Source organism: Vibrio sp. HENC-03 (assembly GCF_000305755.2).
GTDB classification, from domain to species: Bacteria; Pseudomonadota; Gammaproteobacteria; order Enterobacterales; family Vibrionaceae; genus Vibrio; species Vibrio owensii.
On the sequence record NZ_JH976108.1, the window covers coordinates 1 to 51908 of the forward strand.

Annotated in this window: 40 protein-coding genes and 5 tRNA genes; 25 read left to right on the forward strand and 20 right to left on the reverse strand. The window is 47.0% G+C overall.

Features of this window, described 5'->3' with window-relative positions; genetic code table 11:
* Nucleotides 1-416: 416 nt before the first annotated feature.
* Nucleotides 417-1307 carry an HTH-type transcriptional activator IlvY gene (gene ilvY / locus VCHENC03_RS17155; RefSeq protein ID WP_009705427.1) on the reverse strand — a complete coding sequence of 297 codons (891 nt, stop codon included), beginning with the start codon at nt 1305-1307 and terminating at the stop codon, nt 417-419.
* Nucleotides 1308-1449: 142 nt separating this feature from the next.
* Between ilvY and ilvC the strand changes: the two genes are divergently transcribed.
* A complete protein-coding gene (gene ilvC / locus VCHENC03_RS17150; protein ID WP_005434660.1) occupies nt 1450-2934 on the forward strand; it encodes a ketol-acid reductoisomerase in 1485 nt (494 codons plus the stop codon).
* Nucleotides 2935-3308: 374 nt separating this feature from the next.
* Here the strand turns inward: ilvC and ubiK are convergent, their stop codons facing one another.
* The 4 genes from ubiK to VCHENC03_RS17130 all read right to left on the reverse strand — a co-directional run bounded on the left by ubiK (nt 3309) and on the right by VCHENC03_RS17130 (nt 8532).
* Nucleotides 3309-3560, reverse strand: coding sequence for a ubiquinone biosynthesis accessory factor UbiK (gene ubiK / locus VCHENC03_RS17145; RefSeq protein WP_005427244.1), 252 nt, complete (start codon nt 3558-3560; stop codon nt 3309-3311).
* A gap of 131 nt (nt 3561-3691) precedes the next feature.
* Entirely contained in the window at nt 3692-6814 is a 3123-nt protein-coding gene (gene vmeD, locus VCHENC03_RS17140; protein ID WP_005434659.1) for a multidrug efflux RND transporter permease subunit VmeD, read from the reverse strand.
* Nucleotides 6815-6825: 11 nt separating this feature from the next.
* Nucleotides 6826-7932, reverse strand: a complete 1107-nt coding sequence (gene vmeC / locus VCHENC03_RS17135) for a multidrug efflux RND transporter periplasmic adaptor subunit VmeC (protein ID WP_009705428.1) — start codon at nt 7930-7932, stop codon at nt 6826-6828.
* Between the two features lie 18 nt (nt 7933-7950).
* Complete coding sequence (locus VCHENC03_RS17130) at nt 7951-8532, reverse strand: TetR/AcrR family transcriptional regulator (protein WP_009705429.1); 582 nt, start codon at nt 8530-8532, stop codon at nt 7951-7953.
* A gap of 170 nt (nt 8533-8702) precedes the next feature.
* Between VCHENC03_RS17130 and rep the strand changes: the two genes are divergently transcribed.
* Nucleotides 8703-10718: a DNA helicase Rep gene (gene rep / locus VCHENC03_RS17125; RefSeq protein ID WP_009705430.1), complete on the forward strand. Its 2016-nt coding sequence runs from the start codon at nt 8703-8705 to the stop codon at nt 10716-10718.
* 72 nt (nt 10719-10790) lie between these two features.
* Here rep and VCHENC03_RS17120 read toward each other — a convergent pair whose 3' ends face one another.
* On the reverse strand, nt 10791-11204 hold the full coding sequence (locus VCHENC03_RS17120; protein WP_005434644.1) for a c-type cytochrome: 414 nt from the start codon (nt 11202-11204) through the stop codon (nt 10791-10793).
* Between the two features lie 361 nt (nt 11205-11565).
* Here VCHENC03_RS17120 and VCHENC03_RS17115 point away from each other — a divergent pair.
* From VCHENC03_RS17115 to VCHENC03_RS17095, 5 genes are all read left to right on the forward strand, one after another.
* Nucleotides 11566-11642: transfer RNA gene (locus VCHENC03_RS17115), tRNA-Arg, on the forward strand.
* 34 nt (nt 11643-11676) lie between these two features.
* Nucleotides 11677-11752, forward strand: a tRNA-His gene (locus VCHENC03_RS17110).
* 76 nt (nt 11753-11828) lie between these two features.
* Nucleotides 11829-11905: transfer RNA gene (locus VCHENC03_RS17105), tRNA-Pro, on the forward strand.
* 48 nt (nt 11906-11953) lie between these two features.
* Nucleotides 11954-12029 (forward strand) — tRNA-His (locus VCHENC03_RS17100).
* A gap of 64 nt (nt 12030-12093) precedes the next feature.
* Nucleotides 12094-12170: transfer RNA gene (locus tag VCHENC03_RS17095), tRNA-Pro, on the forward strand.
* Nucleotides 12171-12785: 615 nt separating this feature from the next.
* On the opposite strand, the gene VCHENC03_RS17090 is transcribed toward VCHENC03_RS17095, so the two are convergent.
* Nucleotides 12786-13511 carry an HAD family hydrolase gene (locus VCHENC03_RS17090; protein WP_009705432.1) on the reverse strand — a complete coding sequence of 242 codons (726 nt, stop codon included), beginning with the start codon at nt 13509-13511 and terminating at the stop codon, nt 12786-12788.
* A 686-nt stretch (nt 13512-14197) separates the two neighbouring features.
* Between VCHENC03_RS17090 and VCHENC03_RS17085 the strand changes: the two genes are divergently transcribed.
* The 5 genes from VCHENC03_RS17085 to VCHENC03_RS17065 all read left to right on the forward strand — a co-directional run bounded on the left by VCHENC03_RS17085 (nt 14198) and on the right by VCHENC03_RS17065 (nt 20805).
* Nucleotides 14198-15913, forward strand: a complete 1716-nt coding sequence (locus VCHENC03_RS17085; protein WP_005434636.1) for an ABC transporter ATP-binding protein — start codon at nt 14198-14200, stop codon at nt 15911-15913.
* 105 nt (nt 15914-16018) lie between these two features.
* Nucleotides 16019-17572 (forward strand): ABC transporter substrate-binding protein, encoded by a 1554-nt coding sequence (locus VCHENC03_RS17080; RefSeq protein ID WP_009705433.1) that lies wholly within the window; start codon nt 16019-16021, stop codon nt 17570-17572.
* A 146-nt stretch (nt 17573-17718) separates the two neighbouring features.
* On the forward strand, nt 17719-18696 hold the full coding sequence (locus VCHENC03_RS17075; RefSeq protein ID WP_020196664.1) for an ABC transporter permease: 978 nt from the start codon (nt 17719-17721) through the stop codon (nt 18694-18696).
* A 2-nt stretch (nt 18697-18698) separates the two neighbouring features.
* A complete protein-coding gene (locus tag VCHENC03_RS17070) occupies nt 18699-19655 on the forward strand; it encodes an ABC transporter permease (RefSeq protein ID WP_009705435.1) in 957 nt (318 codons plus the stop codon).
* 160 nt (nt 19656-19815) lie between these two features.
* Nucleotides 19816-20805: an SPOR domain-containing protein gene (locus VCHENC03_RS17065; protein ID WP_009705436.1), complete on the forward strand. Its 990-nt coding sequence runs from the start codon at nt 19816-19818 to the stop codon at nt 20803-20805.
* A gap of 207 nt (nt 20806-21012) precedes the next feature.
* Here the strand turns inward: VCHENC03_RS17065 and VCHENC03_RS17060 are convergent, their stop codons facing one another.
* The 5 genes from VCHENC03_RS17060 to VCHENC03_RS17040 all read right to left on the reverse strand — a co-directional run bounded on the left by VCHENC03_RS17060 (nt 21013) and on the right by VCHENC03_RS17040 (nt 28555).
* Entirely contained in the window at nt 21013-23325 is a 2313-nt protein-coding gene (locus VCHENC03_RS17060; RefSeq protein WP_009705438.1) for a hypothetical protein, read from the reverse strand.
* Between the two features lie 228 nt (nt 23326-23553).
* The gene (locus VCHENC03_RS17055) at nt 23554-25116 is read right to left on the reverse strand and encodes a hypothetical protein (protein WP_009705440.1); all 1563 of its coding nucleotides are present in this window, start codon (nt 25114-25116) and stop codon (nt 23554-23556) included.
* Between the two features lie 4 nt (nt 25117-25120).
* Nucleotides 25121-25693, reverse strand: coding sequence for a sigma-70 family RNA polymerase sigma factor (locus VCHENC03_RS17050; RefSeq protein WP_005434622.1), 573 nt, complete (start codon nt 25691-25693; stop codon nt 25121-25123).
* 2 nt (nt 25694-25695) lie between these two features.
* Nucleotides 25696-27171, reverse strand: a complete 1476-nt coding sequence (locus VCHENC03_RS17045; protein ID WP_009705441.1) for a hypothetical protein — start codon at nt 27169-27171, stop codon at nt 25696-25698.
* Nucleotides 27172-27202: 31 nt separating this feature from the next.
* Nucleotides 27203-28555 (reverse strand): serine/threonine-protein kinase, encoded by a 1353-nt coding sequence (locus tag VCHENC03_RS17040; RefSeq protein WP_009705442.1) that lies wholly within the window; start codon nt 28553-28555, stop codon nt 27203-27205.
* Between the two features lie 231 nt (nt 28556-28786).
* On the opposite strand from VCHENC03_RS17040, the gene VCHENC03_RS17035 reads away from it, so the two are divergent.
* The 4 genes from VCHENC03_RS17035 to VCHENC03_RS17020 all read left to right on the forward strand — a co-directional run bounded on the left by VCHENC03_RS17035 (nt 28787) and on the right by VCHENC03_RS17020 (nt 31675).
* The gene (locus tag VCHENC03_RS17035; protein WP_009705443.1) at nt 28787-29794 is read left to right on the forward strand and encodes a LacI family DNA-binding transcriptional regulator; all 1008 of its coding nucleotides are present in this window, start codon (nt 28787-28789) and stop codon (nt 29792-29794) included.
* A gap of 41 nt (nt 29795-29835) precedes the next feature.
* Nucleotides 29836-30762, forward strand: a complete 927-nt coding sequence (locus VCHENC03_RS17030) for a LysR family transcriptional regulator (protein ID WP_009699062.1) — start codon at nt 29836-29838, stop codon at nt 30760-30762.
* 203 nt (nt 30763-30965) lie between these two features.
* Nucleotides 30966-31343: an SMR family transporter gene (locus VCHENC03_RS17025; protein ID WP_009705444.1), complete on the forward strand. Its 378-nt coding sequence runs from the start codon at nt 30966-30968 to the stop codon at nt 31341-31343.
* Nucleotides 31344-31345: 2 nt separating this feature from the next.
* Nucleotides 31346-31675, forward strand: a complete 330-nt coding sequence (locus VCHENC03_RS17020) for an SMR family transporter (protein WP_005429986.1) — start codon at nt 31346-31348, stop codon at nt 31673-31675.
* Between the two features lie 177 nt (nt 31676-31852).
* On the opposite strand, the gene edd is transcribed toward VCHENC03_RS17020, so the two are convergent.
* Nucleotides 31853-33649, reverse strand: a complete 1797-nt coding sequence (gene edd, locus VCHENC03_RS17015; RefSeq protein WP_009705445.1) for a phosphogluconate dehydratase — start codon at nt 33647-33649, stop codon at nt 31853-31855.
* Nucleotides 33646-34167 carry a gluconokinase gene (locus tag VCHENC03_RS17010; RefSeq protein ID WP_005434599.1) on the reverse strand — a complete coding sequence of 174 codons (522 nt, stop codon included), beginning with the start codon at nt 34165-34167 and terminating at the stop codon, nt 33646-33648. The genes edd and VCHENC03_RS17010 overlap by 4 nt, the downstream gene beginning before the upstream one ends.
* A gap of 152 nt (nt 34168-34319) precedes the next feature.
* On the opposite strand from VCHENC03_RS17010, the gene VCHENC03_RS17005 reads away from it, so the two are divergent.
* Nucleotides 34320-35696, forward strand: coding sequence for a GntP family permease (locus tag VCHENC03_RS17005; protein WP_005429968.1), 1377 nt, complete (start codon nt 34320-34322; stop codon nt 35694-35696).
* Between the two features lie 9 nt (nt 35697-35705).
* A complete protein-coding gene (locus VCHENC03_RS17000) occupies nt 35706-36317 on the forward strand; it encodes a bifunctional 4-hydroxy-2-oxoglutarate aldolase/2-dehydro-3-deoxy-phosphogluconate aldolase (protein ID WP_005430025.1) in 612 nt (203 codons plus the stop codon).
* A gap of 121 nt (nt 36318-36438) precedes the next feature.
* Here VCHENC03_RS17000 and gorA read toward each other — a convergent pair whose 3' ends face one another.
* The 3 genes from gorA to VCHENC03_RS16985 form a co-directional block, all read right to left on the reverse strand.
* Nucleotides 36439-37794, reverse strand: coding sequence for a glutathione-disulfide reductase (gene gorA, locus VCHENC03_RS16995; protein WP_005429991.1), 1356 nt, complete (start codon nt 37792-37794; stop codon nt 36439-36441).
* A 241-nt stretch (nt 37795-38035) separates the two neighbouring features.
* A complete protein-coding gene (locus VCHENC03_RS16990; RefSeq protein WP_172580298.1) occupies nt 38036-38740 on the reverse strand; it encodes a glutathione S-transferase family protein in 705 nt (234 codons plus the stop codon).
* Nucleotides 38741-38886: 146 nt separating this feature from the next.
* Nucleotides 38887-39726 carry a 23S rRNA (adenine(2030)-N(6))-methyltransferase RlmJ gene (locus VCHENC03_RS16985; protein ID WP_009705447.1) on the reverse strand — a complete coding sequence of 280 codons (840 nt, stop codon included), beginning with the start codon at nt 39724-39726 and terminating at the stop codon, nt 38887-38889.
* A 424-nt stretch (nt 39727-40150) separates the two neighbouring features.
* Between VCHENC03_RS16985 and prlC the strand changes: the two genes are divergently transcribed.
* Nucleotides 40151-42193, forward strand: a complete 2043-nt coding sequence (gene prlC, locus VCHENC03_RS16980) for an oligopeptidase A (protein WP_009705448.1) — start codon at nt 40151-40153, stop codon at nt 42191-42193.
* A gap of 85 nt (nt 42194-42278) precedes the next feature.
* On the opposite strand, the gene asnC is transcribed toward prlC, so the two are convergent.
* The gene (gene asnC, locus VCHENC03_RS16975; protein WP_005430014.1) at nt 42279-42743 is read right to left on the reverse strand and encodes a transcriptional regulator AsnC; all 465 of its coding nucleotides are present in this window, start codon (nt 42741-42743) and stop codon (nt 42279-42281) included.
* Nucleotides 42744-42858: 115 nt separating this feature from the next.
* On the opposite strand from asnC, the gene VCHENC03_RS0125635 reads away from it, so the two are divergent.
* From VCHENC03_RS0125635 to VCHENC03_RS16965, 3 genes are all read left to right on the forward strand, one after another.
* Entirely contained in the window at nt 42859-45984 is a 3126-nt protein-coding gene (locus VCHENC03_RS0125635) for an EAL domain-containing protein (protein ID WP_032802493.1), read from the forward strand.
* Nucleotides 45985-46087: 103 nt separating this feature from the next.
* Nucleotides 46088-46867 carry a class I SAM-dependent methyltransferase gene (locus VCHENC03_RS16970; RefSeq protein WP_009705451.1) on the forward strand — a complete coding sequence of 260 codons (780 nt, stop codon included), beginning with the start codon at nt 46088-46090 and terminating at the stop codon, nt 46865-46867.
* A 473-nt stretch (nt 46868-47340) separates the two neighbouring features.
* Nucleotides 47341-47940, forward strand: a complete 600-nt coding sequence (locus tag VCHENC03_RS16965; RefSeq protein WP_009705452.1) for a hypothetical protein — start codon at nt 47341-47343, stop codon at nt 47938-47940.
* A 70-nt stretch (nt 47941-48010) separates the two neighbouring features.
* Here the strand turns inward: VCHENC03_RS16965 and VCHENC03_RS16960 are convergent, their stop codons facing one another.
* Together VCHENC03_RS16960 and uspA are read right to left on the reverse strand one after the other, a co-directional pair.
* Complete coding sequence (locus VCHENC03_RS16960) at nt 48011-48889, reverse strand: carboxylate/amino acid/amine transporter (protein ID WP_009705453.1); 879 nt, start codon at nt 48887-48889, stop codon at nt 48011-48013.
* Nucleotides 48890-48959: 70 nt separating this feature from the next.
* Entirely contained in the window at nt 48960-49385 is a 426-nt protein-coding gene (gene uspA, locus VCHENC03_RS16955) for a universal stress protein UspA (RefSeq protein WP_005434578.1), read from the reverse strand.
* A 156-nt stretch (nt 49386-49541) separates the two neighbouring features.
* Here uspA and ftnA point away from each other — a divergent pair, with 156 nt between their 5' ends.
* The 3 genes from ftnA to VCHENC03_RS16945 all read left to right on the forward strand — a co-directional run bounded on the left by ftnA (nt 49542) and on the right by VCHENC03_RS16945 (nt 51831).
* On the forward strand, nt 49542-50069 hold the full coding sequence (ftnA, locus tag VCHENC03_RS16950; RefSeq protein WP_005434576.1) for a non-heme ferritin: 528 nt from the start codon (nt 49542-49544) through the stop codon (nt 50067-50069).
* A 90-nt stretch (nt 50070-50159) separates the two neighbouring features.
* Nucleotides 50160-50483 (forward strand): universal stress protein UspB, encoded by a 324-nt coding sequence (uspB, locus tag VCHENC03_RS0125640; protein WP_005448571.1) that lies wholly within the window; start codon nt 50160-50162, stop codon nt 50481-50483.
* Between the two features lie 154 nt (nt 50484-50637).
* A complete protein-coding gene (locus tag VCHENC03_RS16945) occupies nt 50638-51831 on the forward strand; it encodes an NAD(P)/FAD-dependent oxidoreductase (RefSeq protein ID WP_009705455.1) in 1194 nt (397 codons plus the stop codon).
* Nucleotides 51832-51908 lie beyond the last annotated feature (77 nt).

Genomic DNA, 51908 nt, shown 5'->3' on the forward strand with positions numbered 1-51908 from the left:
GTTAGAATACCGGCCTGTCACGCCGGGGGTCGCGGGTTCGAGTCCCGTCCGCTCCGCCACTTATTCAGACAAAGCCCTAGCAGAAATGCTAGGGCTTTTTCGTTTGCGCTATTATTTGGTCTACGACCAACGAGTTCCGCTCGTGTGCAAGCCCAGTCGCTCTACTATTTATTTAGAAACCCAGTCCTCTGACTGGGTTTTGTCGTTTAAAAGCAAAGAGATTTTTCCTTTTCAGGGTATGAGAGCCAGTTGTCTGCAAGCCCGGACGAGTAGGCATCCTCACCATTCTGCTATTTATATAGAACCCCAGCCTTTCGTACTAGACTTTGTCGTTTCTAATATCGTCAGATCTCTGTGTCTGTTGCGGAGTTTGCTCTGTCAGATAAAGACCTTATTTCTATTTGAATGAGGCATGTCTACAGGGAGATATACTTACTTTCTGCGACTTCCCATAGGGCTTTCACTAATGGATTTTCTAGCTGGCTCTTGATGCAACAGACTCCTAGCTCAAATGGTTTTATAGGTAGAACCTTGAGTCGATTTATCTTCTCTCTTACAGGACTGTTGTTGATTACTACATCTGGTGCGATACCTACGCCACAACCGAGAGCAACCATACTGACAATGGCCTCGTGCCCTGCCACTTGTGCATAGATGTTTGGTTTGATCTTCATTTGCTTAAACCAAACATTCGCTCTTTCTCTTGCTGTGCCTGCTTCTGGGAGAATAAAAGGGATCGTTGACCAATCTGGAGTTTCTTTCTGTAGCTCTTCAGCGAAGCTGCTGACTCCAACTGGAGCAATAACCGATAGAGGTATCTCGCTGATTGGTTCAAAAGCAACTTTAGCGGTTAACTGGTCTGGCTTTGCAGAGATCGCGATATCCGCTTCATCCGCCAGAATCTTATCGATAGCTTGGGCGGGATCACCAGTGGAGAGCTTAAATTCAATAAATGGGTGTTGTATGCGGAATTCAGAAATAAGCTCTGGGAGGTGGCTGTAACTTGCCGTTACCGAGCAAAATAAACGTATCTCCCCTTTTAACTCGTCTTCTGTTCCTTTGACGTAACTTTGGTATTGCTGCCACTCACCTAAGATCTTCAGTGCTACAGGTAATAGCTTCTTACCTTGAACCGTTAATTCGACACTTCGGTTATCACGCAAGAACAGCTGTTGATGTGTTTCTTCTTCCAGCTTCTGAATCTGCCGACTCAGTGCGGAAGGGCTGATATGCATTGCTGCCGCTGTCTTAGCGAAGCTTTTACTATCACATAGGTGAATGAATAGTTGCAGGCTTTTGATGTTCATTAAATCTTCACTTCCATGTTGCATTAATTGCAATAAGTAATTGTGAATATATCACTTTCAGCAACAGAATGTCTGTTTTAGTATGAACTCATTCGGTAAAACAAATACCGACCTCTATGGAAGAATGTTAAGGAGCACCCAGATGGCTAACTATTTCAATACCCTAAACTTGCGTGAGCAATTGGACCAACTTGGTCGTTGTCGCTTTATGGACCGCGAAGAATTCGCATCAGAAGCAGATTACCTAAAAGGTAAGAAAGTGGTCATCGTAGGTTGTGGTGCTCAAGGCCTTAACCAAGGCCTGAACATGCGTGACTCTGGTCTAGACGTTGCTTACGCTCTGCGCCAAGCTGCGATCGACGAGCAACGTCAATCGTTCAAAAACGCAAAAGATAATGGCTTCGAAGTAGGCAGCTACGAAACGCTAATCCCAGAAGCTGACCTAGTAATCAACCTAACACCAGACAAGCAACACACGAACGTTGTTGAAACGGTAATGCCATTAATGAAAGAAGGCGCAGCACTGGGCTATTCACACGGTTTCAACGTTGTTGAAGAAGGCATGCAAATCCGTAAAGACCTAACAGTTGTGATGGTTGCGCCTAAGTGTCCAGGTACAGAAGTGCGCGAAGAGTACAAGCGTGGTTTCGGTGTACCAACACTAATCGCGGTTCACCCAGAGAATGATCCAAAAGGGGAAGGTTGGGATATCGCGAAAGCTTGGGCTGCAGGTACAGGTGGTCACCGCGCAGGTTGTCTAGAGTCTTCATTCGTAGCAGAAGTTAAATCTGACCTAATGGGTGAGCAAACTATCCTATGTGGCATGCTACAAGCTGGTTCTATCGTTTCTTACGAGAAGATGGTCGCTGACGGCATCGACCCGAGCTACGCAGGTAAACTTCTACAATACGGTTGGGAGACAATCACCGAAGCACTTAAGTTTGGTGGTATCACCCACATGATGGACCGTCTATCAAACCCAGCAAAAGTAAAAGCATTTGAGCTTTCTGAAGAGCTAAAAGAGCTAATGCGTCCACTATACAACAAGCACATGGATGACATCATTACAGGTGAATTCTCAAGCACTATGATGGCTGACTGGGCAAACGACGATGCAAACCTACTAGGCTGGCGTGAAGAAACGGGCGAAACTGCTTTCGAAAACTACCCAGCAGGCGATATCGAAATCTCTGAGCAAGAGTACTTCGACAACGGCATTCTATTGGTAGCTATGGTTCGTGCCGGTGTTGAGCTAGCGTTCGAAGCAATGACAGCATCAGGCATCATCGATGAATCTGCATACTACGAGTCACTACACGAGCTACCGCTAATCGCAAACACAGTTGCACGTAAGCGCCTATACGAAATGAACGTGGTAATTTCAGATACAGCGGAGTACGGTAACTACCTATTCGCTAACGTAGCAACACCGCTACTACGTGAGAAGTTCATGCCATCAGTAAGCACAGACGTAATCGGTAAAGGTCTAGGCGAGTCGTCTAACCAAGTAGATAACGCTACGCTAATCGCAGTAAACGAAGCGATTCGTAACCACCCAGTAGAGTACATCGGTGAAGAGCTACGTGGTTACATGACTGATATGAAGAACATCGCAGTAGGCGGCTAATTTCTATCTAAGTCAGTAAAGAACTCCAGATAGACTGGGGTCAATAAATACAACATAAAACACAACATCTAATTAAAAGGCTTGGTCGCCGTTGGCCAAGCCTTTTTGTTTTTATGAAGACGGACTGTTTCCTTCGAACTGTGGGATAGCTTCGCTGTTGGAGTCGAGAGATGTTCGTTGGGATAGAATTGAAAGAAGTAGAGGTGCAGTAAGTGTTGACTGAATTTGTCCTTAAGAAGACAAAATTGAAGTGAGTCCCGAGTCCCGAAAAACAAAAAGGGTTGACGTGCATACGCCAACCCTTAAGTATTTTCTCGCTTCTCGCTTCTCGCTTCTCGCTTCTCGCTTCTCGCTTCTCGCTTCTCGCTTCTCGCTTATTTATCAGCTAGCTTTTCTTCAAGCTCAGCCAATTTCTTTTCCATCTCTGTCAGCTTTTGACGTGTACGCAGTAGAACTTGAGTTTGTACGTCGAATTCTTCACGGCTAACAACGTCTAGCTTGTTTAGCTGACCTTGGATTACTTGGCGAACTTTTTGATCAACATCCGCGCCTAGCTCTTTTACTGGCTGTGGCATTGATTCGTGAATTTGTTTAGCGATTTGCTCTAATTTCTTTGGGTCAAACATAGTGGCTAAAACTCCTTTTGATTTGCCCACATTCTATGTAAATGATACGGGAAAGTCGCCATTTAGATGGCAAAAAAGAGAGCAGCAATAAAAAAGGTCACCGAAGTGACCTTTTTCTTAGTGCTTTATGCTTACTTGTTATCTGCTAATTCGCGGTGAGCGGCTTTCGCTTCATCCACTCGAGCTAGCTTTTCCAAGTCTTTGTCTTCAACAAACACTGGCAGTGGCTTGTGTTTTTCAGCTAGGTAGCTGTAAATCACAGGCAGTACGAATAGCGTAAACAGCGTACCGATCGCCAGACCAGCAACGATTACGATACCGATACTAAAGCGCTGTTCAGCACCTGCGCCTGTTGCGTACATCAGTGGGATCAGACCTGCAATCATCGCCGCTGTTGTCATCAGGATTGGACGTAGACGAACTTTCGCCGCTTCCATTACTGCATCGATACGAGACAGTTTGTTGTGTAACTGCTCTTCTTTCGCTACCTCACAGATCAAGATACCGTGCTTGGTGATCAGACCAACCAATGTAATCAAACCAACCTGCGAGTAGATGTTCATCGATGCCGTACCCCACGCCAGAGCAATCAATGCACCACATACCGCTAGCGGTACCGATACCATGATTACAATTGGATCGCGGATAGATTCAAACTGAATCGCCAGTACTAGGAAGATGATCGCCAGTGCCAAGCCGAATGTTGCGTATAGTGCGCTACCTTCCGTTACAAACTGACGTGCTTCACCCATGTAGTCATGGTTGTAGCCTGATGGCAGTTTGTTTTGTGCCACGTCTTCGAACCAGTTGATTGCATCACCCATTGCTACACCAGGTGCTGGTACTGCACCAACCGTTGCTGAGTTGAGCTGGTTGAAGTGAGGCAGTGAGCGAGGCTCTGCGACAACATCAATCGTGATCAAGCTGCCAAGTGGCACTGCTTTACCGTCAACTGAGCGTACGTAGTAGTTTTTCATCGACTCTGGGTTTAGACGCCACTTACGTTCTACTTGAGGGATAACCTCATATGAACGTCCATTTAGGTCGATACGGTTTACGTAACCATCCGCCATCATGGTACTTAGCGTTACACCAATGTCTTGCATGGTCACGCCGTATGCGCCTGCTTTGTCTTTGTCGATGCTGATCTTCATCGTTGCTGAATCGTAGTTCAGATCCAGATCCGAGTAGACGAACATTGGACTCTTCGATACGTCAGTCAAGATATCACTAGCGATAGTAAACAGGCTTTCGAAGCTGTTTGGTGTAGTGATAACGAACTGAATCGGCAGACCTGACCCTGCACCAGGAAGTTCTGGCATTTGGAACGCAGTTACCGACATACCCGGTACATGAGAAACAAGGTCACCTACACGTTTAGTGATGTCTGCTTGGCTTGCTTCACGCTCACTCCAAGGTTTCAGAGTTGCTAGGCCGAATGCTTGGTTTGAGTTTGGTACACCGTTAAACACCTGAGCGTATTCTACTTCTGGTTGGTCAGATAGAATCTTGTTTACGTCGTTCATGGTGTTTTGGATGTAGTCCAAGTTCGCGTTTGATGGCGCTGTACCCATTAGTACAACCACGCCTTTATCTTCCGAAGGTGCCAGTTCACTTGGAATGAACTTAAACAGAATCGGCAAACTTGCGAATACAATGATCGCAAACGCGATGATCACAGGACGGTGTGCCATCACTGATGTCAGCATTTTCTCGTAACGGTTGGTCATACCATCCAATACGTGATGTACTTTCTGCTCAAATTTGCTTGGCTCTTCATTTGCCTTAAGCATCTTCGAACACATCATCGGTGATAGAGTCAATGCGATAATACCGGATACAAATACCGCACCCGCTAGGGTTAACGCGAACTCTTTAAATAGCGAACCTGTAATACCACCCATCAACGCGATTGGCGCGTATACCGCACCCAGCGTTAGGGTCATTGCAATTACAGGCACCGCAATTTCACGCGTACCGATGATAGCTGCACGGAACGGGGATTCGCCTTCTTTAATGTGACGGTCGACGTTCTCAAGAACAACGATCGCGTCATCCACCACCAGACCGATGGCGAGTACCATTGCCAGAAGTGTCATCAAGTTCCACGAGAAGCCCATTGCCTGCATCACCATAGCTACACCAATCAGTGATAGCGGGATGGTAACGATAGGAATCACAACCGCACGGAATGAACCTAGGAATAGGGTGATAACCACAAGTACGATCACCGCTGCTTCAAGAATGGTTTTCACAACTTCGTGAATTGATTCGTTGATAGCGATGGTTGAGTCATACATCACGTTCATTTTGATGTTACTTGGTAAGTTGCGCTCTAATTGAGGCAATAGCGCAAGAACATCAGCTGCGATGTTAATCGGGTTAGCACTCGGTGCCGCGTTAATTGCTGCAACTACTGCTTCCTGACCGTTCGCACTTGCACGGTAGATATCGTGGCTCTTCTCTAGCGTTACTTTCGCAATATCGCCAAGACGAATCACATCACCGTCGCCAGTTTTAACAACCAGAGCTTCTAGCTCAGCAACGTTGGATACCTGAGTATCTGCGCTACCGTTGTAAAGAACGAATTCACCTGTTGCCTGACCCGTTGCAGATTGGTAGTTGTTGGCATTCAACACACCCATCACATCTGTCGCAGTCAGCTTAAGTGCACCCATTTTCGCTGGATCTAGCCATACGCGCAGTGCGTATTTCATACCACCGTATAGGTCAACTTTCGATACACCGTTTACCGTAAATAGCTGCGGGTTGATTACACGCTCAAGGTAGTCGGTGATCTGGCTCGAAGACAGTTCATCACTGGTGAAACCAATGTACAGTACCGCGGTAGTCGAACCTGTCGACATGGTTACTGTCGGATCTTCTGCTTCTTTTGGAAGTTGTGAACGAACCGAGTTGGTTTTCGCCAGAATGTCAGACAGCGCCGCATTCGGGTCGGTGTTCAACTTCATGTTTACGGTAATGGTAGACGTACCTAGAACCGAGGATGAAGTCATATAATCGATATTATCGGCCTGCGCGACGGCTTGCTCCAAAGGCTGAGTAATAAAGCCTTGGATCAAGTCAGCACTTGCACCGTAATAACTGGTGGTTACAGTAACCACCGTGTTTGTCATTTCAGGGTATTCTCGAACCTGCATCTTGAAGACGGCTTGTAAACCAAGCAACGCAATCAAAAAGCTGATCGATACCGCTAAAACTGGACGTTTAATAAAAACATCAGTAAAGCGCATGATGCCTCCAATTAAAGCATTGGTGTTTCAGCAGGTGGTGTCAGTGCCGAATCTTCAACGATGGTCACTTTCGCGTGGTTACTTAGACGGATTTGACCCGACGTTACCACTACATCACCTGGTTTCACGCCTTCTAGAATATGCGCGATGTCTTTAGTGCGTTCGCCCACTTTTACCACGTGTTGCTTAACGCGTTTTTCACCGTCTTCTTCAGTTACGATGTACACGTTGTCGCCATATAGGGTAAAGGTGATAGCCGTTTGTGGCAGTGTTACTTGGTTCTCTAACTTCGGTAGAATGATGTTTGCACGAGCGAACATACCACTACGAAGTTTGCCATCGCTGTTTGGAATGTCAGCTTGAACTTGGATCAGACCACTTTGAACGTTAACCGCAGGCTCGATAGCAGAGATAGAACCTTTGAATGGCTTATCAGGGTAAGCATCAACAAAGATGTCTACTTCTTGGTCTAGCTTGATGCGAGAGATGTCTGTTTGAGGCACGGTGAAACGCAGGCGCATTACTGATGTGTCTTCAAGACGCACGATGTCAGTACCTGCTTGTAGGTATTGACCAAGATAAACGTTACGAATACCAACTACACCAGCGAAAGGCGCTTTGATTTCACGACGGTCGATGGTCGCTTTAAGACTTTCGATATCCGCTTTCAGTGAGAAGTAGTTTGCTTCTGCTTCGTCATACGCTTCTTTAGAGATAGAGCCTTTTTTGAAAAGGCCTTGGTAGCGTTTGTACTTAGCTTGAGCCGCTGGCAGTTTAGCTTGAGAGCTCTTAAGGTTTGCGATTTCTACTTCAGAGTCTAGAAGAACCAAAGGCTGGCCCTCTTCAACTTGAGTACCAGAGTCGAAAGAAATCTTATCGATCACACCGCTGGTTTCGTTCGCAACAGTGACACCTTGGTTAGGTTCAATGAAGCCGATCGCCTCGATAACAGGAACCCAATCAACCGCTTGTACTTCTGTTACGGTTACTGGGAATTCTGGTTCCGGACGATTCGCCATGTATTCAGCAATTTTCTGTTGCTTGAATAAGTTGAAACCTATCACGCTTCCGAACAGAAGAACCGCGATAAGTAACATAAAGAAAGTCCACTTTTTCATTCTATTAAGAACTCCAAGTTAGTGTTTAATAATTGCATCCCAGCTGGCTTCAACGGCTGCTTCCAACGCGTCTTCATCCAACTGATAAAATCCCAAAGCATGTTTTCTAGCAAGCGCAACACTAGCTTCGAAACTTAACCCTGAAAGAATTTCGTTATCGAGAGGTTTAAATACCCCTTCCACTTTGCCTTGATTAAAAAGACGATCTACTTGGGCAAACATTTGCCTTTCAAGTTCCCGAGTACTTTTACGATTTCCACAAGGCAGTGATTCATATTGGACACGATTACTTAAGGTGTCTAAATTTGATCCAGCAAGGTGCCAAATGTTGAGCCACATAGTGCGGTAACGCTCTTTCAGGGGCATATCGTCATGAACATCCGCTTGAACGGCCTCCGCGATACGTTTGGTAACGGTAAGGCGGACTTCTTCTAAAAGATGTTCTTTATCTGAGAAATATCGATAAATCGTGCCTGCTGCGACACCTGCTTCAGTTGCGAGCTTTTGCATGGATAGACCATGAAAACCCGATTCAGCAATTAAGCGTTCGGCAGCTGCGATGATTTGCTCGTATTTATCTCCAGTAGTGTTATAGGTCATAACCACACCACCCAATGAATGAACGTTCATTCATTATAGCGCAAAGACTGGTCAGTTATGCAACAAAATGTTGCAACTCTCTGTGTAAAAATTACGTGAAAATGACCGTAGCTTTCACACACTCACCCCTTTATCATAGGCGCCACTATTTCCACCCGCAGAGAATTTTTATGAAGCTGAACCCCAGACAAGACGAAGCCGTTAAGTACGTATCAGGCCCATGCTTGGTGCTAGCGGGCGCTGGTTCGGGTAAAACTCGTGTTATTACCAATAAAATCGCTTATTTGGTTCAGCAGTGTGGCTACAAGGCACGCAATATTGCTGCGGTAACCTTTACCAACAAGGCGGCACGCGAGATGAAAGAGCGTGTTGGCCAAACGTTAGGTAAATCTGAATCGAAAGGTCTGATGGTCTCGACGTTCCACACGTTAGGGTTGAACATCATCAAGCGCGAGTACAAACACCTTGGCTTGAAAGCGGGCTTCTCATTATTTGATGATCAAGACCAGCTCGCGCTACTCAAAGAGCTAACAGAGAAGCAGCTTGATGGTGACAAAGACTTGTTGCGCCAACTTTTGAGTTCAATCTCGAACTGGAAGAACGACATGCTGACACCGGAGCAAGCCAAAGCGCTGGCTCAAGGTGAGCAACAACAGCTGTTTGCGTTCTGCTTCGAGATGTACCAAAAGCAGATGAAGGCGTATAACGCGCTTGATTTTGACGACTTGATTTCCCTACCCGTGCAACTGCTACGTAATAACGAAGAAGTGCGTCAACGCTGGCAAAATCGCATTCGTTACTTATTGGTGGATGAATATCAAGATACCAACACCAGCCAATACGATTTGGTGAAGCTCATCGTTGGCGAGCGCGGTCGTTTAACTGTTGTAGGCGACGATGACCAATCTATCTATTCATGGCGTGGCGCTAAGCCGCAAAACTTGGTGTTGCTCGGTGAAGACTATCCAAATCTGCGCTTGATTAAGTTGGAGCAGAATTACCGTTCCACTAGCCGTATTCTGCGTGCAGCTAACATCTTGATCGCGAATAACCCACACGTGTATGAGAAATCGCTGTTCTCGGAAATTCCTGACGGCGAAAAACTCAAAGTGTTACTGGCGAAGAACGAAGAGCACGAAGCGGAGCGCGTAACAGGTGAATTGATTGCGCACAAGTTCCTAAACCGCACCGAATATAAAGACTATGCGATTCTATACCGTGGTAACCACCAATCGCGTTTGATCGAAAAGTCACTGATGCAAAACCGTGTGCCATACAAACTGTCTGGCGGCACGTCTTTCTTCGCTCGAGCAGAGATCAAAGACATCATGGCTTACCTACGTGTATTGGTGAACCCAGATGATGACAACGCGTTCCTACGTATTGTGAATACGCCGCGTCGTGAAATTGGTCCCGTGACTCTAGAGAAGCTGGGTAGCTACGCCAACATGCGTGGTAAGAGCTTGTTTGAAGTCAGCTTTGAAATGGGATTGGAACAGCACCTAACCGGCCGTGGCCTAGAGAACCTACGCCGTTTCACGCAATGGTTGGTAGCTATTGCTGATCAAGCTGAGCGAGGTGATACGGTTGAAGCGGTGCGTTCGCTTGTACGTGATATTCATTACGAAGATTGGCTATACGAAACGTCAGCAAGCCCGAAAGCGGCTGAAATGCGTATGAAGAACGTTTCTGATCTTTATTCTTGGATTGTGGCCGATCTAGAAGGTGACAACTACGACCAAGAAGAGAAGACGTTAAAAGAGGTGGTTCAACGTCTTACCCTACGCGACATGATGGAACGCGGTGAAGAAGATGAAGATAGCGATGCGGTTCAATTGATGACACTGCACGCTTCGAAAGGTCTCGAGTTCCCGTTCGTGTACTTGATTGGTTCGGAAGAGGGCATTCTGCCGCACCAAACCAGTATTGATGAAGACAACGTTGAAGAAGAACGCCGCCTAATGTACGTGGGTATTACCCGTGCGCAGCGCGAGCTGACTTTTACCATGTGTAAGGAACGTCGACAGTTTGGTGAATTGATCAAGCCGACGCAAAGCCGCTTCTTAGATGAGCTGCCATTTGACGACGTTGAATGGGAAGTAAACAAAAAGCCAGTATCGGCAGAAGAGCGTATGGCAAAAGGCCAAGCACACATCGCCAATATTCGAGCAATGTTTAAGAAGTAGTGCAGTGTTGTTACGACGGACTAAAAACAAAAAGGCTTGCCATGTGGCAAGCCTTTTTCGTTGATGTCTTTATTATAGACCTTCAATCATGTGGTCGATGGCTGCGATGATTTCGTCATCAGAACAGTCCATACACGTACCTTTAGCTGGCATCGCGTTGAAGCCTTGGATTGCATGGTTGGTCAGCACGTCTTTGCCTTGTGCAATACGTGGTGCCCAATCTGCCGCATCACCAGTTTTCGGTGCACCGTTCACGCCAGATGCGTGACAAGCAATACAGAAAGTACCGTAAACTGACGCACCATCACGTGGACCAGTTGGCTCTGCTTTTACTGGTTCTGCTCCTGCAAGATAAACATCACCGACAGGTTTGATGCGTTCTGCGATCGCATCGTATTCAGTTTGGCTGATGTCAGAAGCTAAAGCTGCCGTAGAGAAAGTTAAGGCAGCGAACAAAACGCTAATCATTCGTCGAGACATATCCATTAAACCCACTTCACATTCCCGAGGTAAGTGACTTACCTATTTATATAGTTAGAGTATTTAGAGCCGTTGGAGAAAGTTTTACGCAATTGCTTCTATAGTGAGCAGAAAACCTTCTCTAACGGTCTAGAGTGATTAAACAACCAAGTTGCAGCTGTTAAATCAATGTAAATAATGGGTGATTATATCCCGATAACTTGTTGCAATAAACAACAAGTTATCCATGACAGGGCGTGAATCACATCAAAAATTCTCTTTAAAGGCAGATAACTGTCGAAAAAGAGACCAAACGAGAAAAAAAGTAAAAAAAGTACTAGACGGCATAGTGTGATATCCGTATTATTCCTCTCCGCCGATGGGGCATGCGCCCGTAGCTCAGTTGGATAGAGCGTTGGCCTCCGGAGCCAAAGGTCGAAGGTTCGAATCCTTTCGGGCGTGCCATTCCGGAATACAAATCAAAGGCACGAACATAGTGGTGGCTATAGCTCAGTTGGTAGAGCCCTGGATTGTGATTCCGGTGGTCGCGAGTTCGAATCTCGTTAGCCACCCCATTATTTCGGTAACTCATTAAGTTAATGAAGTTTCCAGTTTTGATTCAGATATCCCAAGAGTCGAAACAAAATTCGTCGGTGAATAGCGCAGCTTGGTAGCGCATCTGGTTTGGGACCAGAGGGTCGGGGGTTCGAATCCCTCTTCACCGACCACTATTTAGTTTATGGCTATAATAGAGCGGTAAACAGCAAAAATTGATGGTGGCTATAGCTCAGTTGGTAGAGCCCTGGATTGTGATTCCGGTGGTCGCGAGTTCGAATCTCGTTAGCCACCCCATTAATTAAGGTGACTTCTTAGTTGAAGTATCCTGTCTGATTTGAGAGAATCAGCAAATACAGTTCGGTGAATAGCGCAGCTTGGTAGCGCATCTGGTTTGGGACCAGAGGGTCGGGGGTTCGAATCCCTCTTCACCGACCACTATTAGAAAGCCTGCTTCTTAGCAGGCTTTCGTCGTTTTAGAGCTAGTGATATCGCTTGGACTAGATGAGTCGGCAATATTTCAATGGATTTGAACCCAAGAGGGGGTTCGCCTGAAGTTAGAATATGGCTCTTCACCGGCTACTATTTAAAGCCTCAGTCGAAAGACTGGGGCTTTTTTACATTTGAAATTTAGAATGTTGGGACCAGAGGGTCGTGGGCTGGAGCGCCAGCCCAGTGGAACGCCAGTCCGCCGGGAGCCCGGCCGCGTCGAATCTCTTTACCGAGCACTATTAGAAAGCCTGATTTTTAGCAGGCTTTCGTCGTTTTAGAGCTTATGATCTCGCTTGGACTAGATCGGTCGGTAATATTTCAATGGATCTGAACCCAAGTCGAGTTCGCCTGAAGTTAAAATATGGCTCTTCACCTACTACGATTTAAAGCCTCAGCCGAATTTTGCATTTCTTACTCTCAAAAACTCTCACTTCATTTTCAGTTCCATCAAAATGTACAGCTCTGGGAGCTTTTGACCTCCCATGATCCAAATGCTTTTCGAGCTGACAAAAGAAACCCCAGCACGGTGGCTGGGGTTTTGTATTTCTTGAGTTGAGCGCTTTATTGAGCGAGTGTTTTTAGAATTTCATTCAGTTCAACCGTCTCTTTCACTTCATAGCTTGGCTTGATATCGGTTGGATTTGCTGCACCTGTCTCGTTAACCCACACACTCAGAATGCCCATGTTGTTGGCACCCGCAATATCGGCTGGTAGAGAATCACCAATATGAATTGCTTCTTCTGGTGTTGCGTCAACAAGGTTGAGTGCTTTATGGAAGATACTTGCAGCAGGCTTCTCTTCCGGCTCTTCGCCACCGACGATGATATGATCCACCCATTCACTCATTTGTGTCGCTTTGAGCTTTGGATGTTGCGAGAAGATAGGGCCATTAGTGATTACCACCAATTTGTAGTGTTGACGTAGCTCAGTCAGCATTTCCTTTACGCCTGGGAAGAAGGTAAAAGCACCCATTCGAGCTGAATCGAAGAAGCTTTGTGCCTGCTGTGCTTGTTCTGCATCGATCTCGATGCCTTGTTCTGCCAAGATAGTTTGGATTAAACCGCAGCGGAACGCATTTTCATCTGGTAGCAGAGCTATAAGCTGAGGGAATTCGTCGTTTAGCTTCTTATACACACCTTGTAAGTAGCGTTGCACAAAGGCTGTGGAGTCAGTGACCTGAGGGTAAGTTTGAGCAATCCAATCGGCAAACTCTTGTCCTGCTACTTTATCGGCTTGAGATGTGCCACATAAAGTCTCGTCCATATCAAAAAATATCGCTTTAAGCACGGGGGCTCCTTCATTCACTACTCGACGTTAGAGTTTGATTATCTCTTATCTCACTCAAAATGACAGTGGAAAGCGCAAAACTGATGGCTGATCTTCTCTTTTCCCCCACCAAAGCCCCCAGTTCAAAGAGCGTTTTCAATCCATAGAAAATTAGCTTAATCACAAAATCGCATAACTGACGCATAACCTCGGTTAGGTGACAGATTTCATTTGTTTTGCAGATCTGCTCACGTTTTCACCTCTATGTGTGTAGGGGAATTTTGGCTTTTTATGTATGCAGACTATTTTGTTAGTAACATTTTATGTCGAAAAATCCCAATAAGAACGGAATATTGTTTGGTAAATGTTAATAATGACGTGTGAATAATAGGGATACTATCAATAGTGAGTTTATGCGTAAATTTAGAGCATTTTTCTGTTTTTATTGGTGCGTAACGCACAAAAATGGTGTGCTATGAAAATGGTTAAATACTTGTTAATGCATTTCTATTCGCTCATTGTGCGTGTAAATAATGTTTTTTAGGCGAAATATACTTTAATTGTTGCTTTTTTGTGTAATTTTTGCCAAATTGTCTCCGCATTAAGATTTCAGAGTATTATTCTGAATTTGAACGGATTCATTCAGGTGATGAATGGCGCTTTCATTGCGCGATTCGATACCACAGACAAGGCAGTAGAGGTCTGAAATGTCACTATTAGAGGTGAAAAACCTTCGTATTGAATATCCATCCCGTCACGGTGTCCATGCGGCCGTGAAATCGCTTTCTTTTCATATCGATCGTGGCGAAATTGTGGGTGTTGTTGGCGAATCAGGTGCGGGTAAATCCACCGTTGGTAACGCCGTTATTGATTTGCTTAGTCCTCCGGGTCGTGTTGCCAGCGGCGATGTGTACCTTGATGGAGAGAAAATTTCTGGTTTGACGCCAGAAGCGATGCGTAAGGTTCGCGGCTCTAAGATTGGCTTTATCTTTCAAGACCCAATGACCTCGCTTAACCCTCTATTTACGGTTGAGCAGCAATTGAAAGAGACCATCCACGCTAACATGAAGGTGTCGGATGAAGAGGCGTATCAACGCGCGCTTTCTCTTATGCAGCAGGTTGGCATCCCGCAACCTGAAAACCGTCTTAAACAGTACCCACACCAATTCTCTGGCGGTATGCGTCAGCGTGTGGTTATTGCTATCGCACTGGCTGGTGAGCCAGATCTGATCATTGCCGATGAGCCAACTACGGCACTCGACGTATCAATCCAAGACCAAATCCTAAACCTTATCCGTGAACTGTGTATCAAGAACAACGTAGGTTGTATGTTGGTGACGCACGACATGGGTGTGGTTTCAAACGTGACTGACCGTGTAGCAGTTATGTACCGTGGTGATTTGGTTGAATTTGGCCCAACCGCTAAGGTATTGGGCGATCCTGATCACCCATACACGCGCAGCTTGATTTCTGCGGTTCCTCGTTCTGACATTAAACTCGATCGCTTCCCGCTAGTGAGCTACATCGAAGAAGCAACAGAGCTACAAGAACTGGATATCAAGAACCACTGGCTAGGTCAAAGCCAAGACCAACGCGAGTACACCGGCCCTCTATTGGATGTGAAGAACGTAAACCTACGCTTCGTGACCAAAGATTCGTTGTTTGAAAGCCGCCGCGAATACGTGCAGGCCTCAAACAATGTCAGTTTTGAAGTGCACGAAGGCGAGACGTTTGGCTTGGTGGGTGAATCTGGCTCAGGTAAATCGACCATCGCACGTGTGATTGCAGGTTTGTATGAACCAAACTCAGGCCAAGTAAGTTTTGAAGGCATTGACCTAACGGCACTGAAATCAGAAAAAGCGCGTCGTCCATTGCGTCGTCAAATGCAGATGGTCTTCCAAAACCCATACACTTCAATGAACCCGCGTATGAAGATTTTCGACATCATCGCGGAGCCAATTCGTTTCCATAAGCTAACCAAGAATGAAGCGGAAACGCGTCAGATTGTGAATGACCTGCTTGATCACGTAGGTTTGGGCAAAATGGCGGGCGTGAAATACCCTCATGAATTCTCCGGTGGTCAGCGTCAGCGTATTTCTATTGCGCGTGCACTGGCGACCCGTCCTCGACTACTGATTTGTGACGAACCGACATCAGCGTTGGATGTATCGGTACAGGCACAAATTCTGAACTTGCTAAAAGATCTGCAAAGTGAGCTCAACCTCACCATGTTGTTTATCAGCCACGACTTACCAGTTATTCGCCAAATGTGTGACCGAGTGGGTGTGATGCAGATGGGTACGCTACTGGAAGTGGCGCCAACTGAGCAGCTATTTACCGCTCCTCAGCATGAATACAGCAAGAAACTGATTTCTCTGATGCCTGAATTCACAGGTTTGAGAGAAGAAATCAAAACGGCATAAACCAAGTTTTTCGCTTGGCTGACCATCAAGGTCAACAAACCTTAGTCATAACAAAGACGCAAACACAACAAGGGATTCGAATTCCCGCATGAAGGAGTTATGCAAATGAAAACCATGAAAAGCAAATTAGCAGTGGCGCTAATGGCAGCGGGCCTAAGCTTTAACGCAATGGCAGCAGATATCAAAGTTGGCTACGCAGCTGACCCAGTATCGCTAGACCCGCATGAGCAGCTATCAGGCGGTACGCTGCAAATGTCACACATGGTATTTGATCCACTAGTTCGTTTCACACAAGACATGGACTTTGAACCTCGTCTAGCAGAAAGCTGGGAACGTGTGAACGATACAACGGTACGTTTCAAGCTACGCCAAGGTGTTAAGTTCCACTCTGGTAACGACATGACGGCGGACGACGTAGTATGGACTTTCGAGCGTCTACAAAGCTCTCCAGATTTCAAAGCTATCTTCGACCCGTACGAAAAAATCGTGAAGGTTGACGACTACACAGTGGATCTAGTGACTAAAGGGCCTTACCCGCTTGTGCTGCAAACGGCGACTTACATCTTCCCAATGGACAGCAAGTTCTACTCTGGTAAGACAGAAGATGGTAAAGACAAGTCTGAGCTAGTGAAGCACGGTAACTCATTTGCATCGACTAACGTATCTGGCACGGGTCCATTCATTGTGACTTCTCGTGAGCAGGGCGTAAAAGTGGAATTCGAACGCTTTAAAGACTACTGGGATAAAGAGTCGAAAGGTAACGTTGATAAGCTAACGCTTGTACCAATTAAAGAAGACGCAACTCGTGTAGCTGCGCTACTTTCTGGCGGCGTTGACATGATTCACCCAGTAGCGCCAAACGATCACAAACGTGTGAAAGATGCAGACGGCATCGACCTAGTAACGCTACCTGGTACTCGTATCATCACGTTCCAACTAAACCAAAACAGCAACGAAGCATTGAAAGACGTTCGCGTTCGCCAAGCGATTGTTCACGCAATCAATAACGAAGGCATCGTGAAGAAAATCATGAAAGGCTTCGCAACGGCAGCTGGTCAGCAAAGCCCGGCAGGTTACGTAGGTCACGATGACAAACTGGTTCCTCGCTACGATCTGAAGAAAGCGAAAGAACTGATGAAAGAAGCGGGCTACGAAGATGGCCTAACGCTAACGATGATCGCGCCAAACAACCGTTACGTGAACGATGCGAAAGTCGCGCAAGCAGCGGCGGCAATGCTGTCTAAGATCGGCATCAAGGTTGATCTGAAGACGATGCCAAAAGCGCAATACTGGCCAGAGTTCGACAAGTGTGCGGCAGACATGCTGATGATCGGTTGGCACTCAGATACGGAAGATTCAGCGAACTTCAACGAGTTCCTAACCATGACTCGTAACGAAGAAACGGGCCGTGGTCAGTACAACTGTGGTTACTACTCAAACCCAGAAATGGACAAAGTGGTTGAAGCAGCGAACGTAGAAACGGATCCAGCGAAACGTGCAGAAATGCTGAAAGGTGTAGAAGCAACGCTATACAACGACGCAGCATTCGTACCGCTACACTGGCAAAGTGAAGCGTGGGGCGCGAAGTCTAACGTGAAAGCGGCAGACATCGTTAACCCAATGGTAATGCCTTACTTCGGTGACCTAGTGGTTGAATAATCACGGTTAGTCGATTTTGAGGAGGGATTGATGTCCCTCCTCAACTTAAAGCACTCGACTCAGTTTTGTTTCAGTCGGACTGAGTTGGTTTTACAGACTGAATTTTCTCTCTGAATAGAGATCTATGGATAGTTAAGGGGCAAGGAATGTTTTCGTTTCTGGTCAAGCGCCTGTTTCAGGCACTGATAGTGATGTTTGTGATCAGTTTGGTGGCGTTTGCCATTCAGGATAACCTGGGTGACCCGCTGCGTGAGCTTGTAGGTCAGTCGGTTTCAGAAGCGGAGCGTCAAGCGCTACGTGACGAACTGGGCCTGAACGATCCCTTTATCACAAAGTACACTCGCTTTGTGGGCAATGCGCTACAAGGTGATTTAGGTACATCTTACTTCTTCAAGCGACCTGCGGTTGAGGTGATTCTCGATAAGCTGGTGGCAACGCTAGAGCTCGTGTTTGGTGCGACGCTCATCATTATTGTTTTCTCTATACCACTTGGGGTGTATTCCGCGATCCACCCGAAGAGCATCTTTACTAAATTCGTCATGGCGATGAGTAGTGTCGGTATCTCGATTCCGGTGTTCTTAACCGCAATCATGCTGATGTATGTCTTCTCCATAGAACTTGGTTGGCTACCTTCCTACGGACGGGGTGAGACCGCTAATGTGCTTGGTTGGGAATCTGGCTTCTTTACCATTGATGGTATCAAGCACCTTATCCTGCCGTGTATTGCGCTAGCGTCTATCATGCTGCCGTTGTTCATCCGTCTGGTACGTTCAGAAATGCTGGAAGTACTGAGCTCGGAATACATTAAGTTCGCCAAAGCAAAAGGCCTGAACTTACAAAAGATTTATTACCAACATGCACTTAAGAACACCATGTTACCTGTATTGACGGTCGGTGGTGTGCAGATTGGTACTATGGTGGCTTACACCATTCTTACTGAAACCGTGTTCCAATGGCCGGGTACAGGCTTCCTTTTCCTAGAGGCAATCAACCGTGTAGATACACCGCTGATCACTGCCTACGTTATCTTTGTTGGTCTGATCTTCGTGGTAACCAATACCATCGTTGACTTGTTGTACGGCATCATCAACCCAACTGTGAACCTAACTGGAAAAGGAGCTTAATCATGAGCCAATCAAATGTAACACCCGCTCCTGTAGCCGCACCGTCAGCGTGGCAGCGTTTTAAAGAGTCAGATTTTCTGTATTACTTCAAGCGCGACAAAGTTGCGATGGCAAGTTTTACCGTCTTTATGATGTTCTTAGTGTTGGCGTTGGCTGCACCAATTCTGGCTCCGACAGACCCGTACGATCTGACGTCCATCGACATCATGGATTCTGAGTTGCCACCGTCTTGGATGGAAGATGGCGATGAGCGCTTTGTGTTAGGTACCGATGAGCAAGGCCGCGATATTTTATCGACCATTCTTTATGGCTCTCGCTTGTCTTTGACCATCGGTTTCCTTGCGGTTGGTCTTCAGTTGGTACTGGGCATCATCATTGGCTTGTCTGCAGGTTACTTCGGCGGCCGTATCGATAGCTTCTTGATGCGCTTTGCCGACGTACAGTTATCGTTCTCGACTATGATGGTGGCGATCATCGTCTCGGCAATCTTCAAAGCCAGCTTTGGTAGTGATTTCTACAGCCAATATGCAGTGGTCATGCTGGTGGTGATTATCGGCGTGGCAGAATGGCCGCAATACGCACGTACCATTCGCGCCTCGGTATTGGCAGAGAAGAAGAAAGAGTACGTCGAAGCGGCGCGTGTGATGGGCTTTAAAGCACCTCGCATTATGTTCCGTCACATTCTGCCGAACTGTCTATCTCCAATCTTGGTTATCTCGACAGTACAGGTAGCGAACGCAATTATGTCGGAAGCGGCACTGTCATTCCTAGGCTTAGGTCTTCCGGTAGACCAGCCATCTCTAGGCGCGCTAATCAGCATCGGCTTTAACTACATCTTCTCTGGTGCATGGTGGATTACGGCCTTCCCAGGTATCGTGCTAGTAACGCTGGTACTGGTTATCAACCTATTAGGTGACTGGTTGCGTGACGTGTTCAACCCGAAAATCTACAAGGGTTAATCACTAAAATACAAACCTATACGTTGCCTATTTCATAAAATTCTTTCTAAACTGAGAGCCGGATGCAATTCCGGCTCTTTTTTTGCTTATCACTTTTTATTCATGTTTTATTGACGCTTTGTCGCGATAATTTCATCACCTACTGTTCAGAGTGAAGCGTATGGAAATGAAGAAGGCACAACACTCCTCTCGTATCGTCCAATCCGGCTTGAGCCTTGGATTGCTGTTGGCGTGCGCCCAATTTTCGACACCGGTACTTGCGGAGGGTTTTCTTTGCCAAGCCTCTCAAGCGAGTAACAAAGAACTGCCAGTACTTGAGCAATCTTGTCCGATCGGGAAAGGGGTATGGGGAAAGAAAGTGCCGCAGGGAGGCAATGATTTCTTCTGGATCCAGTGTGGTCTATTGCCAAAACCGATGTCTTTAGCCAAAGCCAAGCCGATCTACAGCAAAATCACCACCGATGTTTGGATGAAGCCAGAGCAAAAAGGCTACCGATGTCTTATTGGTCCTTATACTGAATTTGCCAAAGCCTCGCAGGACTTACAGCGAGTCAAAACCTTGTCGACCTATAAAGAAGCCTTTGTTCGTGTGGTTGGCAAAGGTACGTCAGAGCCAGCAAAGCAAACTAAGCCGATGCCGAAGCCTGCCGCGAAGGCAAAGCCTGTAACACCCGTTGCTCCAGTTGCCGCGACTCGCCCGAATACGGACGCTTTCAAAGCTAAAGAGACGCCTGCTAAGGCAGCACCGAAGCAAGCTTCTCAACCAGCGGCGAAACCGACTCAAGCGCCTAAACCTGCTCAGCCTATTATCAGTAACGATACAGTGCAGGTACGATTGAAGACGATTCTGCAAGGTAAAACGTTTGTGGTGCCTTACTTGGTCGAGAACAACAACCAGTTCTACATGGAACATGGAAAGCCTTGGAACCGCTTAAACTATGCGAGCTCGAAAAAGGTCTGTCAGCAACTAAGTATGGACTTGGCGAGTGTCTCGGACTTCAAAACACTGCGTGCATCAGGGGTGATGGAGAAAGACAATTGGCCGCTGCAGTTGCCTTACTGGGGTAAAGATAAGAAGGGCTTGTTTGCCGACCGAGAACCGAATCAGCTCACGGGTACATCCTTACTCAATGTGATTTGTGTGAAGTAATTAAACGGATACAAAAGAGCCCCGCTTGAGCGGGGCTTTTTTGCGGCCTCAAATAGAGGAGCTATTTGAGTTGGGTTTCCTTGTGGCAGTTAGCGCAACAGTATACTTCTTTGATGCCTTTGCACTTTTCCCAGAAGGTTCTGCGTCGACGATGCAGATGAATCTGGCTACAACAAGGTTTCGATAGTACTTGTTTGTCTTTACTCATTAGTCTTCAATCAGAGGTAGTGATTCCATCACTTTTTCCATTGCTTCTAGAGAGTCTGAGTACAGACCAAACTCAGGAGCAGACACTGAGCCATCTTGCTCTGCGCTTGAGTTGATGCCGATGTAGAAGTCACCAAACTCACGGTTCACGTTACGCTGGCGAGTTTTGTAATCAGAATCTGAGCCTGTTTCTTCTAGAGTCAGAGTTTCGCGATTTGTTTCGCTATCGAGAGAGATAGTCCAGTTACCTGGAGTGTAGAAGCCTTCTGGTTTGATAGACTCGTATTCGTAAACACCGTTAGCGTACTCAAACTTACCTGCTGCATAAAATAGCTCAGTCTCGTCTTGAGCAACGGTCTCGCTCTCTACCGTCATATCAAATTCAATCTTACCGTTCGCAACCTTTTCGCTCACTGGTAGTGCTTGTGCGAAAGGAGCGTCGGTTGAATCAAACCAGAACAACTCATCACCATCGATTTTCACAAGGATTTGGTAGTCGCCTTGTGTGGTTTTGTTTTGGTAAAGCATTTCGTACTCAGATCCTTCATCGTCGTACAATTTGCCGTCTTTGATCTCTACATCCCAACAATCTTTGTTTTGGTAAGCCGCGTAGCTTGGTAGCTTGTCCAGTTTTGCCAAAATCGCGTATGGGTCGTACTCCCAAGAGTTGTCGATGAAGTCACTGATGTTTGTCGAATACTCTTCGCCTTGCTCATCATCGTTTGAACCCCAACACCATAGTAGGCCTTCGGCATCTTTCATAAGAATCGCATGGCCGATTTCGCCATCGTTACGTGCGAAGCTGCCCATTTTTGCCGCTTTGCCGTTAAAGTGGTCGATAGTGAAGCCTAGCGTTGGTACGACTGGCGGTGGCGTAGCGCCTTCTTTCACTTCTGGCAGTTTGAAGGTTACGCGAGTTTTACCATCTTCGTTATCTTCTACGCCAACGGTAAAAGTTTGGCCTGCAGCGTAAGCTTTTTCTGGTGTGCCTTCGATTGTGATGATTGCGTTGTCGTCTTCATCGATAGACAAGCCAGCGATAGAGATCGATTCAGCAGAATATTCTTCTAGTTGGCCATCTTCGTCTTTGAAAAGACCTGAAATGTCTAGAGTTTGCTCAAAAGCTTCACCTTGCTGTAGTTGCCAGTCATCAATGATGCTTTGCAGACGTTTTTGTTCTGCTTCAATGATGGTCGGCGCTTGGTTCGCGGTTTCGATGTCCAGCTCAAATACTGTACTTACAGTAGCAAGTGTTTTGCCTGTAGAGTCTTTATCTTCAGCCGTTAGGATGATTTCAAACTCACCGGCTTTGGTGACTTCAGCCGCTGGTGAAAGAACCAATTGGTTGCCTTCGATGCGAGCTTCGATACCTGTACCAGCAAGGTTATGAGTCAATTTAGGTGTGACAAGGTTTTGGTCTTTGTCTTTGAATAGACCTTCAATGTTAAGCTCTACACCATCGAAACCTGCGCCTTTAACGATCTCAGGTAGGTTCTCTAGCTTATCTTCTGCCGCTTCTTCAACGTCTTCGTTAACCACAAGCTTGTTGTTGTATACCGGAACCGGAGACAGCTCGTTGCTGTTTGGCGTTGAGTCTTCAATCACTGGTTTGTTGTTCACATCCGTGATTTGCTCTTGCGTCATTTCGCCTACGATAGCATCCGCTTCTTTAGCGAATTCAGTTGCTTTCTTCTCGTAGTTTGCTGGGTTTTGCGCTTTTGATTCAGTCAGAATCTGAGCGGTTTTATGTAGCTCGGCGCTTTTATCTACACCCGAAACGAAGTCACTGTACAGATCGATAGGAGCTTCTTCTGTACCACCAAGTGCTTGGCTTACTTTTGCTGCCGCTTCTTCTTCTGTTAGCGAGCTGTTGTTTGCCATCTCAATCGCGACAAGGTCTGTGATTGGTGAGATAACGTTAGACGAGTTTGGTGCGCGGAAAACCAGTTCGTGAGCCATCGCTTGGCTTGGGTGATCCATATCTACAGTGTAAGTGCCTGCGTAAGTCGGATCTAAAGCGATAAGCTGTTTCTGTTTCACACCGTTCGGTGTGATGGTTTGTAGAGCCAGAGTTGTCTCTGGTTTTGCTTTGATTTTAAGCTGACCTTTCTCATCGGTTAGACCAAGGAATGTATCATTGGTGTCCCATTGGCCATTGTTGTTCAGATCTTCAAACACAACTGCATTTTTGAAGTAGCCATCAAAGCCTGTGATCACTACGCCAGCATTACCGCCGTTTGAACCACCATCTGAACCACCACAACCTGTTAGCGCGATAGCCACTGACGCTGCTAGTAAACTCACCTTATTCATTGTTTTAATCCTTGTTTCGTTTCCGAATGAGAAAGTCGCTTTGTATTGTTTTATCTTCAAATCTCACTAGTGAGATTGGAAAAGCAGCGCATTTTGGATCGTTTTTGGAAGCAGCTTCAAGATACGAAAAACCGAAAAAAAACCGTAAAAAAACTTTGAATATTTTTTTGTTGATCAGATTAATTGTTTAAATTGTCAATAATGGTGCTAATTATGGAATACAAAGACTTATTTTGAGTTTTTAGTTAATTTCTGAGTGGTTTTTGTCCCAATCGGATCGTGATAAATCATATTGATTTTAAACTCTTCAACTTCACTGGCGTATTGAGGAAGTGGGCGCAAAATGTAGCTATACGTTTCGCCGTGGAGAAATACATCATTGGGATGATAGTCATTATTAAATATGACGAATGCGTACGTAGACAGTTTGGGAGCCGTCTGACAATCGGCCTTATCGGAGTAGGAGATGATATCACTGAACATACCTTCTCCTGCGATGATAGAGACATCCCAAAATGGGCACATCTCATGACCAAATAGGTCGCTGTATGACGTCACTACGTTGAGATCCGAGTCAAAGCTGTCATACCACTCACCATCTTGAGCGAAGTTTCGGTCAAAAATGTAGTTGCTAGCGGTAGCAAGACGGTAACCTCCCGCAGTAGGGATAAGCAAATCAAATAGTGTGGTTTGATATAGCTTCTCCCCTGTATTGACGTTCAAACGTTCTTCCATTGAGCGTTTGTTCTTTTGCATGGTGTAGCTTTCGAAACGATTATCATCGAAGACGGTAATGAAATAGTTTTCGGTCTCTTTATGCACGCGTGAGGTGTAGACCTTTTTCGTGGTCCAAATTTGTTGTGAGCCGTTTGCTTGCACGATTAATGATTCATCGCTGATCTGATATTGGCCGACTTTTTTTAGTTCATGCTCTTCAGGACAACGAGTTTTGTTGTTGGAAGCCGCATAAAAGACCTCTTCTTCGACAAATTTAAACGCCTCACAGTACACCACTTCATAGGCGTATTTCTTTCCACCAAGCATTGTTGAGGATTCAAGGCGATACACAATGCCATCGATCAGAGGGTGTTCTGTATCATTTTGTTCTTCGATTACTGCTGGCAGTTCAAAACGCGTGGTAACCCAAGCATGGTCTTCTGTACCATGGTGGTCATCGCGCGCAGATACCGCTAAGTAAGTGGTTTGATCGAACGCTTTTGGTGCACCTTGCAACATGATCTGCCCTTGGTTGAGAACACTCAGTCCATTGGCGTTTTCCAACCAGATTCGGGTCGTGAGAAGGTCGCCCTCGGGGTCTTCAAACAATTGCTCCAATCCCAATGAGTAGTTGATAGGGTTGTTCTGTGTCAGTTCCCAACCAAAGATGATGGTTTGTAACTGCTGCTCTACCGCAAGGTTAATGATCGGTTTGCCATTGTTAGTCGCATCATTGTTTATGTTGCTACTCACGTAGGTTTGAGTCAGGTCCCCGGAGTAATTGACCACCGATGATCCAAAAGCACCTTGAACCTGTTCAGGCTGATCTGACAAGGTCGATTCGAGTGCTTTTTCAAAGGCAAGATCGTTGTTTCTCTCTAGTACTGAGGAGGTTAAGGCTTGCTTCACTTCAATCAACGAAGTGCGCTCACCTTGGGACGTTTTTCTCTTATCTAGGCCATTTTGTGCTGGTTCTATATTGGCAGCCGCAGCGAATGTTTGTTCATCTGAAAGCCAGTAGCTTGCTATCAAGCAGACACCCAGTGCGCCTGCAATCCAGTATTTTTTCGACATGATATTACGCGTGCGCCATTCTTGATTGCAGCCAACTGCGCGAGAACTTAAGGTCTTTTTCAATCAAACTGGCGCTGCATTCGAGCAGTTCACAGATCTCTTGGTTTTTCATGCCCATCAGGTACTTGAGCTTTAGCGCGTTAGATTGGCGTGGATAGCGCACACTAAAGTTGTCGAGCGCTTTGTCCATGATGATGAGTTGCTCGAAGCGATCTTCTTCCTCCTTCATCAAGGTGATGTGTTGTCGCTTCTGCGCTTGATGGGCGCGTGCATTGTCGATCAGGATCTGGCGCATCACTTTGGCTGCCATTAAGAAGAAATCACGCTTGGTTTCAATCTCACTCATATCGCAGCTAGACATTTTTAAATACGCATCATGAATGAGCGCCGTGGTGCTGTTTACGCTATCGGCCAGTACCTTGTTGTCGGTGCCGTATTTCTCTGCGTTGCGCTCACGTTCTTGCTGAGCAATCTTACGAAGTTGTAGGTAAGCGAATTGGTACAACTCACTTTCCGCTTTTTTATCGCCGGCTTGCCACTGCTGGATAATTTGCGTCAGGGTAGATTTAGAAGCCATGGCTATACGTCCTCACTTACTTTTACAAACTCAGAGATAGAATGGGTTTCAATGCGGTCAGACCCATCACGATTACGGCTGATGTCTTGTTGGTAACGATACAAAATACCTTGCTCCCAGCTCTTGCCAGCAGGCAGGTATTCCCACGTGGTGTAGTTGATTTCAGATGGTTTTGAGGACCAGCGCACCATCACGTTCATCTGTGCCAACTCGGCGCTCGCCTGATCATTGTTGACCCACCACATATCCAAATACTCGTTGGTGACATCTTGGGTGTATAGGCTGGTATCTGTCGGGCAGGTAACGGCATCAACTGGTAGGCGCAACACTTGGTTATGACGCATCAGTAGGCACGATTGCTTCATCGACTCTTGCAGGTATTGAGTTTGTTGCCACACGCCTTGGTAGGCAATCTGGCTATCGATGGAGTCAGGGTAGGTAAACCACAACATTTCGGTGCGGTTGTGGTGTTTAACATGCTCGTTTTGCCCTAAACCTTGCACTTTTTCCATCAAAAGCTGGGTACTAGGGTCGAAGTTGAGCGCGACAGAGCGATATTTCCAGTCGCCATCATCGTTGTAATCTTCTAATGAGAAGCCATTGAGATCATTACGAGTACAGCCTTTATCCGCGCAGCCAACCAAGCTTTCCCATTCTGAAAACTTTTCAATCGGTTCGATAATGTCTTCTGTCACACTGTGATTGAGTGCCAAGAAGCAGCCTTGGAAGTAGTCGCCGATGCTTGGGTGCTGAATCAGGTTTTCTTCAGTGATGGTGAAGTTGACCTCACCAATCGGCGGGCGGTAACGCGGGTGGTGTTGGTAGCGAATATCGAACGCGCAGGCACGACCTTGCCAGTCTTTTTTCTTGATGATGATGTTCTTAAAGCGCACATCACGAGGCTCGAAAATGATTTCATCTGAGGCGAAGTTCTTTTCGATGTAGCGTTGGCTTTCATTCAAGTGTTCAACCGCTTCTTGTACCGAAACCCAATCCAAATCGAATTGGTGTTTAGCATCATCTAAGAAATTGAGGTCAAGACGCTTGAGCTGCGCTTGGAAGGCAGGGTCGGATAACACCTTGTTAGCCAACACGATTTCTTGGCGGTTTTCTGGTGTGCTGTCGAGAGAGAGCAACAAGCGGGTCATGTTGATACTGCGACTTGGCTTGGTGGTTGCCATTGTCGGAGTAAGCACTTCTTGGCTCGACATCGTGGTGAGCAAGTAGCCGTTATCGTCATTGCCTAGGAAGAAGCTGATGACATCACCAGGGCGATATTGAAATGCGCCTTTATCGGTGTGGCCAGATAGGTTGGAACTGGTTTTGTAATACAGACCAGTCACCGGTGAATCGATGAAGAAACCTTGCTTTATGGTAGGCGCTGTCGCTTCTGCCGACGGAGTCGTAGAAGTTGAGCTCGCCCATGCTGGTGCTATCGCTAAAGCCGATAGCCAGATCGCAACGGAACGTGTGTACATCTTAAATTTTAAGCCTTTTTCGTGTTTAGCCTTACTGTTGAGTGCGGTCCTTTGGTGCACAATTTGGCTGACAACTTATTGATTTTGTAAGGTGCTTCTCTGGCACCGGCGTCATCATCGCCAACAACATTTTCTGTTTTATGTGTTTGGGGATATCTGGGTTAGACAGAATCCGCCTACGTGTCAGCTCCATCATGGCACTGACGGACATATGTTCGACGTTTTGCCCCTTGGCGTGAAAGACAAGGCGCGTCACTTCGTACATGATGTCTTCTGCAATCTTCTTTTCTTGTTGCAGTTGTATGTTCTTTTGAATCAGAGTGTTACCAAACAGCACGCCTGATAACACTAAGATCGCGGACAACACCGATGGCAGCGGTCGGCGTTGTACCAAACGAAGCGTACTGTACAGCGGCCAGTGCTTCTTTTGCTCTATTGGGCGTCGTTCCAAAATACATTCAATATCTTGGCGTAGTGTTCGAACATTGAGGTAGCGCTGCTTTGCTTTCGCTCTTGTCGCTCGTCTCACCACCCAATAAATGTCTGACCACATTGGCTGATCAGGAAACATCAACGCCAGAATCTTACCCAGTGAATACACATCACTTTGCTCGGTTAAAAACTGCCCAGCTTGTTGCTCTGGACTGGCGTATTTTTCACTGAAGGCAATCAATGCGGGAGACGAATCATTACTGTTTGATTGCACCTTTTGTGTCAGGTTGAAATCGAGCAGTTTTGGCCGTTTATTGCGATCAATGAGGATGTTTTCTGGTTTGAGATCCGCATGCAGAACTTGATGCTGGTGGGCGTGTTCCATTGCCTGACAAATCTGCTTGAACAGCAATAACTTGTCATCGTCTTCCATTGGCGTGAGCAACAAATACGTGTCTAGGGTCTGGCCAAAAACGCGTTCCATCACGATGTAAACCGAATCACCGTGCAAACCGCCATCAAACACTTTGGCAATGTAAGGATGGTTTAAACGAGCCAGAAGCTGAGCTTCATCAAACAGCGCGCATTTGCCTAATACATTACTGAGATTGGTTTGAATGAACTTGATCGCAAGGTCTTGCTCGAACGTCTCGTCAGCGCGTAGTGCCGCATATACTACCCCCATACCTCCACGTCCTAACTCATGGGTAAGGCGGTACTTGCTGACCTCTTCGCCTGTTAGGTCGACCTCTTGTTTGGTTGCCAAATTCGCGCCGAAACCAAGCAACTCTGTCAGTTGTTCTTCTTCGTTTTCACTGGCTAAAAGAGGGGCAACTTGGAGGTAAAGCTCAGGTTGACTCTGCTGCAATTCGTTGAGGTATTGCTGCTTTTGAGAGTCGTCCAGATCAAGCAGGTGATAGTAAATCTGGGTTTCGCTAGAGCCTAACTGCACTGTACTTCGTATCTTATTGTTTTAGGTGCGTTATCTTATAAGAAACTCAATATTAATGTCATTTATTTATTCGGCTTTGAGTCACAATGTTTAGTTTGCATCTTGATGGTTATTTAATCGCTAAGGTTATGATTTTATTAATGATGTAGTGGATGGTTTTTACTAAGCTTGTCGGCGAGGAGTCTATTCGTCATAATGTTACTAGTAACATTACTGATAAATTAGACATTTATGGCTCAGCAGAATAAGAAAGCACGAACGACATTACAGGATGTCGCAGACAAAGTTGGCGTAACAAAGATGACCGTCTCGCGTTACATGCGCAATCCAGACTCAGTGGCAGAAAAAACGCGAGTGAAAATTGCCGCTGTAATTGAAGAGATGGGCTACATCGAAAACCGTGCTCCGGCGATGCTGTCGAAGTCTTCCAGTAAAGCGATTGGTATTTTACTGCCTTCACTGTCCAACCAAATTTTTGCGTCTTTTGTTCAGGGCATTGAAACCGTCACTAAAGCCAATGGCTATGAAACGCTACTTGCGCACTTTAGTTATGACGAGCTGGAAGAAGAACGCAAAATCGCGTCGCTGCTTTCTTATCAAGTTGATGGCTTAATCCTAACCGAAAGCCACCACACTCAACGCACTTTGCAGATGATCAAAAACGCTGGCGTTCCTGTGGTAGAGACCATGGAACTGCCAGAGCAGCCGATTGATATGGCGGTCGGCATGGATCACGAAGACGCTTCTTACAGCGTCGTAAAGCGCATGTTGGAGTCGGGCAAGCGTACTATTGTTTACTTCGGTGCTCGCTTGGATACGCGTACTAAATTGCGTATGCAAGGCTACGATCGCGCGATGACAGAAGCAGGATTGGAGCCAAAACACGTGCTAACGGGCGATCACTCTAGCTTTTCGTTGGCGCATGATTTATTGGAGCGCGCACTGGCAACCTACCCAGAACTTGATGGTGTATTTTGTACCAACGACGACATCGCAATTGGTACTTTGTTGAGTGCTCAGCAACGCGGCATCAAAGTGCCAGATCAACTTGCGGTGGTGGGCTACAACGCATTAGACATCGGGCAAACTATTAGCCCGAAACTGACCAGTGTGGATACACCGCGTTTCGAGATTGGTGAGAAAAGTGCCGAGCTACTGATTGCGCGCCTCAAGGGTGAAGAGCAAGCAGAGACTAAAGTCGACATGGGCTACCAAATTACTGCGGGCGAAAGCGTCTAACTCACTCACTTTCATCATTCGTTTCTGATAAGGACACGGGCATGCCACATCAACTTGATGCGTTAGATCTTAATTTAATGCGCTTACTTAAAGCCGTGGTAGAAAATCGCAGCATCAAGTTGGCGGCGATGCAGCTTGGCATTTCGCAGCCCAGTGCCAGTCGCGGGGTGATGAAACTCAAAGACGTGTTTGATGATCCGCTGTTTGTGCGTAAAGCGCATGGGGTAGAGCCATCCCCAATGGCGATTCGCTTAGCGGCGGAGTTCGATAACATGCTGTCGCCACTAGAAAAAGTAGTGCAGGAGTTTTCGGACTTTGACCCTCTCGAATACCAAGGTCAGATTGCGATTGTGACTGACCCTTATTTGATGGACGAACAAGGTCAGCGTTTATTGCGCGGCTGCCATCAGGCGTTTCCTCAAGCCTCGTTTGCCTTCTCAAGCTGGAACATTTATTCCCAAGACGAGATGTTAGAGGGCGAGCACGACTACTGCATTCTTGACCAAGAAACTGAGTTGTCGAAAGACATCTACATGCGCCCATTGTTTGTTGAAAAGCGTGTGATTTTGGCGCGTAAAGACCACCCGACGTTGTCTCAAATCAGCAATGATTGGGACACGGTGTCTGAATTGCCACTGGTCTCTTTGCCTGCACCAGCATCCTACAACCCGCTGTGCACGGTGGAGTCAGAATATCGCCGCATGGGCTACGAGCCCGTTGTATTGCTCAAGTCCTACAACTTGCGCGTCGCTTGCCAAATGCTGCTTGAGACCGATGCCATCATGTATGCCAGCCAAAGTACTGCACATTTGATGCACGAGCTTGCCTCTTATCCAATGCCGATGGTCAACCGAGAGTTCAGCCAATTTGTTGTTTCTGGAGGTTATTTACAGACCTACCGTAACCACCCTTTGCACCGCCATTTGCACCAAGTGGTGCAGCAAACCCTCAATACGCCATTAACGTGATCGGATATGCAAACTGCCCTTTAAGATATTCAAAAATGAATATCTCAATTACCTGTCTGTTTTACTGAATAAGGGCTAATCTGACTACAAATAGTCAGGAGAAGCGGCTCTTTTTATCTTATCAATTCTTTGAATGTCTGATTCTTAAAGGACATTCACCATTCTCCGTTATGCAGTTTTTTAATTTCTGGGGAGGATGAATCATGCTCATTGCACGTCTATTTTTATTGCTCGCCATCGTTGCCGAAGTTGCCGGTACCAGTACGATGTCGTTTATTGGTGAAAGTAATGCGTGGGAAGGCTATCTGGTGATGTACGTTCTGATCGCCATTTCCTATTACTTCTTGTCGAAAGCGGCAAAGAAAATCTCTATCGGTGTCGCGTACGCAACATGGGAAGGTTTGGGTATCGCCTTGATTACCTTGGTTTCTATCGTTTTGTTTGATGCCAACTTAGGCACGCAGCAGTTGCTTGGTTTGGCGCTGGCGGTAGTCGGTATCGTGTGTGTGACGCTCGGCGAATCACACGGTCAGCCTCAACAGAAAGATGAGTTGCCAAGCTCATCAAATGCGAGGTGTTAATCATGAGCCAATTTTTTACTGTTTCATTCGGATTTGTTGTTATGGCGGCGTTGGTCGACATCATGGCGAACATGGCACTGACTCGCTCTAAAGGCTTTAAGCACAAAGGGTGGGGCATCACTGCGATTGTGTTGGTGATGGCGGCGTTTACCTTACTTGCTCAAGCGGTAAAAGAGATCGACCTTGCGATCGCATACGCCTCTTGGGGCGCGATAGGTATCTTAGGTACCGCGATTGGTGGCGCTTTGCTGTTCAAACAAAAGCTTAAGCCGATTGGCTGGTTTGGTATCTTTGTGGTGATTGCAGCGGTTGTGGTGATGAAGACGGCTTGATGTTCTTTGCCTGAATCCTAGATATCGTAACTCTGAACGGCGAGGGACGAGCATGATTCAGAATCTACCAACAAAAAGTGCTGTGGCAGAGGTGTTTCCTCTCGCTTCACAGCACTTTGATATTAGATTCCTGATCTCGCTTAGGCTCGTCGGAATGACGGGGTCTTTCTTCCCGTCCTAAACAATAAAGCTTGCGCCTTCTTCTGCGCTCGAAACGCTCTGACGAATCACGCTAAAGAAACCACGACCCCAAGTCTGTTGTTTCGCTTCAGTATCCATCTCTAACAAGTTACGACCCGTAACGTCGCTTAGGTTATTCAGTTCGCCAGTTTGGCAATCAACGCGGATGATGTCGCCATTACGCACCAAGCCAATCGCGCCGCCACGAATTGCTTCTGGAGAAACGTGGATTGCCGATGGAATCTTACCCGATGCACCCGATAGTCGACCGTCCGTCACTAGCGCGACTTTAAAGCCCGCTTTCTGCACGTTGCCGAGAATTGGCATCAGTTTATGCAGCTCTGGCATGCCGTTCGCTGCAGGACCGTTGTGCGTCACGACCACGATGCAATCTTGGTTTAGCTCACCACGTTTGTACGCCGCTTCCACTTCGTGTTGGCATTGGAATACGATCGCAGGGGCTTCGATGATGCGCTGATCTTCTTTCACCGCAGAGACTTTCACCACCGCTTTACCCAAGTTACCGTTAAGTACGCGAGTACCACCGGTGTTTTGGAAAGCTTGCGTTGGCGCAGCAATCACTTCGCCGTCTTGGCTGCCATCACATGGTGTCCAAGTCAGTTTGCCGTCAACTAGTGTAGGTAGCGTCATTTGGTCTTCGAATTCGCCGAATACCGGCTTCACGTCACGGTGAAGCAAGCCTGATTCGTCCAAACGATGCAATAGTGCAGGTACGCCACCCGCTTCTTGGAATGCGTTCATATCTGCTGGACCGTTCGGGTAAACGCGCGCCAATAGTGGCACGACTTCAGATAGGTCACTGATGTCTTGCCATGTCAGAATCAAACCTGCTGCACGCGCCACCGCCAACATGTGGATAGTGTGGTTGGTGCTGCCGCCCGATGCCAACAGCGCAATAATACCGTTGATCAGGCTCTTTTCGGTGACAACTTCAGACAATGGACGGAAGTTTGCTGAACCTGCATTCATTGCCGCGATTTTCAGAGCTGCGTGATCAGTCAGCGCCTTACGTAGCTCAGTATGTGGATGGGTGAATGCCGAACCTGGCAGCATCAAACCCATTGCTTCAAACACAAGTTGGTTAGTGTTTGCCGTGCCGTAGAAGGTGCATGTGCCAGCTGAGTGGTAAGCGCGACACTCCATATCAAGCAGTGCGTCTTTGCCTACTTCGCCCGCCGCGTATTTTTGGCGAACGTCGACTTTCTCTTCATTGCTGATGCCTGTTGCCATCAAACCTGCTGGCACAAACGCCGTTGGTAGGTGTGCGTAAGACAGCGCGCCCATCAATTGTCCCGGTGCGATTTTGTCGCAGATACCCAGAAGCAAGGTCGCATCGAATACGTTGTGGCTCAGTGAAAGTGCCGTTGATTGAGCAATTAAGTCACGAGAAAACAGTGACATGTCCATGCCCGCTTGACCTTGAGTCACGCCATCACACATTGCCGGAACACAGCCAGCAACTTGCGCAGTGTGACCGTAACCAGACAGCACTTGTTTGATTTGATCAGGGTAGTGTTGGTACGGCTGGTGGGCACTTAACATATCGTTGTAAGCACTGATCAGCGCTACATTCGAATGCGTGAAATCCAGAATGCTTTTCTTTTCTGAAGAACAAGATGCCGCAACAGCGTGAGCCAAGTTACCGCAAGACAGACCGACACGACCTTTGCCCGCTTCGGCTTGGACTTCAGTACGAGCAAGAAACGCCGCTCGCGCCTCTTGGCTGCGCTCAACTAAGCGTTGGGTAACGTCTAAAATTACTTGATGAGTCATGCCATTGCCTCGTCTTGCACTAGGATTAACTCAGCGGCATTCGACACAACGTCTTCGATGGTTGCATCAATGCTGACGAAAATGGTGCGAGGCTCATTTTCTGGGCGTTCTAGAGCTTCGAACTGGCTGTTGACCATGTTCTCTTTCATGAAGTGACCTTGGCGAGCACGCATACGCTCAAGGATCAGTTCTTTGCTGCCATCTAGGAAAAGGAAGGTCACGTTTTCGTTGCCTTCGCGGATTTGGTCACGATAAATCTTTTTTAGTGCCGAGCAGACAATAATGCCGTGCTCGTTTTTGCTTTCTAAGCTATAAGCAGCGTCGCGGATACGTTCCAGCCAAGGTTTGCGGTCGTCGTCGTTCAGAGGCTGACCTGACGCCATCTTCTGAATGTTTGCTCGTGGGTGAAGATCATCACCATCAATGAATTTACGTCCCAGCTTTTTCGCCAAGTGCTCACCAATTGTGGTTTTGCCACTCGCACAAACGCCCATAACGACGACACTACTACCAGCCATAACTTATCCTCATAACAAATTTGCGCGTGATCTCAATTTTCGAATTCACTTTAAAATATGGGTTTATCTTATTCATGTTATCGGTAACATGTTACCGGTAACTCAAATAAATGTGAACCACAACACAAACAATAATTCTTAAAGGTGAACCCATGGAACAGCTAACCCAAGCTCCAGACCCTACGTTCCTACTAACGATTGCAGTCCTCGCGATAGCAGCGTTACTTGTATTGATTATTAAACTAAAAGTGCACGCTTTTGCTTCCCTAACTATGGTGAGTTTAGGTACAGCACTGGCGACTGGCGTTTCTTCTGACCAAGTTGTCCCAACCATGATGAGTGGCTTTGGTGGCACGTTGGCTTCAGTTGCATTGCTGGTTGGTCTTGGCGCAATGATCGGTAAGATTTTGGAAGTAACTGGCGGTGCGCAAGTGCTGGCAGATACTTTGATTGGACGCTTCGGTAAAGAGCGCGCACCTTTTGCATTGGGTGTGGCTTCACTACTGTTCGGTTTCCCAATCTTCTTTGATGCTGGTCTAGTGGTCATGATGCCTATCATCCTAAGTGTGGCAGCACGCTTTGGTGGTTCGCCAATAAAATACGCACTACCAGCGGCGGGTGCGTTTGCAGTAATGCACGGCTTTGTTCCTCCGCACCCAGGTCCAGTTGCAGCAGCAGAATTCCTAGGCGCAAACATTGGTCTACTGCTTGTTGTTGGTATCCTAGTGGCTATCCCAACTTGGTACCTAGGCGCTTATCTATTTGGTCTGTACGCAGGCAAGAAATTCGATATCCCACTATCAAAAGCGTTCTTCAACGGTGAAACACAAGTTGATGAATCTAAGCTGCCAAAATTTGGCACAGTAATGACCATCCTAGTGCTGCCGGTACTGCTAATCTGTTTAGACACAGTACTGAACACGCTAGCGGTTGCGGGTGTGATTGATGGCAAAACAGCTCTGGTTGAGTTCCTACGTATGCTAGGTAAAACACCGGTAGCACTTCTGATTACTCTGCTAGTGTCTCTTGCGGTATTCGCGAAAGACTACGGCATGGCAAAACTTGAGAAGCTGTGTGGCGACTCATTGGCTCCGATCTGTGGCGTTATCCTAGTAACAGGTGCGGGCGGTATGTTCGGTGGCGTATTGCGCGCAAGTGGTATCGGTGATGCACTAGCAGACGTTCTGACTGACACAGGTATGCCAGTGATCGTAGCGGCATTTGTTATCTCTACCTGTCTGCGTGTTGCTCAAGGCTCAGCAACCGTAGCGCTAACGACAACTGCAGCACTTATCGCGCCAGTAGTGGCAGCATCAACTGGTTTGAGCGAGCTAGACCTATGCTTTATCGTTATCGCGATTGCAGGTGGTGCAACAGTGCTTTCTCACTTCAACGACTCTGGTTTCTGGCTAGTATCTCGTCTACTAGAGATGGATGAGAAAACAACGCTAAAAACTTGGACGGTAATGGAAACTTTACTTGGTGGTATCGCATTTATTATCGTAGCAACATTAAGCTTTATTCTTTAGAGGTTACCCATGACAACACTTGAACAACGATTAAGAGAAATCAAAATCGTCCCAGTTATCGCAATCAACGATGTAGCACACGCTCTGCCACTGGCAAAAGTGTTGGTAGAAAACGGTTTACCATGTGCGGAAGTGACATTCCGCACTGAAGCGGCGGCTGAGTCGATCCGCATCATGCGTGAAGCGTACCCAGAACTGCTGATCGGTGCTGGTACAGTGCTGACAACAGAGCAAGTGGACATCGCGATTGAAGCGGGTGTGGACTTTATCGTGAGCCCAGGTTTCAACCCAACGACAGTGAAATACTGTCAGCAACGCAACGTGACAATCGTACCGGGTGTGAACAACCCAAGCTTGGTTGAGCAAGCGATGGAAATGGGTCTACGTACCCTGAAGTTCTTCCCTGCTGAGCCATCAGGTGGCGTAAACATGCTAAAAGCACTAACGGCAGTTTACCCAGTGGAATTCATGCCAACAGGTGGTGTAAGCCCATCTAACGTGGAAGATTACCTAGCGCTGAAATCGGTTGTCGCTTGTGGCGGTACTTGGATGGTGCCAACTGCAATGATGGACAACGGCGATTGGGAAGGTATTGCTGAATTGGTTCGCGCAGTTAAGTAAAACGCGCAAACAGCTCCGAAATACCCCCGAACGTTTTAAAACGTGAATAGAAAAAGGGTCATCAAGTAATTGATGACCCTTTTTGTTTATCTGCTTAAATCGCAAAGTGATTCACGCGTGATTAACGCATTGTCACGAACTCTTCAGAGCCTGTTGGGTGGATAGCCACAACAGAGTCGAAGTCTGCTTTGGTTGCGCCCATCTTCATTGCAACGCCGAAGCCTTGAATCATTTCATCAACGGTAAAGCCTATGCCGTGTAGACCAACAACCGTTTCTTCTTCGCCAGCACATACTAGCTTCATCTTACATGGTTGACGGTGCTTAGTAACCGCTGTGTACATCGCAGTAAAGCCAGACGTGTAGACTTTGATGTTGTCTTTGCCGTACTTCTCTTCTGCTTCTTGAGTCGTTAGACCGATAGTGCCGATTGGTGGGTGGCTGAATACCACAGTTGGTACCAAATCGTAGTCCATCTTCGCGTTTGGTTTGTTGTTGAACAGACGCTCAGAAAGTTGACGACCCGCTTTAACAGCCACAGGTGTTAGCTCGATACCGCCTTCCATGATGTCACCTACACAGTAGATGCCTTTCACGTTCGTTTCTTGGTACTCGTCTACCTTGATGTAGCCACGATCGTTCGTTGCAACGCCAGTTGATGCTAGGTTGATAGCGTCAGTTGCTGGGTGACGACCGATTGCCCAGATTAGGGTATCAACGTTTTGGCTCTCACCGTTTTCTAGGTGCAGAGTTAGGCTGCCGTCGGCTTCTTTTACCACTTCTTTTGGCACAGAGTGGGTGTGCAGCGTTGGACCTTCTGCGTCCATTACTTCTACTAGCGTTTCGATGATCATTGGATCGAAGCTACGTAGTGGTGATTCTTTACGAACGAATAGGTGCGTTTCTGTGCCAAGTGCATGCAGTACGCCAGCGATTTCTACCGCGATGTAACCTGCACCGATCACTGCAACGCGTTTTGGTTGCTCAGCAAGCTCGAAGAAGCCGTTTGAATCGATGCCGTATTCCGCGCCTGGGATGTTTGGAATCGTTGGACGACCACCCACTGCGATCAGGATGTGATCTGCTGTGTAGTGTTCACCGTTTACTTCAACCGTTTTCTCGTCAACAAACTTAGCAAAGCCTTTGATAACGTTTACTTTGTTGTTGCCAAGAACGCGGTCGTAAGACTGGTGGATACGACCAATGTAAGCCTGACGACTCTCAACCAGTTTGCTCCAGTCGAAACCTTTTACATCTACATCGAAGCCGTAGTCTTCTGCGTACAGGTTCATTGCTTCTGCAACTTGCGCGCCGTGCCACATCACTTTCTTAGGCACACAACCAACGTTTACACAGGTACCGCCAAGGTCTTGAGCTTCGATAAGCGCTACTTTAGCACCGTACATTGCCGCACGGTTTGCTGATGCGATACCGCCGCTGCCGCCGCCGATACAGATATAATCAAAATGAGTCGCCATTACTTTCTCCAAGAGCTTATTAATTTTGTCTGACAATAATTACATTGGGGTGGTGGGTTATGAACTCAACAGCCCAACGGAATTGTTGTTAATTCCATGTCCCTATCATAAATCGAGTCTAGCAATTTCCTAAATGGGAAAAAGTGACATTGCTTATGACAAATAGCGATGAAAGGATAGCAAAGCGGAATAAGGCGCTATTCCGCTTGGTGTTTTTCATGCTCAGGGGAGGGGAAAACCATTAACCACAACAACTTGTAGACCCACAACCGCCTTGGGCTTGCACGTCTTTGCCATCCGCAAGATAAGTGTTGGTTAGGTAGAAGTCGCTAAATAGCTGCACGAAATCTTCCGATACTGTCTTCTCTACCAATCCTGATTCTAAGATGTGCTTTTGCCACGCCTGCATTTTTGGCAGACCACAGAAGAAGTCGTAACCAGAATGCGCTTTGACGATGGCAGCGCGATGCAGAAGCGGCAACCAAGCCATGTCCACATTACTTAGTTCATCGGATTTAAAGAACTTGGTTTCACCAGACAGTTGGTTTTCTGCTTTTTGGAACGCTTTGATCAGCTTCTCCGCTCGTTCTTCAAAGGTTGCTTGGTCTTTGCTGCTCATCGTGCCGCACTGTGCCAAGTAGTGTTTAGAACCTAGGTAGCTCCATGCTCGGTCTAGTGCGCGTTGTTCGTTTGTCACGCCTTGCTCTAACGGACCGTATTCATCTTCGATGTATTCGATGATCGCATCCGACTCAAACAGTGCAGTGCCAGATTCTGTCACCATCACCGGTACTTGACCGTTTGGTGAGATGTCTAGGAACCATTGTGGCTTATCTTTTAGGTTGATGTATTCAATCTCGTAAGGGATCTGTTTTGCTTCTAGTGCCGCGGTTACGCGTTGAACAAAAGGGCAAATTTTAAAACTGATAACTTTAAGCATGGTCATTTCTCTCTATGTTTTAGCTTGTTTACATCCCTAAGACGCAGGCAAAAAAGAAAAGACGAAGCGAAGACGAAAATTTTTAGAAAATAAATAAAAAAAAGCGCAACGAGGTCATCGTTGCGCTTTAAGGTTATGAAATTCAGTGTCTTTTATTCTGGAACGATCCAGTCGACTTTCCAGTGACCCGTTGCTGGCGCGATCGCTTCTTGTAGGAATGGCAGAATTTCTTTCATCTGGCTTTCCAGTTTCCACGGCGGGTTAATCACGATCATGCCTGATGCCGTCATGCCGCGCTCGTTGGTATCTGGAGATACGCCCAATTCGATTTGCAGAATTTTGCGAATGCCAAGCCCTTCTAAACCTTCAATCATGTCTTCGATGTCATGGCGGTTTACTACTGGGTACCAAATCGCGTAGATACCCGTTGCCCAACGTTTGTGGCTTTGGTAAATCGCTTGTACGACGTCGCGGTACTCTTTCGCTAGCTCGTATGGCGGGTCAATCAGCACCAAACCACGACGCTCTTGTGGTGGCAGACTGCCTTTTAGACGCTTAAAGCCATCTTCTTTGTAGATGCTTACTTGACGATCGCGGTGGAACTCTTGCTCTAGCAGCGGGTGATCGGCTGGGTGCAGCTCAGTTAGAACCATACGGTCTTGTGGGCGGATTTGCGCACGTGCAACACGCGGTGAGCCTGGGTAGTAACGCAGCTTCTCACCGTTGTTCAACGTTTTGATTGAATCGATGTAGCTTGCGATGTCTTCAGGAATGTTTGGGTTGTCCCAAATGCGAGCGATGCCTTGTTTGTATTCGCCCGTTTTCTCAGACCATTCGTGAGTCAGATCGTAGCGTCCCACACCCGAGTGGGTATCGTGATAAACAAACGGCTTATCTTTCTGCTTTAGTGCATCAAGAATGAGGCTTTGAACGATGTGTTTTACCACGTCAGCATGGTTGCCAGCGTGGAAGCTGTGGCGGTAACTTAACAAATTAAACTCTCGAAACACTCTTTGACTGAGTGTGGTCTGTGATTTTCGCGATATGGCGGTATTATACTCAAGTAACTTGAAGAAGTAGAACTTCGATTCAAATCAGTATCACTGATAGGGATTCACTATTGAAATTTCTTTAAGTCACCCATACTTAGTATGAGTAAACAAATTGAACCTAAGTGGGATTGTGCCGCTCCAATAGAGTGCCAAACCGAACTTAGGCATAACAAGACTCAAGGACAGAGTAAGCGCTCTTTGACCCATTCGGTCATTGCTGCATCGAGAAAGGGAACGGAAATCCCCCCATCCATGTTGTCGGCTTGCCTGTGCATTGAGTTCGCCTACTGTTTTGCAAATACCAACAGGTTCTTTGCAAATGCGAATAGGCAAATACAGAGCCAAAACACAAAAGGAATTATTCATGTCTAATCCACTTCTTACGTTTACGGATCTTCCTCCGTTTTCGCAAATCAAACCAGAACACATTAAACCTGCAGTGGAGCAGGCGATTGCGGATTGTCGTGCCAAGATTGACGAGGTACTTAAAGACAACGCAAACCCAAGCTGGACCAGTGTGATCGCGCCAATTGAAGAAGCGGATGACCGCTTGAGCCGCATTTGGTCACCAGTGGGTCACATGAACTCAGTAGTGAACAGCGAAGCGCTGCGTGAAGCTTACGAAAGCTGCCTACCAATCCTGTCTGAGTACGGTACTTGGGTTGGTCAGCACAAAGGTCTTTACGAAGCGTACAAAGCGATCAAAGCCAGCGAAGAGTACGCGACGCTGACGCGTGCACAGCAGAAGACCATTTCGGATTCACTACGCGACTTCGAGCTTTCGGGCATCGGTCTACCATCAGACGAGCAACATCGCTACGGCGAAATCAGCAAGCGCATGTCTGAGCTGAGCTCAAAATTCTCCAACAACGTACTGGATGCAACCATGGGTTGGACTAAGCACGTTGTAGACGAGAAAGACCTAGCGGGTATGCCAGAATCTGCACTTGCGGCGGCAAAAGCGGCAGCAGAAGCAAAAGAGCTTGATGGCTACCTAATCACGCTAGATATCCCATCTTACCTACCAGTGATGACGTACTGTGATAACCAAGACCTACGTAAAGAAGTGTACGAAGCGTACGTAACACGCGCTTCTGATCGTGGTCCAAACGCAGGCAAGTGGGACAACACAGAAATCATCACTGAGCAGCTAAAACTGCGTCATGAAATCTCTCGTATGTTGGGTTTCAACACTTACAGCGAGAAATCTCTGGCAACTAAAATGGCAGAGAACCCAGCGCAAGTTCTTGGCTTCTTGAACGATTTGGCAACCAGAGCGAAACCACAGGGTGAGCGCGAAATTGAAGAGCTACGCCAGTTTGCTAACGCAGAATTTGGTGTTAGCGAGCTAAACGTGTGGGACATTGCGTACTACAGCGAGAAGCAAAAACAGCACTTGTTCCAAATCTCGGATGAAGAACTGCGTCCTTACTTCCCTGAATCAAAAGCAGTAAGTGGTCTGTTTGAAGTACTAAACCGCGTGTTTGGGATGACAGTTACAGAGCGTGAAGGCGTGGATACTTGGCACGAGTCAGTGCGTTTCTTCGATATCTTCGACGGCGAAGGCACACTACGTGGCAGCTTCTACCTAGATCTATACGCACGCGAACACAAACGTGGCGGTGCGTGGATGGACGATTGCCGTGGTCGTCGCGTAACGCTATCAGGCGAGCTACAAACACCGGTTGCTTACCTAACGTGTAACTTCAACCGTCCTGTGGGCGACAAGCCTGCACTGTTTACGCACGATGAAGTTGTTACTCTGTTCCACGAGTTTGGTCACGGTATCCACCACATGCTGACGCAAGTAGAAACAGGCGCGGTATCGGGTATCAACGGTGTGCCTTGGGATGCGGTTGAGCTACCAAGTCAGTTCCTAGAAAACTGGTGTTGGGAAGAAGACGCGCTGGCGTTTATTTCTGGTCACTACGAGACTGGCGAACCGCTACCAAAAGCGATGCTAGATAAAATGCTAGCCGCGAAGAACTTCCAGTCGGCGATGGGCATCCTACGTCAGCTAGAGTTCGGCTTGTTCGATTTCACTCTGCACACTGAATACGACCCAGAAGTGGGTGCTCGTGTGCTTGAAACCTTAGCAGAAGTGAAAGAGAAAGTGGCCGTTGTACCTGCGGTTGAGTGGGCGCGTTTCTCACACAGCTTTGGTCACATCTTCGCTGGTGGTTACAGCGCAGGTTACTACAGCTACCTATGGGCAGAAGTGTTGTCTTCAGATGCGTTTTCTCGCTTTGAAGAAGAAGGTATCTTCAACAAAGAAACCGGTCTAAGCTTCTTGAACAACATCCTAGAAATGGGTGGCAGTGAAGAACCAATGGAGCTATTTAAGCGCTTCCGTGGTCGTGAGCCAGAAATCGATGCGCTATTGCGCCATTCAGGTATCGCAGCGTAATCTCGGTTGAGAATGAAAATGGGCAGCCAAGTGGCTGCCCATTTTTTTGTTCTTAGATTCAGCTTTTAGTATCTGATTCAGACTGTTATGGATTTACGCTGCGATTGATCGGGTTTTGCAGCGAAATCAGTGTCTCGGTGGATTGCACTTCGTCGATCGCTTGAAGCTTATCAATCAATACAAATTGCAGCTCTTCAATCGACTTGCACATCAATTTGACGAATATGTTATACGCGCCTGTGGTGTAGTAAGCTTCTACCACTTCATCGAGGGCATTGAGCTTTTCTAGCGCTGAATGGTAGTCGCGTGCGGCATTCAAGTTGATGCCGATAAAGCAACATACGTCATATCCTAGCTTTTTGGTATTGACGATTACCTCAGTACCTTCGATGATGTCTGCCGCTTTCATTTTCTCGATACGAACGTGGATGGTCGCTGGGCTGACATTAAACTGTTTTGCCATTTCTGCGTAAGGCTTACGCGCATCCGCCATCAGAGTTTTGAGAATAGCGCGATCGAGATCGTCGAGTTTAGGCAAGCTCGCATTCATACAATTATTTCCGTTGGGTATGAGGTTTAAAGTTCATTTTATACTCACAGCGGACAGGATTCACAAGGTTTACGCAGGGATAACCGCGAGGTAGCTCTGAAGTCATGGAGTTGATGTGCCATTTTTTCTGTTTTGCATAGCGATCATGTTCAGTGCTGTCGCTGCGGCGCAAGAGCAAAAAGTCCTCGTTGTTCACTCTTACCATCAAGGTTTCTTCTGGACTGATTCTATCCAGCGTGGTTTCACCCAGCAGCTTGAAGGGCGACAGCTCGATACGCGCGTCTTGTATCTCGATTCCAAGCGCAGTCAAAGCCAGCACTTCTTTAGTCAGCTGGAGTCTCTTTATCGTACTAAACTGAGCGAAGAGCATTTTGACGCGATCGTGGTCAGCGATAACAATGCACTTGCTTTGATGCAGCGTTTGTCTTCGGTTATCAAAGATACACCAGTGATTTTCAGTGGCATCAACAACTATCATCCTGCACTGCATCAAGGGTTGAAGGCGACGGGCGTGATTGAAGACGTCGATCTGTCCGCCAACCTCGCCTTGATTGAGCGTCTGCATCCGACCCACAAACAAATCCTTATTGTCAGTGACCATTCTGTTACTGGTGCGGCACTTCGCGCTCAGATCGAAGACTTTCTTGATGATAACCCAGCATATCGCGACAAAATTCTTCATTTAGTGCCGGAAACGGTCGATGAATTAAAACAACAAGTGTCGCAAATGAACATCGATAACGTAGTGCTGTTTTGGACTTACTACCGTGATATCCACGGTAACGTCGCGACCGATAAAGACTGGCGTGATATCAACCAAGCCTCTAATGCGCCGCTGTTCATGGTGCACGATATTGGACTTGGGCACGGTGCGGTGGGCGGTGTGATTCAAACTGGCTATCGCCAAGGTTTTGAAGCTGCGAAGTTGTTGGCACAAGTGCTGGATAACCCACAGCAACCTTTGCCTGCGATTGTGCGTGCAGAATCGGACATCAAACTCGACTATCAATCGGTTGTGCGTTGGGGCTTAGGCGCAGAGCAAGAAGCCTCGTCGGTGTTCTTCAATAAGCCGGTGGAATTTACTGAGCGTTACGCCAGAGAAATTAAACTGTTTGGCAGTGTGCTGGTGGCGATGACCATCGTGATTATGCTGCTTAGTTACTACCTGCATCGCATTCGTCGCAGCGAAAGTATTGCTCGTGAGAGCCAGACGATTTTAGAGTCGGTGTTTGACCAAAGCATGCAGTACATGGGCATCCTCGACCAACATGGTTTGCTTAAATCTGGTAACGATCGTCTGCAATCGTTACTCAATCATCAGGATATGCGTCTCGATCGTCCGCTTTGGCATCATAAAAACTGGAGCGAAGACGCACGCCAGTTACTTGCCAATTACTTCCAGTCCAGCCGTCGCCAAGTCTCCACTTTTGAAACGGAGATCTGGAGTAAAGAACATGGCGCTATGGTGCTGGAAGTGTCCCTCAAACCGTTTTCTCAGCAAGTGGCAAACCAAGAGCAATACTTGTTTGAAGCGCGTGATATTACCAGCCGTAAAGCGATGGAAGATAAGCTCTACCAACGTGAATCGAGTTTGCGTAACTACTACGAGCAGCAGCCGGTAATGATGGTGACGTTAGATAACAATAACCGCATTCAGGAAGTGAACCGTTTTGCTCAGCAGCTTTTGGGTTATCAGCCATTGGATATGCTGGGGCATCGCCTACGTGAGTTCTATTCGGACGAAAAAGCACTGATTCCTCGCCAAGTGTTATTACAACCGCAGCAAGTGATGCACGGCGTTTGGCGTCGCGAAATCGAATATCGCCATGCTGATGGTCACTGTGTTTGGGTACGTGAAAACATTCGCCCATTAAGAGATTCCGACCAATTGCTGATCGTAGGTGAAGACATAACTGAGACCAAGAAGCTCGCCAAACAGCTAGAGTATCAAGCACGTTACGATTTACTCACTGACACCTACAACCGCAACTACTTCGAGTTAGAGCTGCAAACCGCACTGCGAGAAGTAGAAAGCCACCGTCGCGTGCACGCCATGTTGTACCTCGATCTCGACCAGCTCAAAGTGCTTAACGATACCGTGGGTCACGATGCGGGTGATGCGGCTATTCAATTCTGTGCCAGCATGTTGGAAGAAGTGCTGCCATACAATGCAGTCTTGGCACGCATGGGTGGTGATGAATTTGCTGTGTTGTTGAAAGATTGCGATGAACATGGCGCGATAAATGTGGCGAAGCAGATTATCACGACCTTGAGTGAACAGCTTTTCCGTTGGGAAGACACGCAACTGTTTATGAGCTGCTCTGTGGGCATTCGCATTATCGACCACACCGCCGAAACGCCACAAATGGTTCACGCTCAAGCAGACTCCGCGTGTCACGTTGCCAAAGAGCAGGGACGCAATCGCTATAACCTATTCAGCTTAGATAACGAAGAGCTGCAGCGTCGCCAGTTAGAAATGCAGAGCGTTAATCTGGTGCACGAGGCGCTATCGAGTAAGCGTCTTGAACTGTTTGCTCAGCGCATTGTTAACTTGAGCGGTGAAGGCTCACCATTGTGCTTTGAGATTCTGGTACGTATTCGCGATGCACAGGGCAATTACTTGTCTCCTGGTGTTTTTATTCCAGCCTCTGAACGCTACAACATCGCGCACTGGATTGATAAACAAGTGATTACTCAAACCCTAGAATGGTTTGAAGCTCGCCCAGAGATAGTAGAAAAACTCGGACGCTGCGCGATCAACTTGTCCGGTCAGTCTATGGGGAATCAAGAGTTTATCGACTTCCTGTTAGAGCGTTTGCAGTCGTCTTCGATTCCTTGTGAGAAGATCTGTTTAGAAATTACCGAAACCGCAGCGATGAGCAACATCGACCAAGCGCTGGGCTTTTTTACTCGCGTGCGCACATTGGGCTGTTTGATTGCGTTGGACGACTTTGGTTCTGGTTTGTCTTCTTTCGGCTACTTAAAGCAGCTTCCTGTCGATATCGTGAAAATTGACGGTCTTTTCGTGCGAGATATCAACGTAAACGAGATGGATCGTGTGATGGTGCGTTCAATCAACGACTTAGCTAAGCAGATGGGCAAAGTCACGGTGGCGGAATTTGTTGAGAATGACCAAGTCAGAGAGCTGCTGATCGAGCTTGGTGTTGACTATGGGCAAGGTTATGGCATTGGGCATCCTAAACCTTTGGCTGAGCTGGTCGACGAGCTCCAACAGCTTTAGCAATCAAGACGAACGTCATCTAACTTCTCCCCAACCTAGCAATTAGAGGCGGGTTGGGTATACACTCAGCGCCAGTTAAACCGATTTTTACTGGAGCCTCCTTTTGCAACTGCAATTGATTTGTGAAGACCCATCTCAACAGTCTCACCTTGATGAACTCGCTGCGCGTTGGCAGCTTTCTCACACTGATGACAGTGACTTTGCCTTAGTCCTCACGACAGAGCGTTTAGAGCTGCGTAAAGTGGATGAGCCAAAGCTGGGTGCGATCTTTGTGGATTTGATTGGTGGTGCAGTAGGGCATCGTCGCAAGTTCGGTGGCGGTAAAGGTCAGGCAATCGCGAAAGCCGCGGGTTTGAACAAAGGCGCAACCCCAACCGTACTGGATGGCACCGCTGGTTTAGGGCGTGATGCGTTCGTATTGGCGTCGTTAGGCTGTAAAGTCCAAATGGTTGAGCGTCACCCAGTGGTCGCAGCATTGTTGGATGACGGTTTGGCACGCGCGAAACACGATCCAGAAATCGGCACTTGGGTATCAGAGCGCATGTCTTTGATTCACGCTTCTAGTCATGATGCGTTGGAGCAATTGGCGCAAGATAAAGACTTTGTTCAGCCAGATGTGGTTTATCTCGACCCTATGTACCCGCACCCTGAAAACAAAAAGAAATCGGCATTAGTGAAGAAAGAGATGCGCGTCTTCCAATCTTTGGTTGGTGCAGATCTTGATGCGGATGGTTTGCTGGCGCCTGCAATGGCATTGGCGAGCAAGCGTGTGGTGGTCAAACGCCCTGATTACGCCAACTGGCTTGATGAGCAAAAGCCGAGCATGGCAATCGAAACCAAAAAGAACCGTTTTGATGTGTATGTGAAGGCATCAATGGCGTAGTTCGACTAGGGTCTATTGACCTTTTGAGCTGATTTTTGCAGCCGTTTGTGGATTCTTTATACAAGGCAGAGGCTTTGAAATGTAGTTGCCCTACCTGATAAGCCGATAACGCAGTAGAAAGGAGCCACAAACGCTGCCCAAAGGGTTCGGCTAAAAGCGTTTTACTCTTTGTTGAGAGGATTTTGCTTAGAATAACTAGGCTACAAACCTCTCGCCGCGATTAAAACGCTTTTATCTCGAACAAAATTTAACCGCAAAAGGTCAACAGACCCTAAACACCTGACGACAAAAAACTTCTTCTCACAGCGCCTAATTTGGCGCTGTGTTTGTATCTGGTGTTTGCTCTGCTTATTGATACTTTTCTCTTGCTAATTCGGCATACTGACTGTATATCTAACTAAGAATTATTATTATTTCACTTGTGTGATGCCGTAGAGTAAAACAGTCGAGAATTGGGAAGCTGGAGTAGTAGCATGGCGAAACGTTTATGTAAGATGAGCCGCAAGCAGATTGCTGAGAGTTTGGGTGATATTCACCGCCTAGTGGTGGCACCTAAGTTTGTCTGCCGCTCTTGTGCTCGTTCTTCTGCATCGAAAAACACCTTGTGTAAGCCTGCCGCGATTCCACCTCAAAAGTGCCAAGACAAACCGCTGTCTGAGCAACAGGCTTGTGGTCTACTGGCGGAGGCACTGCCGACTTCATCTCTAACTCAAGATACCCCAATCATCATGGCACCGAAACAAAGCGCAGAGAAAGCCGCGATCGTTAAACGTGTTGTGGAACGAGTGAAAGAGAAAAAACTGGCGGCAGAAGTCGCATCCGTAACCTCAACCACTAAGCTAGAGGCGCCAGCTATGTTTGATTTGTCAGATAAGAAAGCGCTGAAGAAGGCGAAGAAAGCGGTTAAGAAACATTACAAGCAGCAGAAGAAGTTGCTTAAGTTAGCCAAAAAGCAGCAAAAATTGCTCAAACGCCAGCGCAAGCTTGAAGCGCGAAATGCCAAACTAGAGGTGTTGCTGCCAACGCCACCAAACACGTTGTTGAGCACAAACTCGCAAGCCAAAGTGCATTAATCGAATCAAAAAAACGCTCTCTAGTTGGAGAGCGTTTTTTATTGTCGAAATGTTTTTAGGGTTAGCTGTGTTACTTGTTGGCGTAACTCATCTCTACGCGTTTTTTCACCCAAGTTTCGTTAATCCACAGTGATAGCATGATGATCGCACCACCAATGGCAAGTCGCGTCACATCGACATCGCGGTTCCAAATCACGATATTCACAATCAAGCCAGCTGGGACGAGTGCGTTGTTCATTACCGCAAGTGCACCCGCGTTGACCATGGTTGCGCCTTTGTTCCACGCAAAGTACCCAAAGCCTGATGCAATCAAACCAAGGTAAGTCAGAATGCCCCATTGTGTTGCTGTGGTTGGCATCTTGTCCAAGTTACCCATTAGAGCAAAAGCGACGGTCGCCACGCACAATGCGCCTAAGTAGAAGTAGCCAAATACCGTGTGCTGTGGCAGTTCAACCGATTCGGTTTCCATAATGTATTTATAGCCGACCTGACCGATGGCAAAACACAGGTTCGCTCCTTGTACAACCAAAAAGCCCATCAAGAAGTTTTCATTGATGCCCGCAAACTTAATCCACGCTGCGCCCAGGACTGCGATTGCCGCCGTAACCAAATACCAAGGCGAGAATCGACCTTTCAAGAAGTCATAAATCAAGGTGACGTAAATAGGGGTAAATACGGTGAATAGCAGCACTTCTGGTACAGAAAGGAGTAGGAAAGACTGGTAGTAGAAGCAATACATTAAACCGAGTTGGAAGCCGCCCACGATCATCAATTTCGCGATCAGAGATTTGCTTATGCCACGGAATTTTAAGAAAGGAATGAAGACTAGGCTCGCCAGCGCAACGCGCATAAAAACGGAGAACCAAGAGTCAACCTGACCGGCAAGGTAAACGCCGATCAGGCTAAATGAGAATGCCCAAAGTAGGGTAACTGCGGATAGATAAGCCATGGATGAGAATCTTTATCAACAACAAATGTGCCCGCAGTCTAACCAAGTTTTGAGGTCACGCCAACGCAAATCAGTCTTTTAGCGGTACGACCAGCATATCGACGGGTGAGCAGTTAATAAGCTGACGCGTCGACGAAAGAATCTTGCTCCAGAAATCTTGGTGATGACCACAAACCACCAAATCAATATTGTAGTCCTGAATGGTATCGCACAGCTCGTTACTCAAATCACCGCTACCGACTAACGTATGCGTGATTGGGTATTCTGCGTATTCTTCAAAATTCGCTAATTGTGTACGAGACGCTTCCATCGCTTGGTGTTGCGCCTCCGCCATGTTGATGTCGATAAGCCCGGTGTAAAGCTCGGCGTAATTCACATCGATATGAATGAAAGAGACTTTCGCATCCAGAGGTTTAGCCAGTGACACGGCTTTCTTAATCAACACTTTACTGTCGTCTGAGAGGTCGACTGCCACAAGTACGTGTTTGTAACTCATATTGCTATCTCCTTGATAAGGTCATAGTGTCAGATTAGCACTAAGTCTCAGATAATTTTGCTGAAGTGATCTCATATCAATATCGTCGGTACAAAGTGTTGCCACAGTAATCATGTTATAGTGGCGCAAAACGCATGCACATAAATAGGAGTTAACATGCTGTCTCAAACTATGGTTGAACAATTGAATGAGCAAATTAACCTAGAATTTTTCTCATCCAATCTATACTTACAAATGAGTGCTTGGTGTGAAGACAAAGGTTTTGAAGGTGCGGCTGAATTTTTACGCGCTCACGCCGTAGAAGAAATGGAGCACATGCAACGTCTTTTCACTTATGTAAGTGAAACTGGCTCAATGCCAATCCTAGGTGCGATTGAAGCGCCTAAGCATGACTTTGCTAGCCTTGGCGATGTTTTCCGTGAAACCTACGAACATGAGCAAATGATCACGGAAAAGATCAACAAATTGGCGCATGTTGCATTTACAAGCCAAGACTACTCAACGTTTAACTTCCTACAGTGGTACGTGGCTGAACAGCACGAAGAAGAGAAGTTGTTTAAAGGGATTTTAGATAAGATCGAATTAGTTGGTGAAGACGGTAAAGCATTGTTCTTCATCGATAAAGATCTAGCACAAATGGCAAAAGAAGGTTCATCTTCAATTATGGGTGCTCCAGCTGCATAACGTGTTCCCGACGCGGTAAGCAGCGGGTTAAGGACGAAGCATTGATCGTCTTTATCTCTTGAGCATCGTTGAAGATGTAGGGAGGAAAAGATGATCAGTGGAGACACAATCTTATTTGCGCTAATGGTAGTGACGGGAGTAAACATGGTCCGTTATCTTACCGCTCTTCGTTCTTTAATTTACATCATGCGTGAAGCGCATCCTTTGCTTTATCAGCAAGTGGATGGCAATGGATTTTTCACCACCCATGGTAACGTCACCAAACAGGTGCGGCTGTACCATTACATTAAGAGTAAAGAGTATCACCATCATCATGATGAGATCTTTACTGGCAAATGCGAAAGGGTGCGCGGGTTATTCATTTTATCGACCGCTTTACTTGGTGTGACCCTACTGGCTGCCTTCATTCTTTAAGCCAGCAAGCTGTGCTTGGAATTTAAGCGCTTTTCCCGCTCGACTTTTGTCGTTAGAATAGCGCCCGCAGAAAGCAAGGATGTGCATTACGCACATCCTTTTTTATTTTTGGATTTTGGACAAACCAATCTAAATAAGTAATTGAGCGTTACCCATGAGTAAGAAATTTGATGTTGTTGTAATCGGCGCAGGTGCGGCGGGTTTGATGTGTGCAGCAGAAGCTGGCAAACGCGGACGCAGTGTGCTCGTACTGGATCATGCGAAAAAGCCAGGACGTAAAATCCTTATCTCAGGTGGTGGTCGTTGTAACTTCACTAACTACGACGTCTCAGCGAGCAACTACTTATGCCAAAACCCACACTTCGTGAAATCGGCATTGTCTCAGTACACCAACTGGGACTTTATCTCGATGGTCAGCAAGCATGGCATCGAGTTTGAAGAGCGCGATCACGGACAGCTGTTCTGTGTTGATGCGTTTACTGCAAAAGACATCGTGAAGATGCTATTAGCAGAATGCGACATGTCAAACATCCAACAACGCTACCAATGTGATGTACATTCGATCGAGAAAACCGATGCGGGCTTCCGTCTGCATGCTGGTACTGAAAATATCGAATGTGAATCTTTGGTGGTGGCAACGGGCGGCCTGTCGATGCCTAAATTGGGTGCGACGCCATTCGGCTACAAGATTGCTGAACAGTTCGAGATCCCGGTGATTACCACTACAGCAGGTCTGGTGCCATTTACGCTGCATAAAGAAGACAAAGAAGATTTCGCTGAGCTATCGGGCATCGCGATCCCGGCGGAAATCACCGCGCAAGACGGTACTATGTTCAAAGAAGCGTTGCTGTTTACTCATCGCGGTTTGTCTGGTCCATCGGTTCTGCAGATCTCGTCATTCTGGAAAGCGGGTCAGAAGGTGACGATTAACCTTGTACCAAACGACGACATCGCTGAACTACTAGAACGCAGCCGCGAGAAACATCCGAACCAATCGTTGAAGAACACGCTAGCAAAAGTGCTACCAAAGCGTTTGGTTGAAGTGTTGATTGAACGTAAAGAATTAGCAGACAAACCTCTTAAGCAGTTCAACCGAAAAGAGATGGCAACTATCGTTGAGCGTCTAGAAAACTGGGCAGTCGCACCGAACGGCACAGAAGGTTACCGCACTGCAGAAGTGACTCTAGGCGGCGTAGATACCGATCACCTGTCTTCAAAAACCATGGAATGTAAGGACATCAAAGGTTTGTACTTTATCGGTGAAGTGATGGACGTAACCGGCTGGTTAGGTGGCTATAACTTCCAATGGTGCTGGTCGAGCGGTTTTGTTGCTGGTCAGTGGGTGTAACTCGCTAAGAATGTCTCGTCCTAAAATACGTTGACAGTTTTTCACTAAGCCAACTGCCCCAGCAGTTGGCTTTTTTC

Excerpts from the sequence above, each read along its gene's own strand:
- ilvY (WP_009705427.1), bottom strand. The coding sequence starts at position 1,307 with ATGAACATCAAAAGCCTGCAACTATTCATTCACCTATGTGATAGTAAA.
- ilvC (WP_005434660.1), top strand. The coding sequence starts at position 1,450 with ATGGCTAACTATTTCAATACCCTAAACTTGCGTGAGCAATTGGACCAA.
- ubiK (WP_005427244.1), bottom strand. The coding sequence starts at position 3,560 with ATGTTTGACCCAAAGAAATTAGAGCAAATCGCTAAACAAATTCACGAA.
- vmeD (WP_005434659.1), bottom strand. The coding sequence starts at position 6,814 with ATGCGCTTTACTGATGTTTTTATTAAACGTCCAGTTTTAGCGGTATCG.
- vmeC (WP_009705428.1), bottom strand. The coding sequence starts at position 7,932 with ATGAAAAAGTGGACTTTCTTTATGTTACTTATCGCGGTTCTTCTGTTC.
- VCHENC03_RS17130 (WP_009705429.1), bottom strand. The coding sequence starts at position 8,532 with ATGACCTATAACACTACTGGAGATAAATACGAGCAAATCATCGCAGCT.
- rep (WP_009705430.1), top strand. The coding sequence starts at position 8,703 with ATGAAGCTGAACCCCAGACAAGACGAAGCCGTTAAGTACGTATCAGGC.
- VCHENC03_RS17120 (WP_005434644.1), bottom strand. The coding sequence starts at position 11,204 with ATGGATATGTCTCGACGAATGATTAGCGTTTTGTTCGCTGCCTTAACT.
- VCHENC03_RS17085 (WP_005434636.1), top strand. The coding sequence starts at position 14,198 with ATGTCACTATTAGAGGTGAAAAACCTTCGTATTGAATATCCATCCCGT.
- VCHENC03_RS17080 (WP_009705433.1), top strand. The coding sequence starts at position 16,019 with ATGAAAACCATGAAAAGCAAATTAGCAGTGGCGCTAATGGCAGCGGGC.
- VCHENC03_RS17075 (WP_020196664.1), top strand. The coding sequence starts at position 17,719 with ATGTTTTCGTTTCTGGTCAAGCGCCTGTTTCAGGCACTGATAGTGATG.
- VCHENC03_RS17070 (WP_009705435.1), top strand. The coding sequence starts at position 18,699 with ATGAGCCAATCAAATGTAACACCCGCTCCTGTAGCCGCACCGTCAGCG.
- VCHENC03_RS17065 (WP_009705436.1), top strand. The coding sequence starts at position 19,816 with ATGGAAATGAAGAAGGCACAACACTCCTCTCGTATCGTCCAATCCGGC.
- VCHENC03_RS17060 (WP_009705438.1), bottom strand. The coding sequence starts at position 23,325 with ATGAATAAGGTGAGTTTACTAGCAGCGTCAGTGGCTATCGCGCTAACA.
- VCHENC03_RS17055 (WP_009705440.1), bottom strand. The coding sequence starts at position 25,116 with ATGTCGAAAAAATACTGGATTGCAGGCGCACTGGGTGTCTGCTTGATA.
- VCHENC03_RS17050 (WP_005434622.1), bottom strand. The coding sequence starts at position 25,693 with ATGGCTTCTAAATCTACCCTGACGCAAATTATCCAGCAGTGGCAAGCC.
- VCHENC03_RS17045 (WP_009705441.1), bottom strand. The coding sequence starts at position 27,171 with ATGTACACACGTTCCGTTGCGATCTGGCTATCGGCTTTAGCGATAGCA.
- VCHENC03_RS17035 (WP_009705443.1), top strand. The coding sequence starts at position 28,787 with ATGGCTCAGCAGAATAAGAAAGCACGAACGACATTACAGGATGTCGCA.
- VCHENC03_RS17030 (WP_009699062.1), top strand. The coding sequence starts at position 29,836 with ATGCCACATCAACTTGATGCGTTAGATCTTAATTTAATGCGCTTACTT.
- VCHENC03_RS17025 (WP_009705444.1), top strand. The coding sequence starts at position 30,966 with ATGCTCATTGCACGTCTATTTTTATTGCTCGCCATCGTTGCCGAAGTT.
- VCHENC03_RS17020 (WP_005429986.1), top strand. The coding sequence starts at position 31,346 with ATGAGCCAATTTTTTACTGTTTCATTCGGATTTGTTGTTATGGCGGCG.
- edd (WP_009705445.1), bottom strand. The coding sequence starts at position 33,649 with ATGACTCATCAAGTAATTTTAGACGTTACCCAACGCTTAGTTGAGCGC.
- VCHENC03_RS17010 (WP_005434599.1), bottom strand. The coding sequence starts at position 34,167 with ATGGCTGGTAGTAGTGTCGTCGTTATGGGCGTTTGTGCGAGTGGCAAA.
- VCHENC03_RS17005 (WP_005429968.1), top strand. The coding sequence starts at position 34,320 with ATGGAACAGCTAACCCAAGCTCCAGACCCTACGTTCCTACTAACGATT.
- VCHENC03_RS17000 (WP_005430025.1), top strand. The coding sequence starts at position 35,706 with ATGACAACACTTGAACAACGATTAAGAGAAATCAAAATCGTCCCAGTT.
- gorA (WP_005429991.1), bottom strand. The coding sequence starts at position 37,794 with ATGGCGACTCATTTTGATTATATCTGTATCGGCGGCGGCAGCGGCGGT.
- VCHENC03_RS16990 (WP_172580298.1), bottom strand. The coding sequence starts at position 38,740 with ATGACCATGCTTAAAGTTATCAGTTTTAAAATTTGCCCTTTTGTTCAA.
- prlC (WP_009705448.1), top strand. The coding sequence starts at position 40,151 with ATGTCTAATCCACTTCTTACGTTTACGGATCTTCCTCCGTTTTCGCAA.
- asnC (WP_005430014.1), bottom strand. The coding sequence starts at position 42,743 with ATGAATGCGAGCTTGCCTAAACTCGACGATCTCGATCGCGCTATTCTC.
- VCHENC03_RS16965 (WP_009705452.1), top strand. The coding sequence starts at position 47,341 with ATGGCGAAACGTTTATGTAAGATGAGCCGCAAGCAGATTGCTGAGAGT.
- VCHENC03_RS16960 (WP_009705453.1), bottom strand. The coding sequence starts at position 48,889 with ATGGCTTATCTATCCGCAGTTACCCTACTTTGGGCATTCTCATTTAGC.
- uspA (WP_005434578.1), bottom strand. The coding sequence starts at position 49,385 with ATGAGTTACAAACACGTACTTGTGGCAGTCGACCTCTCAGACGACAGT.
- ftnA (WP_005434576.1), top strand. The coding sequence starts at position 49,542 with ATGCTGTCTCAAACTATGGTTGAACAATTGAATGAGCAAATTAACCTA.
- uspB (WP_005448571.1), top strand. The coding sequence starts at position 50,160 with ATGATCAGTGGAGACACAATCTTATTTGCGCTAATGGTAGTGACGGGA.
- VCHENC03_RS16945 (WP_009705455.1), top strand. The coding sequence starts at position 50,638 with ATGAGTAAGAAATTTGATGTTGTTGTAATCGGCGCAGGTGCGGCGGGT.